This is a genomic window from Pseudofrankia coriaricola, assembly GCF_001854805.1.
Taxonomy (GTDB): domain Bacteria; phylum Actinomycetota; class Actinomycetes; order Frankiales; family Frankiaceae; genus Pseudofrankia.
Map to the genome: position 1 here is coordinate 57,672 of NZ_MBLO01000269.1, position 50,270 is coordinate 107,941.

Genomic DNA, 50,270 nt, shown 5'->3' on the forward strand with positions numbered 1-50,270 from the left:
TGACCACTCGAGCACGATCGCCCGCCTTCGACCCGGCACGTTTGTCGTCGCCGAGGGCCCGTTCGGGCGGTTCACCGCCCAGCAGGCCACCTGCGGCAAATCGTTGCTCGTCGCGGGCGGCAGTGGGATCGGGCCGGTCCGGGCGCTCGCGGAGGATCTCGCAGGTCGCGGCGACGATGTCATCGTCGTCCATCGGGTGCGTAGAACGCACGATCTCGCACTGGGGCGGGAGCTGCGGCGTATCTCGAGCAACCAGCGGCTGCTGGTGCACGGCGTCGTCGGGTCGCGGCGTGAGCTTGGGTATGACCCGATGTCGGCCGACCTGCTTGCCGAGTCGGTGCCGGACGTGATCGAGCGCGACGTCTTCATCTGCGGACCCGCCGGGCTGACCCACGGGCTTGTCCGCTCACTGCGCGCTCTCGGCCTCGCCGACGACCAGATCCACACCGAGGACTTCTCGCTGCGCTGACCGCTCCGCTGACGTGCGGGACCGGAACCGAAGACCGAAGAAGAAAGGAGGTGGCGGTGCCTTCACCCGGTCCCTGGGCCGGAAGCAGGCGCCGCGACTTGACATGAACCTCAACGCCGGGAAGCCCTATCGGGCGCGGCTTGGCTTCGCCGGACTACTGGGAACCGTCGTTCTCGTCGTCGGCGGCAAGGCCATGGCCACCCAGGGAGACCAACCCGCCGCGCTCGCCATGCCGAGCACGTCCGGGACGGGTCAGTTCTCCACGGGGTCCTCCAGCAGTAGCGGAGACGAGGCGTCGTCTGGCGACGAGGCCTCAGGGAACGACGGCACGGTGACGGCCACCCCGACCCCATCCGCCAGCGCCGGCTCAACCGGTTCCAGCAGCGCTGGATCCACCGGCGGTTCCGGCTCGACCGCCTCGGGCACGTCAGGCTCGGGCTCCTCCAGCGGTACATCGGGCACTACATCGGGCACGAGGACTGTCACCGGCGACCCGACGGACACGAGGTATGGGGCAGTACAAGTACAACTCGTCATCAGCGGTAACAAGATCACCGATGTGATCACTCTCCAGGTACCGGACCGGGAGCGACGCGACATCGAGATCAACAGCCAGGCTGTGCCGATCCTGCGGCAGGAGGTCCTCACGGCCCAGAGCGCCAAGATCGATGTCGTTTCCGGCGCCTCTTACACCAGCAGTGGGTATGCGTGGTCCGTGCAGTCCGCGATCGACAAGGCGGGGCTGACGTGATGGCGGACGGGCGGCCGGGCCATGTGCATGTGGAGCCGGTGATGGGGACGGTCGTGAGCATCGCCGTCCGGTCGCCGTCGAGAACGGCCGGTCTCCACGGCCCGCCATCGGATGGGGCGGGTCCCGCGGCGCTGGGTGTGGACGCGGCGATCGCGGTGGCGGTGGCGGCACTGCGGCAAACGGATGAGGATTTCAGTACCTTCAGGGCGGGGTCGTGGGTCTCCCGGCTGCGGCGCGGCGAGATCGGTCTGGAGGACTGCCCTGGGCATGTTCGGGAGGTCTACCGGCTTGCCGAGGCCTGCCGGGACCGCAGCGGCGGCTGGTTCGATCCGGCGTGGCGTGGTGACGGCACTTTGGATCCGACTGGTCTGGTGAAGGGCTGGGCGGCGGACGTCGCTTCGGCGGCGCTGTCCCTGGCTGGAGTTGCCGACTATTGTGTGAACGCGGCCGGGGATCTGCGTCTGCGTGGCGCACCGGCGCCGTGGCGGGTGGGGATCGCGGACCCGTTTCACCGGGATCGGATCGTCGCTGTCGTCGAGGGCACGAATCTGGCTGTGGCCACTTCTGGCATCGCCGAGCAGGGTGGCCATGTCGTCGATCCGTGGACGAGAGAGCCCGCGTCGGGTCTCGCCTCCGTCACGGTTGTTGGGCCGGATCTGGCGTTGGCCGATGCCTACGCGACCGCGGGTCTTGCCGCGGGCCGGAACGCACCGGAACTTTTGAACGACCTCGCCCGTGACGGCTGGGAGTGGCTCACTGTCGACTCGACCGGTGGGGTGGCCTACTCGGCTGGTTTCCGCGGTCAGCCTGGCCAGTCCGGCCTGGCGGTCGCGGCGTGCTTCAGCTACGTGGGACAGGTCGCCGCCGCCACACTTCCATCGGTCATCGGGCCGGACCTGCCAAGGGCGAGACTGGGTTTGTGACGGCATCGGTGAGTCCATCGGCGGGGGACTCGGCCCGCACCTCGACAGGTGGCGCGGGCGGCCCGCGGGTCAGGGTCCTGGTCGTCGACGACGAGGAGGCGATCACCGATCTTGTCGCCATGGCGCTGCGGTATGAGGGCTTCGAGATAGCCGCCGTGCACTCGGGCCAGGCCGCGCTGACCCGGGTCGCGCTGGACCCGCCGGATCTGCTCGTGCTCGACGTCATGCTCCCGGACATCGACGGGTTCGCCGTCTGCGAGCGGTTGCGCCACGCGGGGCATGGCGTTCCGACTCTGTTCCTCACGGCCCGCGACACCACCGAGGACAAGGTGCGCGGGCTGACCCTCGGCGGCGATGACTACGTGACCAAGCCGTTCGCGGTCTCCGAACTGGTGGCCCGAGTCCGCGCGGTCCTGCGGCGCGCCGGTACCGCCGCGCCCGGCGATGACGGGCCCGCGCCGCTGCGCTTCGCCGACCTGGAACTCGACCCACGGACCAGGGATGTCCGCCGCGCCGGGCGTCTTGTCGAGCTGACCGTGACGGAGTACCGCCTTTTGCACTACCTGCTCACCAATGCCCGCGCCGTCCTGACCCGGGCCCAGATCCTCGACCACGTCTGGGGCCATGACTTCAGCGGGGAAGCCAGCGTCCTGGAGACCTACATCAGCTACCTGCGGCGAAAGATCGACGATGTTCAGCCGCCGCTGATTCACACGGTGCGCGGGGTCGGCTACGTGCTGCGCCTACCGCGCTGATCTCGGCGGGAGCTGGTATGTCGTTGCGTGCCAGGTTGTTGCTCGCCCTGGTGGGACTGCTCGCGGTCGGCCTGACGCTCGGCGCGGTCGGAACCCATTTCGCCTTGCAGTCCTACCTGATGAGACGCCTGGACCAGCAGGTGCGTGACGCCCACCCGGTGATGGAGCAGACCCTGCTGCGCGGCACTGGCTATGGCGACAACGACAGCGATAACAGCGGTCAAGGTAGGTGGGGTAGCGCCGACGGTGACGATCGGGACCCGCGATTTGGCAGCGCGTTCCTGGTTGGAACCTACGGAGCGCTGTACGACGGCGGCGGCCATCGGCTGCTGGAGTCCAGCCCGGGCCCGAGTGGTGCCCGGACGCCGACCGAGCGCCCGGTCATCGAGGCCTGGCTGCTCGCCGCGGCCGAGGTTCGCCCGAACCTGGCGACCGCCCCGCTGTGGACCGTGCCCGCCGAGGGGCACGACGACCGGTTCCGGATGCTCGCTGAGCGTTTCGACAACGGGGACGTGCTCGTCGTTGCCGTCCCCTACGCGGAGATGGACGCCACCCTCGAACGCGTGGCCAAGATCGAGATTATCGCGAGTTCGGTGGTGATGGCTGCACTGGTAGCGCTGGCCTACCTCCTCATCCGGGTCGGGCTGCGCCCGCTGACCCGGATCGAGCTTACGGCCGACGAGATCGCCGGGGGCGACCTGGCGAAACGGGTCGCGGACACAAGCCGGCGTACGGAGGTCGGACGGCTCGGTCTGGCGTTCAACGCCATGCTCACCCAGATAGAGGCGGCCTTCCGCGCCAGGGAGGCATCCGAACAGCGATTGCGTCGCTTCGTCGCGGACGCCAGCCACGAACTGCGAACCCCGCTCACCTCGATTCGCGGCTATGCCGAGATGTTCCACCGGGGCGCCGCCGAACGGCCCGAGGACCTGGCCATGGTCATGCGCCGCATCGAGGAGGAGTCCACCAGGATGACCGGTCTGGTGGATGATCTGCTGCTGCTTGCCCGGCTGGACCAGGGGCCGGCGACCGAACGCGAGCCGGTCGATGTCGCCGCCATGGTCCGCGACATCGTGACCGATGCCCGCGTCGTCGCACCGAACAGGCTCATCGAGACCGGCACACCTCCGTTCCTGGAGATCACCGGCGATGAGGGCCGGCTACGGCAGGCGATCGGGAACCTCGTCCGCAATGCGCTCGTCCATACCCCGCCGGACACTCCGATCGCCGTGACCGTCGCCACCACCGTCACAAGTGCCGCGACGACCGCCGTCACCGACGCCGCTCCGAACCTGGCCAAAGCCGTCAAGGCGGCCGAGATCGGCGCGGACCTGAATCCAGAGTCGATCGCCACGCCTGGCTCCTCGACGAGCGTGAATTCCTCGGGCAAGCGAGCCATGGGGCCAGGGAAGCACCTGGCTTCGGAGGCAGCCGACGTAGTGATTTCGGTTATCGATCATGGTGCGGGCATCCCCGAAGACGCCGTCGCCCACATTTTCGAACGCTTCTACCGTGCCGACCCGGGCCGCTCCCGCGACGCCGGCGGCACCGGGCTGGGCCTGTCCATCGTCGCGGCTGTCGCCGCCGCCCATGGCGGCCATATCGACTACCAGCCCACACTCGGCGGCGGTGCGACCTTCCGTCTCATCGTGCCCTGCCGCTGACCGCGGTCATCGGCCGCATGGCCCGGCGACAGTTACCGTGGCGGTGCTCGATTGGTCTCGATCCCCGGAGATCGTGGCCAGATGACTCGCTTGAGGAGGCCGGCGGTCGGTCGGTCCGTTTGCCGGCTCGCCGGGCGTAGGCCAGCATCAGGGCTTGGGGCCGCCGTACCACGAACGCATTGGCCCTACACCGTCCGGTGCTCCGCGCCGCGACCCGGGAGACTGCGTCCAGTCTCCGCTCGGTGGCGCATGGTGCTGACCGAACGCTGATCTACTGGAACGGGCCGTGTGGTCCAGGCACCGGTTCCAGATTCACGAGTCGTCCGCAGGACTCTCCCAGGGAATTCTCCGGCCGAGCGGACACGCTCTATCCTCATGGACTCCACTCGGGTGCCGGGTGACGAGGCTTCGGCGGCCGATCTCGATCCCGTCGACTCGACCGACGTGCCGGCGACCATGCCGGGTTACCGCCTTGAACCCGCGTCGGTGGGTGACGGGGGTCCGGTGGTCGACCTCGGTGCTGTCGACTCGACCGACGTGCCGGCGACCATGCCGGGTTACCGCCTTGAACCCGCGTCGGTGGGTGACGGGGGTCCGGTGGTCGACCTCGGTGCTGTCGACTCGACCGACGTGCCGGCGACCATGCCGGGTTACCGCCTTGAACTCGCGTTGCCGGCAGAAATGATGCCGAGTCCGGGGTCCTGGTCCGACCCGAGCCGCGGCACCGCCGCCGTCGACAACGCCAGGGATGACAACGCCAGGGATACCGACGGCGGTAGGGATGCCGGTGCCGGCGAGGACGCCCCGGACGCCGGCGGCGCTGGAGATGCTGAGCGGGCCGGTGGCGGTGTTCCGCGCCGGGCGGTCGCCGAGGCGGCCCCCTCGGCCGGCGGGCGGTCGGTCGGGCGGGCGTCGGGCCCACGGTCGTCGCGGTCCGCGGGGTGGCGGGGGCGGCTCGCGGTGCGGGCGGGGCTGGTGGCCTGGGGCGTCCTGGTCGTGGGGCTGTGGTGGTTGGGCACCCCGGCGACCAGTCTGCGGGGCGGCGCGGCGGTGATGACCTCGTTCGGCCGGGTCTGCGGGCTGCTCGCGGCCTACCTGATGCTGGTCGAGCTGCTGCTCATGGCGAGGATTCCGGTGCTCGAGCGGGCCGTCGGGCTGGGACGGCTGGCGGCCTGGCACCGGGGGCTGGGCACTAACATCGTGCTGCTGATGGTCCTGCATGTGCTGCTGACGGTCTGGGGCTATGGGCTTGCTGATCACCGGCAGCCGGTGTCCGAGCTGTTTACCGTGATCACGACCTATCCGGAGATGTGGAAGGCGACGATCGGCGTGTTGCTGTTCGTCACCGTCGGGGTGGCCAGCGCCCGTACGCTGCGCCCACGGATCTCCTACGAGGTCTGGTACCTCCTGCACCTGACCTCCTACGCGGCCGTGCTTCTGGTCTACGGGCACCAGGTGTCCACCGGTGCCGAGTTCGTCGGCCACCCGGTCAACCAGCGGCTCTGGCGGGCGATGTACGTGGCTGTGTTCGCCTGCCTGGTCATCGGGCGGCTGGTCCTCCCGCTTGTCGCGACCGCCCGGCATCGACTGCGCGTGGAGCGTGTCGTCGAGGAGGCGCCGGGGATCGTCTCGGTGTGGATCCGCGGCCGGAACGTGGACCGGCTCGGGGCACGGCCCGGACAGTTCCTGCGGTGGCGGTTCCTCGCCCCGGGGCACTGGCTCAGCGCGCATCCCTACTCGTTGTCCGCACCGCCCCGGCCGGACCGGCTGCGCATCACCGTCAAGGCCGCGGGCGATCATTCCCGGGCGATGGCCGGCCTCCGTCCCGGCACGTTCGTGGTCGCCGATGGCCCGTTCGGGCTGTTCACCGCCGAGCGGGCGACCCGAGGCAAGTCGCTGCTCGTCGCCGGTGGCGGTGGGATCGGGCCGATCCGGGCGCTCGCGGAGGAACTCGCCAATCGCGGCGACGACGTCGTCGTCATCCACCGGGTGCGCAAGGCGCACGATCTCGCGCTGTGGAGGGAGCTACGGACCATCGCGAGCAGACATCGGCTGACGGTCCATAGCATGGTCGGGTCGCGGCGTGAGCTCGGCTACGACCCGATGACGGCCGACCTGCTCGCCGGCTCGGTGCCGGACGTGATCGAGCGCGATGTCTTCATCTGCGGCCCCACCGGGCTGACCCACGGACTTGTCCGCTCACTGCGCGCTCTCGGCCTCGCCGACGACCAGATCCACACCGAGGACTTCTCGCTGCGCGACGCCAGGGTTGGCGAGCGCAACGGCGGGCGGGAACTGAACGAAGACGCGACACGAAGGGAGGTGGCGGTGCCGCCCGCGGGCCCCCAGCGGCCGGGAGCGGATGCCGCGACCTGACATGAACCTCAACGCCGGCAAGGCCTATCGGGCGCGGCTTGGCTTCGCCGGACTACTGGGAACCGTCGTTCTCGCCGTGGGCGGCAAGGCCCTGGCCGCCCACGACGACCAGCCCGCCGCGCTCGCCACGCCGTCCGGAATGCCCGGAGCGTCCGAGACCGATCGGCCCCTCACCGGATCCGCCGCCGACGGCGCGGCGCGGGCCACCCCGACCCCATCGACGGGCCCCGATCGAACCGGCTCCGGCGGCGCGGAATCCACCGCCGGCGCCACCGCGGGCGCCGGCCCGGGCTCGCCGAGCGCGTCTGGCCCGAGTAGCCCGAGGACCGTCATCGGCGACGCGATCGACACGAAATACGGACCGGTGCAGGTCCAGCTCGTCGTCACCGACAACAAGATCACAGATGTGATCGCCCTGGTGCTCCCGAACCGGTTGTGGCGCGACATCCAGATCAACAACGAGGCCGTGCCGATCCTGAGGCAGGAGGTCCTTGACATCCAGAGCGCCAGGATCGACCAGGTCTCCGGGGCGTCCTACACCAGCAGCGGGTATGCGTGGTCCGTCCAGTCCGCGATCGACAAGGCGGGGCTGTAGCCGATGACGGACGAGCGGCCGGTCCGCGTGCACGCGGAACAGGTGATGGGGACGGTCGTCAGCATCGCCGTCCGGCCGCCGTCGATCGTGCTCCCGCCGGATCGCCTCGCGATCCGGCGGCCGCCCCGGACCGGTTCCCACGACCCACGACCGGGCCGGGTGGCCTGGGCGGCGCCGGACCTGGACGCGGCGGTCGCGGCCGCGACCGCGCGGCTGCACCGGGCGGACGAGGACTTCAGCACCTTCAGGGCCGGGTCCTGGGTCTCCCGGCTGCGCCGCGGCGAGATCGGCCTGGAGGACTGCCCTGGGCACGTCCGGGAGGTCTACCGGCTGGCCGACGCCTGCCGGGGGCGCAGCGGCGGCTGGTTCGACCCGGCCTGGCGCGGTGACGGCACTCTGGACCCGACCGGCCTGGTCAAGGGCTGGGCGGCGGATGTCGCCTCCGCGGCGCTGACCACGGCCGGCGTCACCGATCACTGTGTGAACGCGGCCGGCGACCTGCGCCTGCGCGGCACGCCGGGCCCGGGGCGGTCCTGGCGGGTCGGGATCGCGGACCCGTTCCACCGGGACCGGGTCGTCGCCGTCGTCGAGGGCACGGACCTGGCCGTCGCCACCTCCGGCGCCGCCGAACAAGGCAGCCACGTCCTCAACCCGCGGACCGGGGCACCCGCGACCGATCTCGCCTCCGTCACCGTCGTCGGGCCAGACCTGGCCATGGCCGACGCCTACGCCACCGCCGGCCTGGCCGCGGGCCGGAGCGCACCGGAACTCCTGAACGACCTCGTCGGCGACGGTTGGGAGTGGCTTACCGTCGACTCCGCCGGCGGGGTGGACAGTTCGGCCGGGTTCCGCGGTCAGCCGGGCCAGGCCGGCGGTCCGTCGCCGCGCGCTTCGGCCACGCGGGAGAAGCCGCCGCCACCGCGCTCCCGTCAGTAGCTGACCGTCTACCGCCACGGCCCGACGCGGCCTCGGAAGCGGCGCTTGATTGATTTCGACCGGCGGTCCGCGAGATCAGGTCCGCGGTGGGCGTACCGGTCGCCGACGAACAGGACTCGTTGGATCGTTATCCGGTTCGCGTCTTCCGAGGGCTAGAATTTAAAGGTCGATGTGGGGATGCGAGGAATGCCGCGGGGCGCATTTTACTGGCCGGGGAGTTGAATTGTCAAACGAGGAAGCGGGGCGAGAGCAGGAGTATGTCTCGATGCTCTACGAGCGTCTTGACGACTTCCGGGAACAGGCGTCCTCCCGGCTCGCCGATGCCCTGCGGGAGCGGCCGGGCGGCCGGCCGCAGGCGCACACCGAGCGGCAGGCGACGGCCGCGATGTACACCCGTCAGCTCGCCCGGTTCGACGCGGCCGAGGACGGGCTGTGCTTCGGCCGGCTCGACTTCCACGACGGCGAGACCCGCTATGTCGGCCGTCTGGGTATTTTCGAGGAGTCCGACGACTACGCCCCGCTGCTGATCGACTGGCGCGCACCGGCGGCCCGTCCCTTCTATCTCGCCACCGCCGCCTCCCCGGAGGGCGTCCGCCGCCGTCGCCACATCCGCACGTCGCGCCGGCGGGTGTCCCAGATCGACGATGAGGTGCTCGACCTTGACGCGAGTGCCGCGGACGGCCGTTCCGGCCACGAGACGCTGACCGGCGAGGCGCGGTTGCTCGCCGCGCTGTCCGCCGGCCGGACGGGCCGGATGGGCGACATCGTCGAGACCATCCAGGCCGAGCAGGACCGGATCATCAGGGGTGAGCATTCCGGGGTGCTCGTCGTCCAGGGCGGACCTGGCACTGGCAAGACGGCCGTCGCGCTGCATCGCGCCGCCTACCTGCTCTTTACCTATCGCGAACAACTGTCGAAGCGTGGCGTGCTGGTCATCGGCCCGAACACGACCTTCCTGCGATACATATCCCATGTTCTGCCCGCTCTCGGCGAGACCAGCGTGGTGCTGTCCACTGTCGGCGACCTGTTCCCGGGCGTTCGCGCCGAACGGACCGAGCCGCGTGAAGCCGCGCAGATCAAGGGCAGTGCCCGGATGGTGGCACTGATCGAAGCCGCGGTGCGCGACCGGCAGCGGGTGCCCGACGAAGCGCTGGAAATCCCGTTCGAGGATGACGTCCTGCTGCTTGACCCGGCCATCTGTGAGGCGGCCCGTGACCAGGCGCGTGCCACCCTGCGCGCGCACAACCAGGCCCGCCCGGTATTCGTCCGCGCGGTCATCGACGCGCTGGCTCAGCAGTACGCCGACCGGCTGGGCGCCGACCCGTACGCCGAGGACCCGCTCGGCGAGGACGACGCGCCGGGCGCCGGCACCAGTCTGCTCGGCGATGAGATCATCGACGACATCCGCCGCGAGCTGCGCCAGGACGACGGGGTGCTGGTCGCGCTTGACGATCTGTGGCCCGTCCTCACGCCCCAGTGGCTGCTGTCCGACCTGTTCGCCGACGAGGACCTGCTCGCATCGGCCGCGGGGGCGGCCGGTTTCACCGACGGCGAGCGGCTGCTCCTCTGCCGGCCCGACCCGCATGGCGGCCGGGCGGCTGACGGGATGTGGACCGCGGCGGACGTCCCGCTGCTCGACGAGGCCGCCGAGTTTCTGGGCGAGGACGAGACCGAGGCGCTGGCCGCCGCCGAACGGCGCCGCCGCCAGCGGATCGCCTACGCACAGGGCGTCGTCGACATCCTCACTCGGGACATGGACGACGACCCGGACATCCTCATGGTCTCCGACCTGCTCGACGCCGAGCGGCTCGCGGAACGGCACGAGGACGACGACGACCGTTCGACGGCGGAACGCGCCGCCGCCGACCGGACCTGGGCCTACGGGCACGTCATCGTGGACGAAGCTCAGGAGCTTTCGGACATGGCCTGGCGCATGGTGATGCGCCGCTGCCCGAGCCGTTCCATGACACTGGTCGGCGACGTCGCCCAGACCGGTGACCTTGCCGGCGCCTCATCGTGGCGCCGCGTCCTCGGGCCGCATCTGGGCGATCGCTGGCGGCTGGAACGACTTACGGTCAACTACCGCACGCCGGCCGAGATCATGTCGGTTGCCGCGGGCGTGCTCGGCGCGATCGACCCGGAGCTGGAACTGCCGCGTTCCGTCCGGGAGACTGGCGCCTCCCCGTGGAGCCTCGCCGTCGAGCCGGACGCGCTCGCGGTCGAGCTGGCCGCTGTCACGGCCCGCGAGGTCGCCGACCTGCGGGCGGCGCTGGGCGACGGCCCCGACGGGGGCCGTATGGCGGTCCTCGTCCCTGCGGACCTTCTCGACGACCTGAGTCGCGACCTTGAGGCTGTTCTCCCGGTCGCCACCACCGTCAGCGAGGACCCGGACCTGGAATCCCCGGTCGCGGTCCTCACGGTCCGCCAGTCCAAGGGCCTCGAGTTCGACACGGTCCTGGTCGTCGACCCGGACCGGATCATCGCCGAGTCTCCCCGCGGCCTGAACGACCTCTACGTCGCCCTGACCCGAGCCACCCGCTCCCTCGGCGTCCTGCACACCAGCGCGCTCCCACCGGCTCTCCGTCACCTGGAGTCAAGACCGGCGATCCCCGAACCCGCCCTGCCCTGAGCCGGAGGGAACCTGCCTGAGCTGGGGGAAGCGGGAAGCACCCCGGATGGCCGCGTTCCACACTCGTGCCGTGCCGCCAGTCGAGGTAGGCGTGCGGCGGTCCCTCCGGGGTGCCACCTCGATATTCACAAACGCGCGAAACGTGGCTCTGGGCGGGGCAGAACCCTGCCCAGAGCCACGCACGAACCATCGAGACGCGCTTCGCGTGCTTCAGACAATGGCCATCATCATGTGGACCTTCTGCCACCTGAGGCCGGTTATAGGGGACGTCACGTGACGACGACCGTCACGCTGTTGGACCGTGTCGACCTCCACGGGTCACCGGTGACGACGTCGACCGTGCTCTGTCCCGGCACACGGGCACGAAATAGCACAGTGTTCGGCGCGCCCAGGGGAGTGAGGACGGTCCCGTCCGTTCCCACGAGCCCTTCCGTGAAGATTCCGAGGAGCTCGACGGAAGAGCCCTCTCTGACCCGGCCACCGGACGCGGCGAGCCTGAGCACGTCGCCAACCTGGAGGGTGACCGGCAACGCCGGGTTCAACGCGGCAGGCTGCGCTTCGATCAACCGGCTCACGCTCCGGCATCTCCTTCTCGCGCGTGTGCGCGGTCAGCCCGGTCAGCCCGGTCTGGCTGGGATCGGACGGCCCGAGATCAGGTGGGGAGCAGGACGTCCTCGGACGGCGGCCATTCGTGCTCAAGAACGGCCTGCGCCTTCGGGTACACCTTCCCGGCGAAGGTGAAGTCCGACTTGTTGATGTCCACCCCGCCCCGGATCGGGAGACCATCCGAGGTGATCTCGCCGGGCAGCTGGTAGCACATGATGGAGTCCTGGTCCGCCGGCGTCCCCATGATGTCGGCGTCGTCGAGCGGCGTCAGCACCTGCTGGTTGACCGTATCCGGGTCCCAGCCCTGCGTCCGGAGGAAGTACGCGTACGCCTTCTCGCGGTCGATGCGGCTGACGAGCTCCTTCCGCATGTGCTCGTGCGCGAATCCGAGCGTGTGCCCCGCCTCGTGCCGGACCACCCGCCGGAACTCCGACTCCGGCATGCCCATGTGGAACCCCTCGAGGTTCATGGTCTGCCTGTTCGGCGGAACCAGCTTGATGTCGGTTCCCAAGTAGGAATAGTAGCCACCCTGCCCCAGCGAGATCCGCACGTCGCCGGCCTTGTCGGTCTCGAAGAAGGAAACCGACGTACTCTTGGCCCAGGCGTTCAGGTGGCTTATGATCCGGGCCCGGAGGTCTTCCGAAGGGGACTCCGTGAAGCTCACCGTGAGCCGGCGCTGGGCCGGCCCCCAGTACTTCGAGGTAACCATGGTCAGCGCCTGCGGCTCGATGCTCAGGCCGGCTGCCATCGGTATGCGCAGCGGTGCGTTGACGGGATTCACCCTGGTCGCGAAGGCGGCGGCATCCTCGTGCAGGCGATCGGGTAGAAGCTTGATTTCACAGCCCTGTGGCCCGCTGGTACCGGGGCCCGCATGACCGTTTCCTGAATGAAGGTTTCTCGACATTTCATCGCGCGGACCGGCCATCGCGCAATCCTCTCGTGGCAGAAGGGTTTTGGGCGGCGGGAAGCTGGTCGACCGTGCCGTCAGAACTGTAACAGCGGGTCTAGGGAACCGCAAAGCAAGCGCCGTTACGGGGATCATGCCCAGGTGGCGCCGGCTGGATAAAAGCATGTCGTGACACGGTTAGCGAAAATGTCACCGACTCTATTAGACCGCGGTTATCCCCGTGAAATGCGACCCGGCTTCCATGGCGACTCGGTCAGCCGCTGGCGCCGACCTTACGAGTCACCTGCCTGGAACCCTGGCCACGGCACGCCGGCGACCGGTCCTGGACTCTCCAGCACCTTCGCCGTTCGCCGGGGCGGACGCGCGACGCGGACGTCGCCGCGTCGCCGCGTCGCCGGCGGTGCCGGTGCCGGTGCCGGTGGTGGCGGTGGCGGTGGTGGTGGTGGCGGTGGGGCCGAGTCGGCTGGCCGGACATCGGGATCGGCCAGCCGGACGTCCCAACCGCCGGCCAACCCGTCATGTGATCTCTCGTCCAGGTAAACAGTCAGAGACGATCCAAGGGTTGGGCAATCCAGAAGGGCCGCCGCGTCGAACTACTGGTGACCGCGCCACGAGAGGGCGCGGCCGGCAGTGACGCCACACTCGTGATCCGGAGGTTCCGGCCCATGCCTCGACGCGCGGACGATGACGACGGCCGAGCGCTCCATGCCGTTGCAGCGCCCGACTACGGCGCCAGTACCACCAGCGGCGGCCTGGCAGCTCCGGAGCAGTTGCTCCAGCGCTCCGGCCGGGGCGACAACGCCGCCTTCGCCGCCTTCTACGACCAGTTGTCCTCCCAGGTCTTCGGCCTGGTCAAGCGGGTCGTACGCGACCCGGCTCAGGCCGAGGAGGTGACCCAGGAGGTCTTCGTCGAAATCTGGCGGCTCGCGAGCCGCTTCGATCCGGCCAAGGGCAGCGCCGCCGGCTGGGCATGCGCGCTTGCGCACCGCCGGGCCGTCGACCGGGTGCGTTCCGCCCAGGCGGCGACCGACCGGGAACGGCGGGTCGGTGCCGTGTGGGCGACGCCGGAGGGCGACGCCGGCTACGACGAGGTCACCGAGCAGGTCGAGCTGCGGCTCGAGTACGAGCGGCTTCGCCGCTGCCTGGGCGGTCTCACCGACCTCCAGCGTGAATCGATCATGTTGGCCTACTACAGCGGCCACACCTACCGGGAAGTTGCGCACCTGCTCTCGACCCCGGTACCAACCGTGAAGACCCGTATGCGCGACGGTCTCATCCGCCTGCGCGACTGCCTGGGGGTGAGCGCATGACCTCGCCGTCGCCGGAGGCACACCTCCTGACCGGCGCCTACGCGCTGGATGCGCTGGACACGCGGGACAGGGCCGAGGTCGAGGCGCATCTCGACGACTGCGTGACCTGCGCCCGGGAGGTCGCGGAGCTGCGCACCGTCGCGACCATGCTCGGCGAGGCGGTGCGGGAGACGCCGCCGCCGTCCCTGCGGACGTCGCTGCTCCGGGAGATCGACCAGACCCGTCAGCTGCCGCCCGTCGTGCCCGGCGACGACCTGCGGCAGCGGCGCGAGCGCCGCCAGCTGAAGGTGGTCGCGGTCGCCGCCGCCGCGGCGGCGGTCGTGGCGCTGGTGGGTCTCGGCGTCGTCGGCGCCGTGTCCGTCGACCAGCGCAACCAGCTTGCCGCGGAGCGGGCGCGCGTATCGGACCTCGACGCGGTCGTGGCCGCCGCCGCGGCCGGCTCGGCGCAGCCGATGACTGGCGGCGGGACCATCGCGGTGATCCCGTTCGGTGACCGGGCGTACGTCGATGTCCGCGACCTGCCGCCGCTTCCAAACAACCGGGTGTACCAGCTGTGGATGTCGACACCTGATGGTGTCAAGTCCGCGGCCGTCGTCGATGGCAACGCCGGCAGGGCGACCCGCCTCCTCCAGCTCCAGCGCAACGTGAGGTCGGTGAAGGTGACCGTCGAGCCGGCCGGCGGCTCCAAGCAACCCACCACTCCCGCCATCGGCACCGCCGCCGTCCACGACTAGAGGGGCCACGGCGGATCTTCAGGGCAGTCGTCGGCGATGGCCCCTCGGCGGCTCCTTGATGGCGCCTTAACGTCCACGCTCGGGTGGGTTGGCCCGGTCCACAGGTCTTTCACAGGGACGGCTCAGGAAGTCCACAGACAGTGGGTCCAATCTCTGGGTATGGCATGGCGCGAACCGGTTCCGACCACCGTCCTGGGCGCTGGCAGTGGCGTCGCACCCGAGGCGGAGCCGGGCCTCCCGCCCGCCGCCGATCCAGCCGCCGCGCTCGCGGCTGGATCGGCGCCGTACGCCTCCGCCGCGGTGGTGTCGATGGAGCCCGCCGGGCCGCGCGGCGCGCGCGGGGCGTCGTTCGAGCCGCGGGCCGCCGACGGCAGAGCGCTGCGTGTGCTGGTCGTCGACGACGAGGCCGTGCTGACCGAACTGCTGACGATGGCGCTGCGCTACGAGGGCTGGGACGTCGCCGGCGCCGGCACGGGGAAGACCGCGCTGCGGATGGTCGACGAGTTCCAGCCCGACGCGGTCGTGCTCGACATCATGCTGCCCGACATGGACGGGCTCGCGGTGCTGCGCTCGATGCGGTCGGTCCGCCCCGATATCCCGGTGCTGTTCCTGACCGCCAAGGACGCGGTCGAGGACCGGGTTCTCGGGCTCACCGCCGGCGGCGACGACTATGTGACCAAGCCCTTCAGCATCGAGGAGCTCGCCGCCCGGTTGCGCGGGCTGATGCGCCGGGTGCACGGAAAGGTCGCGGCCCGTCGCAACGTCCTCGTCGTCGGCGACCTCAGCCTCGACGAGGACAGCAGAGAGGTCTACCGGGAAGGTACGGAGATCCACCTCACCGCGACCGAGTTCGAGCTGCTCCGCTACTTCATGCGCAACCCGCGCCGCGTGCTGAGCAAGGCGCAGATCCTCGACCGGGTGTGGAACTACGACTTCGGCGGCCAGGCAAACGTCGTCGAGCTCTACGTCTCATACCTGCGCAAGAAGATAGACGCCGGCCGCCAGCCGATGATCCACACGATGCGCGGCGCGGGCTACGTGCTCCGACCGGTCGCGTCGGCCGTGTCGGCCGCGTCGGCCACGCCGGCGAACCGGACGCCCGCGGCGACGTCGGAGTGAACGTCGCCGCGGCCGAACGGCAGTCGTCTCGCCCGCGGTGGTTGTCCCGCCCGCGGCGATCATCACGTTCCGCACGTGCGCCGCGTGCGCCGCGACGGATGCTCGCGCCTTGGCGATGGTCCCTGCGGGCGCGCCTGCTCGCGCTGCTGATCCTGCTGCTGACGGCCGTCTCGGCGTCGATCGTCGGAGTAACCGCCCTCGAACTACGGTCCTACCTCGTCAAGCAGGTCGACGGCCGTCTCCTGGCGGTGGACGACAGGTGGCGCAAGCCGCCGCCGGGCTCCACTGGGCCGCTGCCTTCCGGCAACGTGCTGGGGTACCCGAACCAGGCGCCGGCCGGCGGCGACGGGCTGGGTGCCAGCGATCCCGCCTCCGGCGCGACGGACCCCGGCGCCGGCACGCTGTTCGAGCGGGGGACGAACGCGCCGGCCTGGCAGGGCACGGCCGCTGACTTCCTCGGCCAGCGCGGCCAGACGTTCGGCACCGTCGCCGCCCTCGTCGTCAACGGCAAGGTCGAGACCGCCGCCGTCCTGGGGAAGGACGACGTCATCACCAAGCTCGCCGCCGACGTCGCGGACAAGCTCGCCGCCGTTCCCGCGAACAGGCTCGCCGCCGTTCCCGCGAACAGGACGGTCCAGACCGTTACGCTAGGTGACCTAGGCGACTATCGGGTGACGGCCGGGCTGGTGCCCGACGGCAGCGTCGTGGTCGTGAGCGGCCAGTCGCTCGCCGAGGTCGACGCCACCGTGAACCAGCTGCTCATCGTCGCCGGTGGTGTCGCCGTCGGTGGGGTGCTGCTCCTCGGGGTGATCGGCGCGGTGACGGTCCGGCGGACGCTGCGGCCGTTGCGCCGGGTCGCCGCGACCGCGGCCCAGGTCGCGGAGCTTCCGCTGGACCGCGGCGAGGTCACGCTGCGTGTCCGGGTTCCGGACGTCCATACCGATCCCTGGACCGAGGTCGGCCAGGTCGGCGCGGCGCTGAACCACATGCTGGGCCACGTCGGCGCGGCGCTGGCCGCCCGGCACGCCAGCGAGACGAGGGTCCGCCAGTTCGTCGCCGACGCGAGCCACGAGCTGCGTACGCCGCTTGCCGCGATCAGCGGCTACGCCGAGCTCACACGGCGGATCGGCGACCGGAACCCTGGCTCCGCCGATCCGACGAGAGCCTCGGTGCCACCGGAGATCGCGTACGCGATGAGCCGGGTGGAGTCCGAGACGAAACGGATGACCGCCCTGGTGGAGGACCTGCTCCTGCTCGCCCGGCTGGACTCGGGGCGCCCGCTGGAGCATGGCTGCGTCGACCTGTCCCTGCTGGTCGTCGACGTCGTCAGCGACGCGCACATCGCCGCGCCCGGGCATCGCTTCCGCCTGGACCTCCCGCCCGAGCCGGTGACGGTCCGCGGTGATCAGGCCCGCCTGCACCAGGTGCTCGCGAACCTGCTGGCCAACGCCCGTACCCACACCCCGCCGGGCACATCCGTCACCGTCGCCCTCGAACTGTGCCCCGCTGCCGCCGTGTCCGCGTCGTCCTCGCCCGCCTCGGCGCCCACTGGCAGCAGCCGGTCGCCGACGGCGGAGCGGTCCGGGGCATCGGCGGCGCGGTCCAGGGGGTCCGCCGCGGGTTCCGCGGTGCCCGCGGCGCGGTCGGCCACGGACGTCCCGGAGCCCGGCGAGATCCGGCTCTCGGTGACCGACGACGGGCCTGGTATCCCGGCGGAGCTACTGCCCAACGTCTTCGAACGGTTCGCGCGGGGCGACTCGTCGCGATCGCGCACCGCCGGCAGCACCGGGCTGGGACTGGCGATCGTCGCCGCCGTCGTGGAGGCCCACCGTGGACGCATCGCCGTCACCAGCGTCCCCGGCCGCACGGTCTTCACCGTCGTCCTTCCGACCACCCAGGCGCCATTGCCGCCGGCGGTCGCGGGCATAGCCGGCGCGATGTGCACGACGGTCGACGCGGTCGACGCCGCTGGTGCCTCGGCCTCGGCCTCGGACCTGGGCATCGCGCCCACCCTGGTCGCCCCGGCGGGGCGGTCGGGGGCGCCGCCGGGCTCGGCCCCGGCGCCGAGGCGCGCAGGCGGCGCCGCCGCTGACGCCGGGGGCGCGGGGGCCGAGGCCGCCGTCGCCGGGACCGCGGGCGCCGAGTGGGGCCATCCGCCGATCTCCATGCTCGGCTGACGACACGGCCCTGCCGTGAGTCCACCTGATCCGTGGGCCCCCATCACGGGTCATCGGCCCCGGACCGGCGGTCGCGGGCTGCTCGTTCTGTGTGCGGACCGGTGGTTCCTGTCATATTTTCGCCATCGCCGCCCGTATGTCCACCACACCGGGCGCCGGCCTCCTCTCCGCGTTGTTTCGTCACGTTTTCCATGCGTCTTCCGGGGGTTCAGGAAAAGGAGAACGGCCGTGCGGTGGAGCATTCACAGCCGGCGCACAGGTGGCCGCAATGGAGAACACAGGACTGGCACCGAACCTGGGGCCATGGCCACGACAGTGCATCCGCAAGGCGGCACCACCGCGATGGTCGAGCACATTCTGGCTCGACCTCCTCATCCGGAGGCGCGTCCCCTACTGGACGTGGTAATCCCGGTGTACAACGAGGAGTCCGATCTACAGCCGTGTGTCACCCGGCTGCGCCGTCACCTCGTCGAAACATTTCCATACCCCTTTCGAATCACGATCGCCGACAACGCCAGCACCGACAGGACGCTGGCCGTGGCGAACGAGCTCGAGGCGCGGATTCCCGAGGTAGCGGTTCTCCACCTCGACGCGAAGGGCCGCGGCCTGGCGCTGCGCGCGGCCTGGGGCCTGTCCCAGGCGCCGGTGCTCGCCTACATGGACGTCGACCTGTCGACGGACCTGGGCGCGCTGCTGCCGCTGGTCGCGCCGCTGATCTCCGGGCATTCCGACCTGGCGATCGGGACGAGGCTCGCGCCGGGTGCTCGCGTGGTGCGTGGCCCGAAGCGCGAGGTGATCTCCCGTTGCTACAACCTGCTGCTGCGGCGGGCGCTGTCGGCCCGGTTCTCCGACGCGCAGTGCGGTTTCAAGGCGATCCGCGGTGACGTCGCCCATGCGCTGCTGCCGCTGGTGCAGGACACCGGCTGGTTCTTCGACACCGAGCTACTGGTGCTGGCGGAACGGTCCGGGCTGCGGATCCACGAGGTGCCGGTGGACTGGGTCGACGACCCGGACAGCCGCGTCGACATCGTCGCCACCGCGCTCACCGACCTGCGTGGAATCGCGCGCCTTGGCCGGGCACTGGCGTCCGGGCGGCTGCCCATCCGGGAACTGCGTACCCAGCTCGGCCGCGCGCCGCTGACGGCGGAGTCGCCCGAGACGTCCGGCCAGCGGCAGCTGATCCAGCAGCTCGCGCGGTTCGGCACCATCGGGGTCGCGAGCACCGCCGCCTACCTGGTCCTGTTCGTCCTGCTGCGCGCCCCGCTCGGCGCGCAGGGGGCGAACCTTGTCTCGCTGCTGCTCACCGCGGTCGCCAACACGGCGGCCAACCGTCGAGTGACGTTCGGCATACGCGGTGTCGGCGCCCGCAGCCAGGTCGAAGGGCTGGTCGTCTTCGGCCTCGGCCTGGCACTGACCAGCGGCGCCCTCGGCGCCCTGAAGGTGTTCGCTCCCGACGCGGGGCGGGCGCTCGAGCTTGCCGTGCTGATCGGCGCCAACCTCACGGCCACGCTGCTGCGCTTCGTCGCCTTCCGCGCCTGGGTGTTCCACCCGCGGCGTGGCGGCCACTCCGACATCCCCCACCGTCACGTGGATCGGCCGAGCGAGTCGATGCCCGGCAGCCTTTTCCAGCCCGTCCGTCCGCGCGAGCCAGAGCAGGAATCATGACCTCCGACCAGGGCGCCTGGGGCGCTCCTCGATACTCCGCCGGCCAGAACCCGGTGGCCGACCACCCTTATCCCGTGGACCCGAGCCAGGTCGCCGTCGTGGACACCTGGCCGGGACGACACAGGCTCGCCGGCTCGCCCGTCGCCGGCCCGGCCGTCGCGGAGCCGCCCGTCGTGGACCCGCCTCCCGGCGAGACGCCTCCCGGCGCGCCGCCACGTCGTGGCGGGACGCGGCGTGCTCGCTCCGGTGGGGCCGCCGGGCGGCCGGGGCGGTTCACCCGGCTCGTGCGCGGCCGGCCGGAGGACCCGCGGTGGGCGCGGCCCGCGCTGCTCGTCCTGCTCGCCGCGACCGCGGTGCTGTACCTCTGGGACCTCGGCGCGTCCGGCTACGGCAACAGCTTCTACGCGGCCGCCGTGCAGGCCGGCACGCTGAGCTGGAAGGCACTGTTCTTCGGCTCGATCGACTCGTCGAACTACATCACCGTCGACAAGCCGCCCGCCTCGCTGTGGATGATGGCGCTTTCCGGTCGGGTGTTCGGGTTCTCGAGCTGGAGCATGCTCGTGCCGAACGCGCTGTGCGGCGTCGCGAGTGTCGGCCTGCTCTACGCGGCCGTGCGGCGGGTCGCCGGGCCGGCCGTCGGGCTCGCCGCCGGGGCGCTGCTAGCGCTCACGCCGGTGGCGGTGCTGATGTTCCGGTTCAACAACCCGGACGCGCTCCTCGTCCTGCTGCTCGTCGTCGGCGCCTACTGCGTGACGCGAGCGCTGGAGGTCGCCTCGTGGCGGTGGCTCGGGCTGGCGGGCCTAGCGGTCGGGTTCGGGTTCCTGACGAAGATGCTCCAGGCTTTCCTGGTGCTGCCGGTGTTCGCGCTGGTCTACCTGATCGCCGCGCCGACCCGGCTGCGTGCTCGGATCGGGCACGTTCTCGCGGGCGCAGCGGGCGTGATCGTCGGTGCCGGATGGTGGGTGCTCGCGACCGTGCTGTGGCCGGCGAGCTCTCGGCCGTTCATCGGCGGCTCCGGGAACAACAGCGTGCTCGGCCTCGCCTTCGGCTACAACGGGCTCGGCCGGATCTTCGGCGGTGATGGCAACGGCGGCGGTGGCGGTCCGGGCGGGATGGCCTCGGAGGCGCTGTCCGCGCTCGGATCAACCGGCCAGCAGTACACGGGTGGCCTCGGCGTCGCGGGCGGGGCGGCCGGCTACGGTTCGGCCGCGTCCGACGCGGTGGGTGGCGTTTTCGGCGGGGCACCCGGTGCCGGCGCGGGCGGAGGGGGCGGTTTCGGTGGGACGGCCGGCCTCGGCCGCCTGTTCAACGAGAACTTCGGCGCCCAGATCTCCTGGCTCATTCCTGCCGCGCTGATCCTGCTGGTCGGCGGGCTGTGGGCGACCCGGCGAGCCGCCCGCACCGACCGGGCACGTGCCGCGCTGATTCTCTGGGGCGGCTGGCTGGTCGTGACCGGCGTTGTCTTCAGCTATATGGAAGGCACCATCCACGAGTACTACACGGTCGCGCTCGCCCCCGGCCTCGCCGGAACGATCGCCCTAGGCGCCCGTGAACTGTGGCGAACCAGGAACGAGATCGTCAGCCGGGTGCTGCTGGCCCTGAGCGTCGGTGTGACCTCGGTCTGGAGCTACGTCCTGCTCGGCCGCACCGACTGGCAGAGCTGGCTGCGGATCCCCGTCCTCGTCGTCGGCCTGGTCGGCGCCGTCGCGCTGCTGCTCTGGCCGGTTCTGCGGAGGTCACCCGTCCGCCGGTCCGCGGCTGTGCTCGCCCTGGCCGCGGTGATCTTCGGGACGCTGGGCGCGCCAACCGCCTACGCGCTCGAAACGGCCTCGGTGCCGCACACGGGCTCCATTCCGCTTGCCGGGCCCAGCTCGGGCGGTGGTCCCGGTGGCGGCGGCGCGCCGGGGCAGGGCGCCACGAACGGCCAGGAGGGTGCTTCGAGCGGTCAAAGCGGTGCCCCGAACGGTCAGGAGGGTGCGCCGCCGAGTGGCCAGGAAGGCGCCCCGAACAGCCAGGGGAGCGCGACGAGCGGCCAGGAGGGCGACCTGACCGGTCAGGAACGTGGCTTCGGTGGTGGCGCTGGCTTCGGCGGTGGCATGGAGGAGCAGGCTGACGGCGCGGTCACTCAGCTGCTCACCAGCGGGTCCGACGGGTATCGCTGGGTGGCCGCGGTGGGCTCGGCGCAGAGCGCCGCGTCGCTGGAGCTCGCCACGGGCGGCCTTCCGGTGATGGCGATGGGCGGCTTCAGCGGCAGCGACGAGGTCCTCACCCTTGACCAGTTCAAGCAGTACGTCGCCGACGGCAAGATCCACTACTACCTCGGCGGTGGTGGCGGGGGCGGCTTCGGTGGCGGCCCCGGAGGCGGCGGCGGTGCCAACGCCCAGATCGCCAGCTGGGTCCAGGAGACGTTCACTTCCGTCACCGTCGGGAGTCAGACCGTCTACGACCTGACGAAGCCGGCGAGCTAGCCGGCCCGTCCGTCGAGCCCGGCACGGGTAGCCCGGCGCTGGTACCGGCCCCATGGCCGGTACCAGCGCCGTCGGCGGTGGCCGCTGGTGATGATCAACCGGTCGCGTGCCGCCGGGCGGACGTCCGCGGCGGCGGCGGCGTCAGTCCTTGGCCACGTTCAGAGACGCCCAGGTGGTGGCGGCGGTCCTGAGATGGGCGAGGAGCGCGGCGGTGGCCGGCGGGTCGGGCGGCTCGCCGTGAACGGCGGCGCTGACCGCGCGGGTCAGGCCGGGCAGGAGGGTCGCCCGGACGTCGGGGTGGCGGTGGGCCTGGAGGGCCAGGCCGGGCAGGGTGGTCACGCCGAGGCCGGCGGCGACGAGTGCCTGGACGGCCAGGTAGTCGTCGGTCGTGAAGGCGATGTCGGGGCTGAATCCCGCCGCGGCGCAGGAGCGCAGCAGCGCCGTGCGGCACCGTTCGCAGCCCGCGATCCAGCGATGGTCGCGATGGTCGGCCAACCGGTCTCCCGACAGGCCCGCCGGAGTCACCAGGTAGGTCGACTCGGTGAGCAGCATCATCCGGCGTAGGCCGTCGTCCTCGGGCTCGATCCTCGTCGGGTCGGGCGACGGCCGGTCGTTCGGCGCCAGCGACGTCAGCAGTGTTGGTTGCGTCGGCGACGTCGATCTCGCCTGCGCCGTCGGCCGGCCTGGCAGCGTCGGCCGCGCTGGCGGCGTTCCCGGTGCCCGCCCGCCGGGCGACGGTGCGTCCGGCTGTTCGTGCCGCACGGGCGGGTCCCAGTAGCTGAAGAGCAGGGCGACGTCCACCTCACCGGCTCGCAGCATGCGGACGGCGTCCGGCGGCTCGGCCTCGGTAAGACGTAGCTCCGCGTCGGGATGGTCGGCGGCGAACGCCGCGGCGGCCATGGGCACGAACGTGCCGAGCGCCGATGGGAACGCGGCCAGACGGACGCGGCCGGCCCGCAGACCGGTGTAGGAGGCGAGCTCCGCCTCGGCCGCGGCCAGCCGGCCGAGGATCTCCTCCGCCCGTTCCGCCAGCACCAGGCCGGCCTCGGTCAGTCGAATCCCGCGGCCGACGCGCTGGACGAGCTGGCTGCCGGTCTCCGCCTCCAGCCGGGCCAGGTGGTGGCTGACCGATGGCTGGGCGTAGCGGAGGGCTCGGGCCGCGGCGGTGACCGAGCCGTGGCGAGCGACCGCGACCAGCACCCGCAGCCTGGTCACGTCCAACACGAGGTCAACGTATCAACGTCATCGATAGTTTTAGACGAAATCTGGCATTGGACCAATAGGAGACGACGGCTGACCATGGCCACATGAGCGACCGTCCTGCCTCCCGGGCCCTTCCGACTTTCGCCGACATCGCCGCTGCCCGGGACCTGCTGGCCGGCCATCTGCCCGCCACCCCGATGTGGACCTATCCGGCGCTCAACGCCGCCATCGGCGTGACCATCTACATCAAGCACGAGAACGTCCAGCCAACCGGGGCGTTCAAGGTGCGCGGGGGTCTGACGCTGCTCGCCAGCATGTCGCGCGAGCGGCGCGCCCGCGGGACGATCACCTACTCGACCGGCAACCACGCCCAGTCGATGGCCTACGCCAGCGGCGCCTTCGACGCCCCGTGCACCGTCGTCATGCCGGCGAGCACCGCCGCCTCGAAGGTCCGGGCGCTGCGCGCTCTCGGGGCCGGCGTCGAGCTGCACGGCCCGGACATGGCCGCCGCTCAGACCCGCGCCGAGGAGATCGCCGCCGAGAGTGGCCAGCTGCTCGTCAGCCCCGGTGACACCCCCGAACTCATCGCCGGCGTCGGCACCGCCTATCTCGAGGTCATCGAGACGCGGCCCGACCTCGACGCGGTGATCGTCCCGATCGGCAGCGGGACCGGGGCCGCCGGCGCCAGCCTGGTCACCGCCCGGCTCGCGCCACGATGCCGGGTGATCGGCGTCCAGTCGTCGGGCGCGCCGGCCGCGCACGACTCGTGGCGGTCCGGCGGCTGCGTGTGCCGCCCGATCCGCACCAGCGCCTGCGGCCTCGCCACTGGCCGTGGCTACGAGCTGCCGCAGCGGGTCCTGCGTACCGGCCTCGCCGGCTTCCACCTCGTCGACGACGACCAGATCACCGACGCCCAGCGCCTGCTCGCCAGCGACGCGCACACGCTGGCCGAGGGGGCGGGGGCCGCGTCGCTCGCCGCGATCCTCGCCCGTCCGGGCGACTTCGCCGGCCAGCGCGTCGCGGTCATCGTCACAGGCGGCAACGCCTCGGCAGCCGAGATCGCGGCGCTGTCCGCCGCCGATGGCGGCCTCACAGCCGCCGCGTAGAAGCGCGCGGGACTGACCGATCCTGGGACGTGACTACCGGCTCACGAGATGGTGCTTACCGAACCACGAGATGATAATTATCGGATGTGGAGAGGGAGCCCGACCGGACCCGCGGCGGTACGCCTGACTTCTCCGGGGGCGCGACGGTCCGTCGGCGTGCTGTAGTGGGTCCTATGGCCCTCCGACGGCGTGACAGGGCCAGCCTGGGACGAGGCCAGTCCCGGCCGGCCCGTACAACCATGTGTGGTCTCGGGTGCTGGAACGTCCCGGCACCGGACCTGAGGAGGCGAGTGCGCTGAGCCGGAGGATGGGTTCCTGGTTCGAGGAGCTTCCGGTCGGGACGGTCGTCCACCACGCGATCACCCGGACGCTGACCGAGACCGACAACGTGCTGTTCACGACGCTGTCGATGAACCCGCAGCCGCTGCACCTCGACCACGAGTTCGCGTCCAGGACCGAGTTCGGGCGGCCGTTGCTGAACTCGATGATGACGGTCGCGACCGTCGTCGGGCTCGCCGTGCCGGAGCTGACGCTCGGGACCACGGTCGCGAACCTGGGTTTCGGCTCGATCGAGTTCCCCAAGCCGATGTTCGCGGGCGACACCCTGCACGTCATCACCGAGGTGACCAAAGCGCGGCTGTCGAGCTCGCGCCCCGGCGTCGGCATCGTGGAGTTCCGCCACGACGGTTTCAACCAGCACGACGAGCTGGTCTGCCGCGCGTTCCGGTCCGCGATGATGCACTGCCGCCCCGCGGCCGAGACGGAGTGAGGGAGTCTCCATGGAGTTCGAGGAACCGCCCGAGCACACCGCCATCCGCGAGGCCGTGCGGGACATCTGCAAGGGGTTCGACGCCGAGTACTGGCGCCAGCACGAGAAGAACCACGAGTTCCCCTGGAAGTTCCACAACGAGATGGCCGCGGCCGGCTGGATCGGCACCGCCATCCCGGAGGAGTTCGGCGGCGGCGGTGGCGGCATCACCGAGGCCTCCATCGTGATGGAGGAGGTCGCGGCCTCCGGCGGCGCGATGAACGCCGCCAGCGCGCTGCACATCTCCGTCTTCGGCATGAACCCGGTCGTGAAATACGGCTCCCAGGCGCAGAAGGAGAAGTACCTGCCCCGGGTCGCGACCGGCGAGCTGCAGGTCGCCTTCGGCGTCACCGAGCCGGACGCCGGCACCGACACGACGTCGATCACCACCCGGGCAGTCCGCGACGGCGACGGCTACCTCGTGCACGGCCAGAAGGTGTGGACGACCAAGGGCCACGTCGCCGAGAAGGTGCTGCTACTGGTCCGGACCACCCCGCTGGAGGAGGTCCGCAAGCGCACGGACGGCATGACGCTGCTGCTCGCCGACCTGCGTCGGCCCGAGGTCGACATCCACCAGATCGACAAGATCGCCCGTAACGCCGTCGGATCCTGTGAGGTGCGCTACGACGGCCTGCGCGTCGACGGGTCCGACCTGGTCGGCGAGGAGGGGAAGGGCTTCAAGTACCTGTTGGACGGCCTGAACCCGGAGCGCATTCTCATCGCCGCCGAGGCGCTCGGCATCGGCAAGGCCGCGCTGCGAGTCGCCACCCAGTACGCCAACGAGCGGGTCGTCTTCGGCCGCCCGATCGGCAAGAACCAGGGCATCGCCTTCCCGCTGGCGGAGGCACACATGCGCCTCGCCGCCGCCGAGCTTGTCATCCGGCAGGCCTCCTGGCGCTACGACCAGGGCCGCCCCTGCGGGGAACACGCGAACTCCGCGAAGTTCCTCGCCTCCGACGCGGCCTTCTTCGCCGCGGACCGGGCGATGCAGACCCACGGCGGCTTCTCCTTCGCCACGGAATACCCGGTCGGCCGCTTCTGGGCCGAGTCACGACTGATGAAGATCGCACCGGTCTCACAGGAGATGGTCATGAACTACATCTCCGAACACGTCCTCGGCCTGCCCCGGTCCTACTGACGGATCCCGCGGGCTGACGGATCCCGCGGGTCCTCTGGCCCTTCGATCCCCGGGCCGGGTCGGCGATCATCGGCCCGACCCGGGCGAAGGCTGGGAGAGGGCCGGCCGTCCGGCGCTGGCCATCTCCGGAGCTCGGCCCCTGGGCCCCTCCCGCCTGGCGCTTAGCCGCCGATGGCGAGAATGCGGCGGGCCTGCAGGACGAGCGGGACGTCGACCATGCCGCCCTCGAAGTTGATCGTGCCGCGCCCCTCGCGCTGCGCCTCCTCGTAGGCGTCGAGCAGCCGGCGTGCCCGGTCGTACTCCTCGGGCGACGGGGTGAACGCCTCGTGCGCCATCGCGACCTGGCCCGGGTGGATGCACAGCTTTCCGCCGTAGCCGAGGTCCCGGGCGAACGAAGCCTCCTCCAGGAACCGCTCCCGGTCGTTGATCGCGGTGGTCACCTGGTCGAGCGCCACGACGCCGGCGAGCCGGCAGGCGATCGCCACCTGCGAGCGGGCGTACAGCACCTCGGCGTTCGACCGGGTACGCCGCCCGCCGAGGTCGGCGATGAAGTCCTCGGCGCCGAAGTACGCCGCGTCGACGCGGGCGTTCCTGGCGGCATGGGTGAGCACCTCGGCCGCCCGGTGCACGCCGGCGACCGACTCCAGCCCGTACATCACCGCCCGGTCGGTCAACCCGCGCGTGCGCAGCGCCTCGTCGAGGCGATCGACGTCCTCGACCGTCTCGATCTTCGGCACGACGATGCCGTCAAGGTCGAGCGCCGCGTAGCAGTCCAGGTCGGCGTCGAAGTTCTCCGCGTCGGTGACGCCGTTCACCCGCAGCATGACCGCGCCACCGAACTCGGCCCGCAGCTTCGGCACCGCGGTGGCCGCGCCGTCGCGACCCTCGGGCTTGGCGCCCAGCGGTGTCCCGTCCTCGAGGTCGACGATCACGATGTCGGCACCGAACCGGGCCTGCTTGGCGATCAGGTCGGGCCGGTTCGCCGGGGTGAACAGCGGCGACCGCCAACGCGCGACGCGGCCATCCGCCGGCCCGCTCTCTCCCAAGGTCATGACGAGAACGCTAGCGGCCGCGGCACGCCGGCTCACCTCGGATGTGACGCACTCCGATCCACTTCCGGTCGCGCACGTTCCGGTCGCGCACGGCCCATCGCCGAGGAGGATCAGTGGGAGAAGTGGATCAGCGGGATGAGCTGTTCGGCCGGAGTGAGGGAGCCGTGGTGGCCGCGCATGGCGGTCAGGCGGGGTTCGGCGTCGGGGCGGACGAGGACGCTGGTGCCGCGTGCCGCCGCGATGACGTCGCCCAGGCGGGGGATGGCCTGATCGGTGATCTTTGGCCCGAACCAGCCGTCCGCGACCGCCTGCTCCGCCGAAATCACCCACGCGCGCTCGCCGAGCGCCTCGCGCCACGCGGCGAGGACGTCGCCCGCGGCGCCGGGCCGGGCGTAGACGTAGCGGGCGCGCGGTTCGCCGCCGATCGCGCGCACCCCGGCCAGCATGTCGGGCCGCCCATCCAGGCTCACGTGATCGTCCTCGTTGACGGAGACCATCCCATGATCGCCCGTGACGACGAGCATCGAGCCGGCGGGAAGCTGCTCGGCGAGCGTCGCGACCAGCCTGTCGACCAGGGCCAACTGCGCCCGCCAACCCGGTGACGACGGGCCCAGGGAGTGCCCGGTGGTGTCCAGGTCGCTGACGTACGCGTAGACGAAGCCCGGCTCACGAAGCGCCTCGACGACGCGCGCGACCAGGGTGCCCCAGGTCGACGCGCCGGAGAACCGGCTGCCGCGTAGCGCCATCCGGCTCAGTCCCGAGTCGCGGTAGAGCGACGAGGAGACCACCGTGACGGCGGTCCCGGACGCGGTGGCCCGCTCGAAGGCAGTCGGCTCGGGCTGTGTCCGCTCAGGCACGACGATGTCCAGCGCCGAACTGTCTCGGCCCTGGAACTGCCAGCGCAGCGCGTTCAGCAGGCCCTCGGCGCCCGGATAGGGCTCCCAGAGATAGCCGACCACCCCGTGCTCGCCCGGCGCGAGGCCGGTGCCGATCGAGGTGATGCTGGTCGCGGTCGTCGAGGGATAGCAGGTCGTCAGGGCCGCGGCGCGGTGAGCGGCCAGCGTCGGCGCGACATCGGCGTTCGCGACCACGAGCTCGTCCCCAAGCCCGTCCACGAGGAGCAGGCAGGCCGAACGCGCCTCACCCAGACCGAGCCGAGGCGCCTCGGCGAAACCCCCGGCCCCGACCACGCGCATGAGTGCCGGCACCAGCTCCGCCAGCGAACCCTCGCCGTACCGGGGTAGCTCGGGAGATTGCACGCCCCGAGTCTCCCGCGCTTTCCGCCGCCGGTCGAACCGGTTGGACCATCCGTTATGGAGGCTACCTGCGCAGGGCGGCTGATGATCATGGGGTGAAGCTGGAGGGGGCCTCGGTGGCGGTGGTGGGCCGGGTAGCGGCGCCCGTGCGGGGCCTGGCCGGGGACGTCGAAGGCCCCGCCGCCCAGGAGAACCTGGGCCGCGGGGCCTTCGCCCGTTGACCGGGAGGCCCGAGGGCCGTCTAAGCGGCTACCAGCTGGGCCTGAGCGTCACGGAGGGCCTTGTTCGCGTTTTCGGGGAGGGCGCCGAGGGGCGTGGCGACCTCCTCGACCGTCGGGCCGTACTGGGCGGCCAGCGGGGCGAGGGCGTCGAGGTCGAAGTCGTAGAGCCTCGCGGCGTTGCCGGCGAGGATGTCGCGCACCTCGGCCTCGGGCAGGTGGTGCAGCACCTGGCGGATGGCCTCCAGAGTGAACGGCGACGTGCCCTCGTCATGCGGGTAGTCGCTGCCCCACATGAAGCGGTCGTGCCCGATCACGTCGCGGGCGGCGATGTCGGCGGGACGGGGGAAGCTCGCGCCCGACCAGCAGCTCTGCTGCCAGTACTCGGTCGCCGAGCGCGGGATCGCGTCCTCCTTGCGGTACTTCAGCTCACCGATCGCGCCACCGCGGATGCTTTCCAGGACGCCGTCGAGCTGCTTGAGCAGCGGCGGTATGCCGGCCGCCGACGACTCGGTGATGACGAACTTCAGCCGCGGAAACTTCTCGAACATGCCGGAGAGCAGCAGGTGGACGAACGGCCGCATGCCGTAGAAGCCCACCTCGCTGATCATGAGCGCGGGCGTGGCCGAGTAGCGGCCGTAGTTGGGCGAGCCGGTGCCGCCGTGCAGGTTGAGCGGGATCTCCAGGTCCTGGATCGTCGCCCACAGCCGGTCATACTCCGGGTCGTAGAGCGGCTTCACCCACTTCACGTCGGGCGCGACGTTCGGCAGCAGCACGCCGCCGCGCAGGCCGTGCTCCTTGATCCAGGTGATGTCCTCGATGGCGTCGTCGATGTCGTTCAGGAAGAACTGCCCGACGCCGGCGCGCTGCGCCGGCTTGCGGGCGCAGAAATCCGCGAGCCACCGGTTGTGCGCGTGGATGCCGGCGCGGCGGTGGCGGTACTCCTCGGCAGTCGGCGGGCCGGCGAACAGCACGAAACCCGGGTAGAACGGCGGCACCGTGTTCGGGAAGATCACTTCGCCGACGACGCCCTGGGAGAGCTGGTCGCGGTCGCGCCGCTCGTCATCCCAGTTACGGACCCGCAGGTCGGTGTCGCGGAGATCCTTCCATGGGTTCTTGTACTTGCCGCGCCAGGCGTCGAAGTCTTCCTTGAACGCCGAGTCGAGGTACTCGCGGTAGGTCTCATGGTTCGCGCCGGCGTGGGTGTCGGCCGAGATGATCGTGTACCGGGCGGCCACGGGCACTCCCTGGTCTGGTCGATGGGACGTAGCATAATAGAACGTCGTTTCAGTCTGACGTGTCAAGGAGACGCCAGCCGGCGGGCGCGCGACCTCGGCCACCTTGGCTGGCGCCTCTGACTGCCGCCGGATGCCACGGCCCAGCTGGGGCTCTGTCCTGCAACGGAGTTCTCTCCCCCATGGGGGGCGCTGCGTCAACGCGGATGCCCTGGGAAGCGGATGCCCTGGCAACAGGGTGCGGTGGCCGCCTGGGCAGGCTTGGATGCCGATCTTTCCGCCATCCCGACCGAGGTCGGCCGCTCCGGTGATGACCATCTCGGTGCGGCGAGCACTGACGCCGGAAGGTCGGGCGTCGGCGTTGCGGTTCCGCGCGGCAGCCAAGATCTTCCCCACCCGCGATCATTCATGATCGCCGTGGATGTGTCGTCGCGGTCGTGATTTGGCGGGATCCGCGACTGCGACGACACATGGGAGGTGATCTATCGGTCGCATGCTGCCGGGCGAACGCCGGTGGCGCGGCGGTGCACGTGACCATTAACCAAAAACTGCTACCGGGCTGTGGGGCGCGATTCCGGCCAAGGCCGCGCAGTGTCATCGCCGCGCCGTGAGCTTGATCAGCGGAACTGTATCGAGATACGAACCTGGCGAGGGCCCAGGTTCGGATCTCGATACAGTCCTGGCGATCTTCAACGGCGAGGGCCGGTTGCGCAAACGTCGCCGGAAACGTGCGGTAGTCGCGGAGCGGGATGGTGGCGCCGCGCCGCGCCGCCGCGTTCGGCGCCGCCGTTCGGGGGCGCGGACGTCAGCTGGCGCTGCCCGCCCTGTCGGTCACCACGGCGGCCACGGTGGCCTCGGCGGGGTGGGCGGTGGCGGCGGTGGCCGCCGGGACGGTGTTGTCGGCGGGCGTTGGCGCAGCGGGTGCCGCGATGGCGGCGGCCGGGGCGGCCTCGGCCGGGGCGGCGGGCGCGCCGCCCTCGTCGCCCATGGCCTTGACCTCGGACTTGAAGATGCGCATGGAACGGCCGAGCGAGCGCGCGGCCTCAGGCAGCTTCTTCGAGCCAAACAGGACCAGCACCACAACCGCGATGATGATCAATTCCGGGGCGCCCAGATCTGGCATGTGCGCTGCTCCCTTCCCGCTCGCGAGGTCGGCATAAACGCCAGACCGCGACTGATATTACGGCTTCGCCGGGCGACCCGGCGCGTGACCACGAAGACCCTCACCTATTGTGCGGTCCCCACGTCGAATCCCGACGAGGATCATCCAGCCGCGAATAGATGATCGTTGGACGGACGTCGTCGCCTGACGAAAACCGGAAGCAAGAAACTCCCGCACCGCCGGCTTCCTGTCTCATTGGGTCAACGCGCGGTGCCGGATGGGCATCTTTCCGCGGTCGCTGTGTCGATCCTTGGTCGACCCGCGGCGGAGGATTTCGATCAACCGTGGTGGCTGCCCCTCCCGCGTCCGGTCTGGCGGACCGCCACATTCGACGAGGCAAGCCCTGTGACCGCCGTCGCCACTGGTGCCGCCGCCATCTCCCATCTCCACGGCTGCCGTCTCAACCACTGCCGTGGCGGCCGTCAGCCTGCTGACTGCCGGGCCAGAGCAAGCCCTCTGGACCGCCATACCCCCGCACTTCGCCCCCGCAAGCCCGGGTCGTGGTGCTCACCACCGCCCCTGTCCTGCTCGGCCCTGTCCTGCTCGGCCTCGGTTGGAATCTGGGCCTGCTGGTCGGCACCGCCGTCATGACCACCCCTGTCGCCGGCACCACCAGAGCCGCCCCGCAGGGCAAGGTGGACGTCGCCATCGCGGCCACCATCGCGGCCGACGGCCTGATCTCCGGCCTCGTCGTCGTCCGCCGACACCGGTAGCAGCCCTGGCCGATGCCCTGCGGGCCGAGGCCTCAGCCCCGCCGTACCGGTTCGATCGTCACCCGGTCCGTGCTGTAAGCTGCTACCAGTCAGCCGCCAGGGGTGGCAGACATCGCAAGACTCGTAGGACGCGCTCGTAGCTCAACGGATAGAGCATCTGACTACGGATCAGAAGGTTGGGGGTTCGAGTCCCTCCGAGCGCACCGCACGTGCTCTGACCTGTACGTTCACATTTTCACAAGCGTGACGGCCTTCTGGCCAGTTATCAGATGATTCGCCCGCCGGACATGGTCGACACGTCTGATTCCTCGCCTTGACGAACGGCACGGCACTCATCGGCACCGCGTGGCACCAGCAACTCTTTCTGATCTTCATGGGGCTCACGTGTGCGCGAGGTGTGCGCGAGCGCCCCGGGACGACGCCTCAGTCCTCGTCTTTCGATCATCAACGCTAGAGGGCTTGAGCCGGCGAAGCCGGTAAGGATGAGTCAAGTTCGTGGGCTGTGGGTCAGGCTGCGAGTCTGGCCTGGTGGACTTGGTCGTAGGTGTTCGCGGCTTTGCGCAGTGGTGGCGGGTCGTCGGGTCTGTTCAGGTCGGCGAGGCCGGGTGTCAGGACGCGGCTGTGGAGGCTCTACCAGGCGCACGTCGACCTGACACCCCTACCCGCATGAGGCTCGAAGGCGCTCCCGTCGGGAGCCCGCCAGCCGTTGGAGAAGATCAGCCGACGTAGATCACGACGTGGGCGATCCTCCCGTCGGCGTCACCGACAGTCGACACCGACGCCCAACGACCTTACGGAACGCGGAACACCGAAACCGCGGCCGTGGCCCGGGCGCCCGGGGACCTTACAGTCGCGCCATGGCGTTGCCGGGACGAGCCAGACCTGCGGTCGCGCAGCCGGCGTACCGGCATGCGGCGGTGCTCGCGGCCGGGGTGGCTACAGGGCTGACGGTCCTCGCTGCATGCGCCGGATGCGGCGGCACGACGACCGGCACGGCTAACACGGCCGGCCCGGGGCTGCCGCCGGCTGCCGAGCCGGCGGCAGCCCCGCCGCTGACGGTGCGGCCGGCGGGCACGGTCCGGCCGGTCGGAAACGGTCCGGAAGGTGTCCTGGTCGATCCGCGTGACGGCCAGGTGATCGTCGCCTTACGGGCACGGCGACTCGCGCTCGTCGGCGCGGACGGGCCGGGCATGGTTCGCACGGTCGCGGTCCCGGGCACGGCTCGTCATCTTCAGCTTGCCGGTGCGGCGGGGTCGGTGCTTGTCCCGGGCGAAGACACCGATGTGCTCGCCGAGATCGACCTGCCGTCCGGGCGGGTGTCGGGGACGACTCGGGTCGGCCGCCAACCGCATGACGCCGCGGACACCGGGGTGGCCGGCCGGATTGTCGTGGCCGACGAGCTCGGTTCCGCGGTGTCGTTCGTCGCCGACGGCCGGGAGATCGCTCGACTGCCAGGACCGGTGCAGCCAGGTGGCCTCGCGTCCGCCGGCGACGGCCGGGTCGGGGTCGTCGACGTGCGCGGCAACGCCCTCTACGTGTATGACGCGAGGTCCATGCGGCAGGTCGCCCGGCTCCCGGCCGGGGCAGGTCCGACCCATGCGGTCCAGGTCGGCGCCGGACGGGTCGCGGTCGCCGACACCCGTGGGAACGCCATCGAGGTCTTCTCACTGACCGGCACACCACGCCGGCTCGCCCGGCTGCCGCTGCCCGGAGCACCGTACGGGCTCGCCGCCAGCGCCGACGGAACGTCCCTCTGGGTCACCCTGACCGCACGCAACGAGCTGGTGCGTCTCGCCGTGGATGCGGACGGCACGCCGCGGCGGGACGGCCCGCCGTACCCCACGGTCCGCCAGGCCAACTCGGTCGCCGTGGACGAGACACGGAACCGGGCCTACGTGGCGGGCGCAACGTCGGCGGGCACCCTTCAGACCATCGACCTCAGGTAGGGGTCCAGCTGCGCTACACCGTCGGCGACCCGGGGGCGAGTACCCGGCCGCGCCGGACGGAACGGGTGAGCGCGGCGGCGAGCACGATGGCCGCGGCGATGGCGTAGGAGCTGACCCGTAGCGTCCAGGCGTCGCCGGGCAGGTCGGTGAACAGGGAGATGTACAGGGGGTAGGCGGCGGCGGTTACGGCGAGCCATTCCAGCCGGCCGGCGAGGACGGCGAGCGCGGCCAGCAGGATGCCGTACCAGGGCTGGGCGGGCGTGGCGGTCAGGAAGGCGGTGCCGACGAGCCACAGCGCGGCCCGTTCGATGGGCACGCGATGCGGGTCGGCGCGCAGCACCGCGACCGTGACCGCGGCGAGCGCGCCGGCCGCGACGGCCTTGGCGGCGGTGCCGTGCAGGCCGAGCCCGGCGAGCAGCAGGAACCGGCTGCCCTGGTCGTATCCCTCGACGTTCAGGTACTGCGGGAGGAAACCGAGGACGCCCGTGCCCACTGCCAGGACGTGCGGGAGGTAGGCGAGCCCGATGACGGCCCCGGCCGCGCACAGCAGGCTGATGGGCCGGCAATGACGCCCGCGCCCAGCGACCGCCGGGAGTAGAAGGACCGGATAGAGCTTGACCGCCACCGCGGCCCCGAGCAGCGCGCCGGCCAGCCACGCGCGCCGCCGGGACGGTGAGGTGGTCGCGGCCACCTCCGTGACTGCCGCGCGGTCCGACGGGCCGGCGTGGCGCGGCGTCAGTACGGCGATGGCGCCGAGCGCGAGCAGCGCGCCGAGGACGTCCACGTGCGCGTCGGAGCCGACGTCCAGGCCGGCGAGCGGCGTCAGCGCGTAGAAGGCGGCGAGGCGCGGATCTCGGCCACGCGCCGCCAGCATCGACATGAGGAGGCCGACCAGGGCCAGCGAGGTGAGCGACGCGTAGAGCTGCAGCTTGTGCTCGCGTGGTGGTCCGGGCAGGACGTGCACCGCGGTGAAGTAGGCCTGGGCCACCGGCGGGTAGATGGTGTGTGCCCGGGGGTAGTTCAGCCTGGTGCAGTGCGGGCGGGGGTGGTCGGCGGTGCACCCGGCCGAGTCGGGGAACAGCCAGCCGTCCCGGACCCCGGCGAGTTCGGGGTCGAGCGGTCCGTAGCGGTAGGGGTCGATGCCGGCGGCCTGCACCTTGCCGTCCCAGGCGTAGCGGTACAGGTCGTCGGACAGCCGGGGGCCGCTCGTGAGAGCCATCGCGGGGATCGCGACGGTGGCGGCGAGCAGCAGGGTGAGGGCCAGGCGGCGGGGAGCGGCGAGGAAGAGCAGGGTGGCCGTGAGCAGGCCGAGCGCCCACCAGAGCATGGTCAGGTACAGCAGCGCGGGACGGCTGACCAGGAAGCCTGGCTGGCGCTGCACCGTCGCCTGGACTGCGAGCAGGCCCGCGAGTCCGACGACCGCCCCGATCGGCACCGCCAGGCGCCGCCCGCGCAACCGCGCCGTCCGCTCGGCCGCCCGCGTGGGACTGCGCTGGCTGTCGGTGGTGGTGAGGGCGGTCGGCATGCAGCGAGAGTGGCAGCGATGCCGGGCGGCGCGGGCATGCCGAGCCCGGGTTTCTCCGTTCCGTAAGGCTTCGCGGTCCGCTACGCGGCTCATGGGGGACCTACGGTGCGTGGGTGCGCGTGCTGACCAGACGATTCCCACATCCACCCGCTTTCCTGCGACAGGGCCCGCTACGCGAGGGCGCTTTCCCAAGCCGCCTGCACGATCCCCGCGTCGCCGCGCTGTTGGGCATCTGGCTCGGGATCACGTTCGGGGTGTGCTTCTTCACGGGCCTGGTGTCCCATTTCATGCAGCACCCGCCGTCGTGGCTGGCCTGGCCGGCCCGTCCGGTCTGGTTGTACCGGGTGACGCAGGGCCTGCACGTGGCCACCGGGCTGGCGAGCGTTCCGCTGTTGCTGGCGAAACTGTGGACGGTGTACCCGCGGCTGTGGGAATGGCCGCCGGTGCGTTCGGCCGCCCATGCGCTGGAACGGGTGACGATCGTGCCGCTCATCGCCGGTGCCCTGTTCCAGCTGGCCACCGGAATAGCGAACATCGCGCAGTGGTATCGCTTCCGGTTCTTCTTCACCGTCACCCACTACTGGGTCGCCTGGATCACCATCGGCGCGTTGCTCATCCACATCGCCGCGAAGCTCGCGGTGGTGCAGGCGAACGTCGGCCCGGGCCGGGCCGGCCGCGCGCACCTCACCGATCGGCACAGCGAGCCGGAACCGCCGGGGGACGGGCTGTCCCGGCGTGGCCTCGTAGTCGCCGTCGGCACCGCGGCCGGAGTCATCACCCTGACCACCGCCGGCCAGTTCGTGCCCGGGCTGGCCCGGCTCGACCTGCTCGCGCCCCGGCGGCCCGACCTCGGCCCGCAGCGGCTGCCGGTCAACCGGACCGCGGCCGCCGCACGGGTCCTCGCCCTCGCCCGCGACCCGGCCTACCAGCTGGAGGTCGTCGGCCCGCGCCCGTTCACCCTCAGCCTGGGCGAACTGCTGGCATTCGACCACCACACGTCGAAGCTGCCGATCACCTGCGTCGAGGGGTGGGCCGCCGACGCGACCTGGCACGGCCCACGGCTACGCGACCTGCTCGACGCCGCCGGCGTCCCGCCCGACGCGACGGTGCGGGTCGAGTCACTCGAAGCGCGCGGCGGCTACCGCACCAGCGAGGTGAACCCGCCACACGCCCGGGACCCGCTGACGCTGCTCGCCACCGGGCTGAACGGCGCCGAGCTCGACCTCGACCACGGCTACCCGGCCCGGCTCATCGCCCCCAACCGGCCCGGCGTGCTGCAGACCAAGTGGGTGCACCGGGTGGTGATGCTGTGAAGACGACCCCCGCCCTGGTCCTGCGCGGCCTGCTCGCCGCCGCCGGCCTGGCCGTGCTCGGATACGGCATCCACGGGCTGCTCACGATGGAGCGGGCTACCCACCCGTTGCAGGCGGCCCGGTGGCTGATCGGTGGGATCCTGATCCACGACCTGGTCGCCGTCCCGGTCACGGCCGTCGTCGGGCTCCTGCTCACCCGGCTCGTGCGCGCCCCGTACCGGGCGGTGGTGCAAGGCGCGCTCCTGGTCAGCGCGGCCGTCGCGCTTGCCTCCCTGCCGCTCTGGCGCGGCTACGGCGGCTCGCCCGACAACCCGACGGTCAACCCGCTGCCCTACGGGCGGAACCTGGCGATTGTCCTCGGCGCCGTGTGGGCCGGCGCCGCGGCCCTGATCGCTGTCCGCGCGGCGCGGGCGCGGCGGAGGCTCGGGTCCGCGCCAGACACGTCCTGAGGGCGGGCCCTCCGCGGGGCGCGGATCGCCGAGCGTCCAGGATCAGCCCAACGCGGCGAAGGGCCTGCCCCCACCGCACCAGGTCTCCACGACATGCAGTCCCGCGGTTGTGGCGTGGCCGAGGATCTCCCCGGTGCCGACGCACGCCCAGGGGAAGGCTCTCGACAGCCGCCCGTCCGGTCCTTCCAGGCGGACCAGCCGTCGACCGGGTGGCGCCGGGTGCGGTTGCAGTTCGACGAGCACCCGGCCGGCCGGGCCGAGCAGCTCGGCGGCGCGGGTGAGCAGCCGGCCCGGGTCGCCGCCGATGCCGATGTTGCCGTCGGCCAGCAGCAGCGTCGACCAGCGTCCTTCCGCTGGCAGGGGGCCGAAGACATCGCGGCACAGGGCGGTCGCGCCGGCCCTGCGGGCAAGGTGCACCGCGAACGCCGCCACGTCGATGCCGAGCGTGGGCAGGCCGCGGGCGGCGAGGGCGGCGGCCAGCCGGCCGGGGCCGCAGCCGATGTCGAGGGTCGGACCGGCGCAGCGCTGCAACAGGGAGGTGTCGCCCTGGACCAGTCCGCCCCGCCAGGTGGGCACCGGCAACGGGTCGCGCCGCCCGTCGGGGTAGCGCACCCACAACCGGCCGGCGGCGGATCGCAGCGCCGCCTCGTACAACGCGGTCGGTGGGCTGCCGTCCCTGACCGGCAGGCCGCGCCGACCGGGCTGGTCGCGGTGCGCGGCGGTCGTCGGGTCTCCGGCCGCGGCGGTCGTCATCGCCCGACCAGCGGGCGGGCCGCGCCGGTCCCCGCCTCGGCGGTCCGGATGGTCCGCACGGCGGCGGCGAACCGCCCGTGCGGCGCGAGCCGCGCGACCGCGTCGGCGTCGGCGTACGTGTCGACGTCCCGCAGGACCGGCAGCGTCGCGACCCGCAGGCCGGCCCGGGCCAGCCGTTCGAGCTGTCGGGCCCCGGTGTCCGGCTGGGAGGTGGCGACGCCGCGCAGCAGGCGGCCGTCCGGGCGGCGTAGGCCGAGCGCCCACCACCCGCCGTCGGCGGCGGGGCCGAACACCGCGTCGGTGTGGGCCAGCGCGCGGCAGGCGTCGGCGAGCAGCGCCGGGGTCACCTGCGGGGTGTCCATCCCGATCAGAAGCGCCGGGCCGGCGGAGGCGTCGAAGGCGGCGGCAAGCCGGACGTCGAACGGTCCCCGGGCCTGCGGGATCACCTCGATCGGCACGCGTAGCCAGGGGCCGACGGTGCCGTCGAGCACGAGGACGGCCCTGACCGGCCCGATACCGGGAAGCCGGGTCAGACGGCTGACCGCCGCCAACGTGTCCGCGATGGCCGCCTCGGCCACGGCGGCGGCCTGCGCCGGGGTGAACGGCGGCGTCAGCCTGGTCTTGACCCGGCCGGGGACCGGCTCCTTCGCCACCACCAGCAGGGTCACCGCGGGGGTCGGCTCCTCGGGCCGCCGCGCGGTCATCGCAGGCTCGCCAGCGCGGCCGTCATATCCCGTACGGTGCGGGCCGTGCCGAGGGGCGTTCCGGTCACCTTCGACCGCCCGACCCGGGGGTGGTAGTCGACGTCCGTCTCGGCGATGCGCCAGCCGGCCTGCGTGGCGCGCAGCAGGAGCTCCAGCGGGTAGCCGAAACGGCGGTCGGTGACCGGCAGGCGCAGCAGTTCCGCGCGGCGTGCGGCCCGCATCGGGCCCAGGTCGCGGACCGCGACGCCACGGCGGCGCAGCCGCTGGGCGACGACCGCGTTGCCGAGCCGGGCATGCGGCGGCCAGGCCCGGGCGGACGTCGGCCGGCGGCGGCCCAGGACCAGGTCGGCGCGGCCGGCGGTCAGCTCGGCGACGAGCCCGGGAAGCTGCGCGGGGTCCAGCGACGCGTCGGCGTCGCAGACACAGACCACGTCGGCGTCCGCCGCGAGCAGGCCCGCCTGCACCGCCGCCCCGTAGCCGCGCCGCGGCACATCGACGACCACGGCGCCGCGCTCGCGGGCCAGCTTCGGTGAACCGTCACGGGAGCCGTTGTCGGCGACGACGGCGCGATAGCCGGGTGGTATCCGTTCGAGGACCCAGGGGAGTGCTTCGGCCTCGTTCAGGCAGGGGAGCACGACGTCCACCGACACCGGCACCTGGTGACTTTGCGTAAGCATGATCGTGACTCTAGTGACAGCGTGGCGCCATCGACCCTTACCAAACAAGGAAATCCGCTGGTGGGCGACCATCTCGGCGGCGCCGGCGCCGGTCTTCTTACGAATCCGTGACGGCAGCTCCGGTGCCGCTCGCGGGCGGGTATCCGCGCTCTATGGTGGCGACGTGGCTCGTGTCCTGGTGGTCGATGACGACGCCACCGTGGCCGAGGTCGTCGACCGGTACCTGCGCAACGCTGGGTTCGAGGTCGACCGGGCCGCGGACGGGCCGGCGGCGTTGCGGATGGTCGAGGCGGCCGCCCGGACCTGGTCGTCCTGGACCTCATGCTCCCCGGTCTCGACGGCATCGAGGTCTGCCGCCGGCTGCGGGAGAAGGCTCCCATCCCGGTGATCATGCTGACGGCGCGTGGTGAGGAGGCCGACCGCGTGGCCGGGCTCGAGTGCGGCGCGGACGATTATGTGACCAAGCCGTTCTCGCCGCGGGAGCTCACGTTGCGGGTGCGGTCCGTGCTGCGCCGCGCGAGCGAGCCGCCGCCGACCGGCTCCGGCATCCTGCGCGCCGGCACCGTCATCGTCGACGCGGCCGCCCGCACCGCAACCCGCCGCGGCGTCCCGTTCGGGCTCACCGTGCGCGAGTTCGACCTGCTGGTGTTCCTGCTGCGCCACCCCGGCCGCGCCCTCACCCGGGCCGAGCTGTTGGAACAGGTGTGGGGCTGGACCTACGGTGACCCGTCGACCGTCACGGTGCACATCCGCCGGCTGCGGGAGAAGATCGAGGACGACCCGACCGCCCCGCGGCTGCTGGTCACCGTGTGGGGCGTCGGCTACCGGTACGACCCGCCGAGCGCGGCCCAATCGGATCCCGCGGGCCGGTCCCGCGCCGTCGATGAGGGGGCCAGCGGGTCGGCCAGACGGGAGACGCCAGCGTGAGCGCGAACCTGCAGGTCGTCGGGATCGCCTCGGTGTCGTGGTAGCCAAGGAACTCCGGCGCCGCACCGCTCCAGGCGCAGCGCGGCCGGCCATCGGGACCTACGAACGGGGCCACCTCAGGCCACCAGGAAGCCGAGGCGCTCGTCGGCCATACCGGGCGCGATCTCGATGATCTCCGGGTCGACAACCTTCTCGGCGACGAACGGGTCAGCAGCGATCCGCTCCTGTAGCTGTGGCAGGGAGGTGTTGTGGGCGAGCACTGCGCCCCCCAGTCCGGGCTGGATGCTGCCGACGAGGAGGAACACCTTGTCGTCCAGGCCTTGCTCGATCCACTCCTGGTGACCGGCCATGTGCTCGCCAGCAGCCCTCTTGTTGTCGGCGAACCGGAGCAACACCACGAACATCTGATCCCTCTCCGAAGGTCTACTGGTCGGCTGTCTGGCTGAAGGCCGGGCCGGCGGCGCAGGCGTCGAGCCACGCCTCCAGGCGGTTCACCTCGCGGTGCACGAACTCGTCGTCCCGGAAGGCATGCGACAGTGTGGCGACACCCTGGCTGAAGGCGAGCACGTGCATGGCGAGGGCGTCGGCGTCCGTCTGGTGTCCGAGTTCGACGAACTGCTCCCGCAGCCAGGCGCGGAAAAGCGTGAACAGGGCGGTGGCGTCCCGGTGGCATGGGTGACCAAGCTTCGCGAGCTCTGCGGTGAGGGTGCCGACCGGGCATCCGTAGTTCTGGATGTCCTGACCGTTGGTCAGCACGATGCGGATGAACTGGCGGATCCGACCCGCGGGTTCGGGTGCCTCCGCGTCCCACTGCTGCAGCATCCGGCGTGTGGCCGCCAGCCTTTCCTCGATCACCGCGCTGAGGATGTCGTCCTTGGTCTTGAAGTGGTGGTAGAAGTTGCCCCGCGAGATCTGCAGGGCACCCGCGATCGTGGCGAACGAGGTGTGCTCGAACCCGTGCTCGTAGAACAGGCGGTCGGCCGCCGCGACGATCTGCGCGCGAGTCGCCGCGCCCTTCTCCATCGCCCACCCCTCGACATCCGGCAGTACGCTAGGACAGTTGTCCTAGGCCAGACTCTAGGGCACATGTCCTAGACGGTGTCAAGCCCGCCCGGCGCTGTGGCGCCGGCAATGCCGCCGGGATGGTCGGCCGGACTCTGCCACACGTCGTCCTCGCCCGCCCCGAACTGGCCGGGAGGAGCTCACCAGCCCCGCGGCCCCGAATCGGACTCGGCGGCCGACACGACGGTGCCGTGCCATCACCGATCTCCCACCCGGTTGCCGGACATGCGACGCGCTGTGGTTGGACCACTGTTCGGTGTCTGCTTCCACATACGGCAACCGCACCGAATGATCATGTGAGTGATGTGCGATCCGGATGCGTGAAATCTGCGAAGCGAGATGGCCGGCCGGGGCTCTGCCCGCGTTGGCTCGCCTCGTCGACCAGCTTGCGGATCGCAGGGGCACCAAGCTTGACGCCACGGCCAACGAAGCTACGGCGACGACAAGCCGGGGGACTGTTCCGTAGGCGGCCCTGGCCCACTTTCGGTGGTGACGGTGCGCAGTATCTATGACGCGATATGTCATGTACGGTACGGATCGTCTGGTGAATTGGGTGCTTTCGGGGTTGTCGCCGCTGGTCGTTCAGAACGCGGCGGACGCGGAAGTTGTCAAGTCAAATGAGGCAGTTCGTGCCTACTGGCGATGAGGAGGCACGCATGGACACGGCCAGTGGCATGCACATGTCAACGATCTGTGTGCGCCTGGCTTTGCTCGTGGGCGTGTCGAGTCAGGCGTCGGAGCGTGCTGGTCCGACGACGGTGGTGGGTCGGTATCGAGGAACAGCCGGATCCGCTCGGCGATTGCCGGCCAGTCGGGCCCGAGCCAGACGAAATGGGTGTGTGCGGCTTTCGACGAGTTGGGCGTTGCGGATGGTGCTGGCAAGCGACTGAGCGTGGGTGAACGGGACGCCCCCGTCGGTGCGTGTGGCGATCACGAGGGTGGGTTGGTTGATCTGGGCAGTGACGTCCGGGGTGGGACGCAGGTGGTTGAGGAACCCGCGGCCGGAGCGCATCTGGGCGAACAGCGCCAGCAGCAGGTCGCGGTCCTCGGCGCGCAGCGCGGCCATGACCTCGCCCACCGGTCGGGTCGAGAGGCTGCGCATCATGAGCCGCAGACAGATGTCGGGCGCCCTACGGGCGAGCGTATGTATCGCGGCCCAGGTCACGGCTTCCGTTCCGGCAGCGAACACGGCGTGCGCGCCCAGGAGAGTCCACCGGTCTGGATAGGGTAGCCAACCCACGGCGCTGACCAGGATCAAACGTTCGACGAGGTCAGCGTGCCGCGCGGCCATCGTGGCGGCGGTCGGGCCGCCTCCCGAGATGCCGACAACGGCGGCGACCCGGGTGATGCCCAGATCGGCACACAACGCCCGGACCACGTCCGTATGCCCCTCGACCGAGCTGTCGGTCGTCAGCGGAGTACGGCCGTAGCCGGGGCGAGAGGGCACCAGCAGCGTGCAGTCAGCCGCGGCGAACACGTCCTCGCCCAACGCCAGGCCTGCTCGTACATGCCCGCCATGGAAGACCATCACCACGGCCTCGCCACGTCGATCCAACCGATACTCGACCTGGCCGGCCGGCAGGCACGCCGCTGCCGTCGGCCTCACAAGATCGAGCATCGACGCGCCTCCAGGCATTGCGATGGTGCGGCGTTCACGCACCGACCAGCCTTCCCGGCACACCGGCCGAAAGCCTACCCACGCGAGCATGGCACTGCGTGCCGCGACGTCCGCCACCGGAGCTCGCCGAAGCCATCCTCCTGCTCCACCCCGGCCTACGCCGCGGGCGCTCTGACCTACCAGGCCGGCCTGCACCGCGAAGACGCCGACGCGGAAGTGCGCCCCACGACCGCCGTCCTGCTCGAGGCCATCGCCGGGACCGCAAGATCTCGGGTAGTGCGCCACAAGGCGCCTCGGCGTATCCCCCGCCGCCAAAGAGGGCTCGGCCACGAGGAATGCCGATCGCGCAGAAATACACCGGCGAGATCGAAGCGCTCTACGCGGACTCACCCGGAGCGGGCGTACTCCAACCCGACGCTGCCCCCGCGCCGCCCCTGGCTCCCGCCGCACCGTAACAACAAATTGTCGAATCCCGAACGAATGAGGTGCCACTTCCCCTGCGGCACCCTGACTGCCTGTGGGCTGCGGAAAGTCGGCCCGGGCCTGTGAACTGGTCCGCTGCTTCGGACCAGCTGCCGGCGTCATGGTCAACTACCCGGGCAGTCAACTCGCACCTGGCGGGCCTCGGAATATGGATCCTGTTCCTGGCCCCCGTCGCCGGCGGCCTTACCAGACCGTCCTCGCCGCCCTCCACGCACCACGTCCGCAACCCCAGCCGGCGCGCTCCGGGCTGGCCGGCGTCCCTACGCCGGTCCCCGCGTCCGCGGTGGCGGACTGATCCGCCGGGCCGGGGCCCTGCCGCCCCGTCGCCCGGCGGATCAACAACCCGGACCGGTCGCGCTAGATCGCGGTGCGGCCGGCGTCGACGGGGATGGTCGCGCCGGTGATGAAGCTCGCGCGGTCGGTCGCGACGAACAGGATGACCTCGGCGATCTCGCGTGGCGACGCGAGCCGACCCATGAGCGTGGTCTTGGCGACCTGGTTGGCGCCTTCTTCGCCCATGGTGGTGAGCACCATGTCGGTGCGGGTCGGGCCGGGGGCGACGGTGTTGACGCGTACTCCGGCGGGGCTGAACTCGGCGGCCCAGGTGCGGGTCAGCGATTCCAGTGCCGCTTTGGTCGCGCTGTAGACGGACAGGCCTGGCATGCCGACCCGGGCAGCCATGGTGCTGACGTTGATGATGCTGCCGGAGCCCTTCGTGATCATGGCTGGTGCCAGGGCCGCGGTCAGGAAGTAGGGCGCGCGGATGTTGGCCGCGAGCGATGCGTCGAACGACTCGACGTCCTGGGAGACGGTCGGGGCTCCGGGAAGATCGCGGCGTTGTTCACCAAGATGTCCACGGAGCCCGCGGCGGTGGCGAGGGCACGCAGGGACGTCAGGTCGGTCAGGTCGGCCCCGACGAAACGCGCGGACCCGCCATCAGCCTTGATCGAGTCCACGGTCGCGTTGCCGCGCTGAACGTCCCGTCCTGTCACGACGACGTCGGCGCCTTCGGCGGCGAGCAGCCGGGCGGCCTCCTTGCCGATGCCCGCGGTCGAACCGGTGATCAGAGCAACCTTGCCGGTCAGTTCCATGGTCGCGTCCTTCCGAAGGCCGTTCGGGGAGCAGCCAGAATGGGCTGCGTGGCCCACTCTGTAGCTGAGAAAATGGGTTGTCCAATCCAGAATCGGCTACGGTGGGGGGCGTGAACATCAGGACAGCGCGTCCGGACGGGCGGGCGCTGACCCGCAAGGGTGAGCAGACCCGGACGCGGATCGTGGCCGCCGCCGCCCAGCTGATGTACGAACGCGGCGTGACCGAGGCGACCCTGGAGGATGTCAGGGCCGCGGCGGGGGTGAGCGGCTCGCAGATCTACCACTACTTCGCCGACAAGCAGGCGCTGCTGCTGGCCGTGATCGAGTTCCAGACCCGCGCGGTCCTCGATCTCCAGCAGCCACACTTCGGCCAGATGGACACCATCGCGGGCCTGCGCCAGTGGCGGGACGCGCTGGTCGACTACCAACGACGGCTGCAGTGCCGGGGCGGGTGTCCGATCGGTTCGCTGGGCGGCGAGGTCGCCGAGAACAATCCGGAGGCGCGCCTCGCGGTCGCCTCCGGGTTCCTGCGTTGGGAGTCCGCGATCCGCGACGGCCTGCGCGCCATGCACGTCCGTGGTGACCTGGACGGCGACCCCGACGACCTTGCGCTCGCGACACTCGCCGCGCTCCAGGGCGGCCTGCTCCTGACGCAGATCCAACGCCAGGTCAAACCGCTGGAGGTGGCGCTGGACACGATGCTCGACCACATCGCGTCACTCACGAACTCCTGACCGCGTATCGCCCCTGACACCAGGTCGAGCCAGCACTGCGACTGCCTGGCGTCGCGGCGGATCGATGGCTTCGGTCGGCCGACCATGCATACCGTGTCGGTGGGAAAGGTGGTCTGGATGGACATTGACCCGCTGGTCGCGCTCGCGGGGGCGATCGTCGGCTTCGTCGTCGGCCTTACCGGCATGGGCGGTGGCGCGCTGATGACGCCGGTGTTGGTGCTGCTGTTCGGCGTACATCCGCTGGCCGCGGTCTCCAGCGATCTGGTCGCGTCGGCGGTGATGAAACCTGTCGGTGCCGGCGTGCATCTGTCCCGGGGGACCGTGCACCGAGGCCTCGTCGGCTGGCTGATGCTCGGCTCGGTGCCGGCCGCGTTCGGCGGTGTGTTCGTGCTGCGTTCCCTCGGCGACGGCGACGCCGTCCAGCACCGGATCCAGATCGTGATGGGGGCGATCCTCATCGTCGCCGCGGCCGCGATGCTGGCGAAGTCGGCGATCGACCGGCGCCGCGGCACGTCCGGCCCCGATTCTTCGATCACCGAGATCCGGGTACGGCCGTTGCCGACCGTCGTGACCGGCGCCATCGGCGGGCTGGTCGTCGGCATGACCTCCGTCGGCTCCGGCTCTCTGATCATCGTGCTGCTGCTGGCGCTCTACCCACGGATGCGCGGCTCGCAGCTCGTCGGCACCGACCTCGCGCAGGCCGTCCCGCTGGTCGCCGCCGCCTCACTCGGCCACCTGCTCTTCGGCGACTTCCAGCTCGGCCTGACCAGCTCTCTCCTGATAGGCGCCCTGCCCGGTGTCTACCTCGGCGCCCGGGTCTCCGCCGGCAGCGCGACCAGCCGGATCATCCGCCCGGCCCTCGTCGTGGTGGTGACACTGTCCGGCCTGAAGCTGCTCGGCGTACCCACCGAGTGGCTGGGCATCACCCTAGCCACCGCGGCAGCCGGCGGACTCGCCCGCCTAGCCGCGCGCCATCACACCCGGACCGCGGCCTCGGTCACGCCCACCGCGGCCCTCGACGCCCGGGACGCGGACACCGAGGCGGACCTGGATCGCCTTTCCGTGCCGGACGCCGAACTGGGCCGTGCAACGACCCGCGCGTAGCGAGCAAAGACAGTCAAGTCTCCGGACCGGTTCAGCCACCGGTTCCCTCGGCAGCGAAGCGGCGGTGCCGATCGGCCATTCGATTTCTCGATGAGCCTGACCAGCGAATGGTCAACCTATACACGGCGGTGGCAACTGATGGCCGCCGGTGGCCCGCCGGCGGCAGGGCGAGATCGCGGTCCGAAGGTCCTCCGGCACGAGCCCCCGCGGGGGCGCCTGTCAGTCGTCGCTGGTGGCGCCGTCCTCGTGGCGGGCTTCGAGCAGGGCGCACAACAGCTCGATCACGTCGGCGTGGGACTTGGTGAGAACGGTGGTGTCGACCGCTCGGGCGTGGGCCAGGTCCGCTGCCGTGCTCGCGCCCAGCGGGCGGTCGAGCACCTCGGCCACCTCGCTGAGGCGCAGGTCGAACAGGTTGATGGGGTTGGAGCTGTGGTCCAGGAAGGCGGCGTAGCCGCCGGCGGGGGACACGTGGGGGGTCCCGCCGCGGCGCAGCGCGGCGAGGCCGGCGACCGGTGTCAGTGTGCGGGCGTCGAGCAGGTCCGGCTCGTTCTCGAGGAAGACGACGCCGGAGCGCAGCTGGGGGCTCGCGGCGGTGGCGTAACCGTCGACGGCAGCCTCGAGCGTCAGGCCGGCGGCGACGTTCCAGGAGGTTATCCGTGACGGGCCGATGACCACGGCCATCAGCCGGTCCGGGCCGCAGAAGAACAGGCGCACGTACTCGTCGTCGACGGCGGCCTGGGCGATCGGGCGCAGGTCCGGGCCGAGGACCACCAGGTACCGGGCGCCGTCCGCGATCACTGACAGGGCGAGTCGGCCGGCCGCAGGCTCCGTCGCCAGGACCTCGAGCAGCGGGTCGGCATGGCCCAGCTCGGCGAGCAGCTCGCCCAGCCGGAGCAGGCGCGTCTCGGCGCCGGATGCGTCGCGCACCGACAGCGTGCGGTCGAGGCCGAGGACGAAGCCGTCGGCGTAGTAGGCGAGCCGGGGCTCCCAACGATGCGTCTGGGTGGGGCTCGTCTGCAGAACCCGCTCGGTCGTGTCGTGCCGGGTGAGCCGCCACTCGGGGCCGACGACGTCGCGGATGCCGCTCCACTCCTCGATGCGCTCGTGGTGAAACCCGACCCACATGAACGCCCCGCCGAGATCGAGATACTGCTTGAAGCGGCCGATCACGCCGAACTGGTCTCCTTTGACGACCTCCGGCAGGAACGTCGTCGTGTCCGGCCCGAGTTCGACGGAGCCCGCCGGGCGGCCGTCGGCGGTGGCGAAGCTGGCGATGGTCCGGTACCAGGGGAGCAGCGTCGGCCCGAGCCGGTTGGTCAGCCTCGTGCGGCCGGACACGCGCGACTCGTCGCCGCTGAACGCGACCGCCTCGAACCCGGCGTCGGGCCACGCCAGCCGACGGCAGGCCTGGGCGCGGACGCCCTGCACCGCGGCAGGCTGTGTCCGGACGAACCACCGGTGCAGCCGTCTCTCGTCAACGTCCCTGGGCGCCCAGCGGGCGGGCACCGCCCGGACGGCCTCGACGGCCCTGGCCAGCGGGAGGTCGAGCGCCAGGCGCCACAGCCCGTCGGCGTCGTGGCGGCGAGCGAGCTCCGCCGCGAGAAATGCGGTCTCCTCCCGCGTCACGACGACCGTGTCCGCGCCGCGGCCGGCGACGATCCCGACGAGGTCCAGGCCGTCGGCGCTGGCGAGCTCCAGGCGCATCGCGGCGCGCGTCGCCTCGTCCGCGCCGCGGTAGGCCGCCGCGAGCCGGTCGCTGTCCAGGCCGGGCGCGGCGGGCAGCTGGCCGGTCAGGACGTGGAAGCGGGCCTGGTGGTCCGGGTCTCAGGCAGGATGCCGCGGCGGACGCAGAAGGCGCCGATCGCCTGGCGGCTGGCCTGGCTGCGGCCGGGCTCGACGGCCGCCTCGAGCGCGGCGGCGGCGTACGTCCCCTCGTACGGCCAGGGCGGACGCTCCCCGCAGCCCGTGAGGAAATCCCAGGCGGCGTCCTGCGGGGCGACGAGCCAGCTGCGCCACAGCACGTAGGCCGCGAGCGACTTCCCGCGCCCCAGCCGCCAGGCGGCCCAGCGCTGGCCGAGGGGCCGTGCGCCGTCCGGCGACGGGCGCTGCGCGGCGCGGGCGAGCCGGACCAGGCGCCGTTCGTAACGCGCGGCGTGGGCGAGCCGGAGCAGGTGCCGTTCGTAACGTGCGGCGCGGGCGCGTCGTAGCCGGACGAACATGGGCGTGCGGCCCGACCCGGGACGCGGCTCACCTCCCCTTACGTAACAGGTTAGTCGCGGTCCGGCTCCGGCGGGTGCCATCGTCGGATGGGTGAGCTGACCGAGGTGTGCGCGACGTGTGCGCGCACGTGCCGTCCCTGCCTGGCACAGACCGACACACGCCGGCACGGGAAGGTCCTGTGTGCCGGACGGTGCGGGATAGGCCGGCATCACGCGACACCGACAAACACGGCATTTACCGCACTACGGATCAGAAGGTTGGGGGTTCGAGTCCCTCCGAGCGCACAGTACGTGCTCTGACCTGCACGTTCACATTTTCACAAGCGTGACGGCCTTCTGGCCTGTTATCAGATGGTTCGCCCGCCCGGATAAGTGCGACACGCACGGTTCCTCGTCTCGACGGACCGTGCGGCACTCATCGGCAGCGTGTAGCACCGGCCAGCTATTTTGGATCTTCCTGGGGCTCACGTGTGTGCGAGGTGTGCGCGAGCGCACCGAAGGACACCCAGCCTTTCCTCGCCGATGACCCGCGGCAGTTCTGGCGCCTCGGTGCTGATGCAGGGGCGGGGACGCGGCTCGCCCGGCCCCGACAGAAAATCGTGCCGACGGTCGCGCTTGCCGTTGTTGCTGCACTCGCCGGGATGTAGCAGATCGGCCGACCAGCGCAGGTTCGAGCCTCGCAGGGGGCACGTACTTAGGAATTTTCCTGGCACTATTTGCCCTGCTCAATCGAGACCGGCAAGGGCTCTGCCGACTCCGACGATGAGAGATCGACGGCTGGAACCAGGGTCCGTCCGTCGGCCTCAGCGAGGTGACGTGGCGCGTCCGAGGACTCGTGCCGGAAGGGAACCGCCGCCGGCTGTCCAGACATCGCGGTCCTCGTAGGGCCAGGCGTAGACCGGGCTGCCGTCGCGGACGAGGTCCCGCAGGCCGGGGAGGTCGAGCTCCAGCGCCGACCACTCGTACAGGCGCTGCAGGCGGGGTTGGATCACACCGTAGTCGAGCATCCGGCCGAGCCGGTGCTCGTCGAGAACATAGGTCATCAGCTCCTCGTCCAGCGGGTACTGGTTGGGCAGCACACGACCCAGCGACAGGAACGCCCCCACGCCCCCGAGCCGTGGGTCACCGACGAGGCGACCCAGGACGGCGAACCGGCCGAGGGACAACCGCGGCGCCGCGACCAGCGCATGCGTGTACAGAACCCGCAGCAGGGTGACGTTCAAGAAGAATCGCTCGGGCCTGGACTCCACCACCGCGAGATCACGGTGGTCCAGGTAGGCGGCGGCGATGCTCGCGTTGTGGGCCCGGTACCAGTTCTGGGCCGTCGGTGCCGCGACGAACTCCAGCCACACCTTGACCGCCGGTGACGACAGTTCGCCCGTCATCCCGCCGGAGCGCGCCACGGCCTCGCAGCCGTCTCGGAGCAACCGGTCGTTCACGGCTCGCCACCAGCGGCTTCCCGGAGCATCCGCCTCCGGCGGGTTCAGCACCCCGCGCTCGACCTGCCACCGCATGAACGACACGGCGGCCCGCCGGAAGGGGAGATGACGGGGAGCTCGACCGAACGGCCCGAGGTAAGTACGCGCCAAGAGCGCCAACCGGTCCCCGGGGCAGTCGCGTACCGCCGCGACCTGTGCCGCCGCCCAGTGCGGGGCATCCCCGTCCGTCAAGGCGCCTCCCGAACCTGGCC

42 protein-coding genes, 1 tRNA gene and 2 pseudogenes (1 of these 45 only partly in view) are annotated in these 50,270 nt (G+C 71.3%); 27 read left to right on the forward strand and 18 right to left on the reverse strand.

Annotated elements, in window-relative coordinates:
* The 9 genes from BCD48_RS42265 to BCD48_RS42305 form a co-directional block, all read left to right on the forward strand.
* Positions 1-469, forward strand: the final stretch of a protein-coding gene (locus BCD48_RS42265) for a ferredoxin reductase family protein (protein WP_083420056.1). Its footprint begins 1,028 nt before the window's first position; 469 of the gene's 1,497 nt are visible here — the last part of the coding sequence; its start codon lies beyond the left edge, outside the window; its stop codon occupies positions 467-469.
* A 103-nt stretch (positions 470-572) separates the two neighbouring features.
* On the forward strand, positions 573-1,220 hold the full coding sequence (locus BCD48_RS42270; RefSeq protein ID WP_071054036.1) for an FMN-binding protein: 648 nt from the start codon (positions 573-575) through the stop codon (positions 1,218-1,220).
* A complete protein-coding gene (locus BCD48_RS42275; protein ID WP_083420045.1) occupies positions 1,220-2,143 on the forward strand; it encodes an FAD:protein FMN transferase in 924 nt (307 codons plus the stop codon). Before BCD48_RS42270 ends, BCD48_RS42275 begins: the two co-directional genes overlap by 1 nt.
* Positions 2,144-2,220: 77 nt before the next feature.
* Positions 2,221-2,898: a response regulator transcription factor gene (locus tag BCD48_RS42280; protein ID WP_071054106.1), complete on the forward strand. Its 678-nt coding sequence runs from the start codon at positions 2,221-2,223 to the stop codon at positions 2,896-2,898.
* A 17-nt stretch (positions 2,899-2,915) separates the two neighbouring features.
* Positions 2,916-4,562, forward strand: a complete 1,647-nt coding sequence (locus BCD48_RS42285) for a sensor histidine kinase (protein ID WP_071054038.1) — start codon at positions 2,916-2,918, stop codon at positions 4,560-4,562.
* 375 nt (positions 4,563-4,937) lie between these two features.
* A complete protein-coding gene (locus BCD48_RS42290; RefSeq protein WP_241842405.1) occupies positions 4,938-6,938 on the forward strand; it encodes a ferredoxin reductase family protein in 2,001 nt (666 codons plus the stop codon).
* The gene (locus BCD48_RS42295) at positions 6,925-7,533 is read left to right on the forward strand and encodes an FMN-binding protein (protein WP_349308094.1); all 609 of its coding nucleotides are present in this window, start codon (positions 6,925-6,927) and stop codon (positions 7,531-7,533) included. The genes BCD48_RS42290 and BCD48_RS42295 overlap by 14 nt, the downstream gene beginning before the upstream one ends.
* A 3-nt stretch (positions 7,534-7,536) precedes the next feature.
* Complete coding sequence (locus BCD48_RS42300; protein WP_083420046.1) at positions 7,537-8,469, forward strand: FAD:protein FMN transferase; 933 nt, start codon at positions 7,537-7,539, stop codon at positions 8,467-8,469.
* A 223-nt stretch (positions 8,470-8,692) separates the two neighbouring features.
* Positions 8,693-11,098, forward strand: a complete 2,406-nt coding sequence (locus tag BCD48_RS42305) for a HelD family protein (protein ID WP_071054042.1) — start codon at positions 8,693-8,695, stop codon at positions 11,096-11,098.
* A 269-nt stretch (positions 11,099-11,367) separates the two neighbouring features.
* Here BCD48_RS42305 and BCD48_RS42310 read toward each other — a convergent pair whose 3' ends face one another.
* Positions 11,368-11,673: a hypothetical protein gene (locus BCD48_RS42310; protein ID WP_071054044.1), complete on the reverse strand. Its 306-nt coding sequence runs from the start codon at positions 11,671-11,673 to the stop codon at positions 11,368-11,370.
* 77 nt (positions 11,674-11,750) lie between these two features.
* Positions 11,751-12,629: a M12 family metallopeptidase gene (locus tag BCD48_RS42315; RefSeq protein WP_083420048.1), complete on the reverse strand. Its 879-nt coding sequence runs from the start codon at positions 12,627-12,629 to the stop codon at positions 11,751-11,753.
* Positions 12,630-13,276: 647 nt separating this feature from the next.
* Here BCD48_RS42315 and sigK point away from each other — a divergent pair.
* From sigK to BCD48_RS42345, 6 genes are all read left to right on the forward strand, one after another.
* A complete protein-coding gene (gene sigK / locus BCD48_RS42320; protein ID WP_241842406.1) occupies positions 13,277-13,921 on the forward strand; it encodes an ECF RNA polymerase sigma factor SigK in 645 nt (214 codons plus the stop codon).
* Positions 13,918-14,655, forward strand: a complete 738-nt coding sequence (locus BCD48_RS42325; protein ID WP_071054047.1) for an anti-sigma factor — start codon at positions 13,918-13,920, stop codon at positions 14,653-14,655. Before sigK ends, BCD48_RS42325 begins: the two co-directional genes overlap by 4 nt.
* Positions 14,656-14,964: 309 nt before the next feature.
* A complete protein-coding gene (locus BCD48_RS42330) occupies positions 14,965-15,774 on the forward strand; it encodes a response regulator transcription factor (RefSeq protein WP_071054110.1) in 810 nt (269 codons plus the stop codon).
* A gap of 98 nt (positions 15,775-15,872) precedes the next feature.
* Positions 15,873-17,951 carry a sensor histidine kinase gene (locus BCD48_RS48165; RefSeq protein ID WP_241842407.1) on the forward strand — a complete coding sequence of 693 codons (2,079 nt, stop codon included), beginning with the start codon at positions 15,873-15,875 and terminating at the stop codon, positions 17,949-17,951.
* A 303-nt stretch (positions 17,952-18,254) separates the two neighbouring features.
* Complete coding sequence (locus tag BCD48_RS42340) at positions 18,255-19,616, forward strand: bifunctional glycosyltransferase family 2/GtrA family protein (RefSeq protein ID WP_241842408.1); 1,362 nt, start codon at positions 18,255-18,257, stop codon at positions 19,614-19,616.
* Entirely contained in the window at positions 19,613-22,084 is a 2,472-nt protein-coding gene (locus BCD48_RS42345) for a glycosyltransferase family 39 protein (RefSeq protein ID WP_071054049.1), read from the forward strand. Before BCD48_RS42340 ends, BCD48_RS42345 begins: the two co-directional genes overlap by 4 nt.
* 141 nt (positions 22,085-22,225) lie before the next feature.
* Here the strand turns inward: BCD48_RS42345 and BCD48_RS42350 are convergent, their stop codons facing one another.
* Positions 22,226-23,308 carry a LysR family transcriptional regulator gene (locus tag BCD48_RS42350; RefSeq protein ID WP_241842409.1) on the reverse strand — a complete coding sequence of 361 codons (1,083 nt, stop codon included), beginning with the start codon at positions 23,306-23,308 and terminating at the stop codon, positions 22,226-22,228.
* Positions 23,309-23,391: 83 nt separating this feature from the next.
* Here BCD48_RS42350 and BCD48_RS42355 point away from each other — a divergent pair, with 83 nt between their 5' ends.
* The 3 genes from BCD48_RS42355 to BCD48_RS42365 all read left to right on the forward strand — a co-directional run bounded on the left by BCD48_RS42355 (position 23,392) and on the right by BCD48_RS42365 (position 26,339).
* Positions 23,392-24,393 (forward strand): threonine ammonia-lyase, encoded by a 1,002-nt coding sequence (locus tag BCD48_RS42355; protein WP_071054051.1) that lies wholly within the window; start codon positions 23,392-23,394, stop codon positions 24,391-24,393.
* Positions 24,394-24,700: 307 nt separating this feature from the next.
* Entirely contained in the window at positions 24,701-25,162 is a 462-nt protein-coding gene (locus BCD48_RS42360) for a MaoC family dehydratase (RefSeq protein ID WP_071054053.1), read from the forward strand.
* Between the two features lie 10 nt (positions 25,163-25,172).
* Complete coding sequence (locus BCD48_RS42365; protein WP_071054055.1) at positions 25,173-26,339, forward strand: acyl-CoA dehydrogenase family protein; 1,167 nt, start codon at positions 25,173-25,175, stop codon at positions 26,337-26,339.
* A 161-nt stretch (positions 26,340-26,500) separates the two neighbouring features.
* Here the strand turns inward: BCD48_RS42365 and BCD48_RS42370 are convergent, their stop codons facing one another.
* Together BCD48_RS42370 and BCD48_RS42375 are read right to left on the reverse strand one after the other, a co-directional pair.
* Positions 26,501-27,391, reverse strand: coding sequence for an HpcH/HpaI aldolase/citrate lyase family protein (locus BCD48_RS42370; RefSeq protein WP_071054057.1), 891 nt, complete (start codon positions 27,389-27,391; stop codon positions 26,501-26,503).
* A 110-nt stretch (positions 27,392-27,501) separates the two neighbouring features.
* Entirely contained in the window at positions 27,502-28,650 is a 1,149-nt protein-coding gene (locus tag BCD48_RS42375; protein ID WP_071054059.1) for an alkaline phosphatase family protein, read from the reverse strand.
* A gap of 92 nt (positions 28,651-28,742) precedes the next feature.
* On the opposite strand from BCD48_RS42375, the gene BCD48_RS55240 reads away from it, so the two are divergent.
* The gene (locus BCD48_RS55240; protein WP_274536635.1) at positions 28,743-28,868 is read left to right on the forward strand and encodes a hypothetical protein; all 126 of its coding nucleotides are present in this window, start codon (positions 28,743-28,745) and stop codon (positions 28,866-28,868) included.
* 20 nt (positions 28,869-28,888) lie between these two features.
* Here BCD48_RS55240 and BCD48_RS42380 read toward each other — a convergent pair whose 3' ends face one another.
* Together BCD48_RS42380 and tatA are read right to left on the reverse strand one after the other, a co-directional pair.
* Complete coding sequence (locus tag BCD48_RS42380; protein WP_071054115.1) at positions 28,889-30,103, reverse strand: amidohydrolase family protein; 1,215 nt, start codon at positions 30,101-30,103, stop codon at positions 28,889-28,891.
* A gap of 802 nt (positions 30,104-30,905) precedes the next feature.
* Positions 30,906-31,223 carry a Sec-independent protein translocase subunit TatA gene (tatA, locus tag BCD48_RS42385; RefSeq protein WP_071054061.1) on the reverse strand — a complete coding sequence of 106 codons (318 nt, stop codon included), beginning with the start codon at positions 31,221-31,223 and terminating at the stop codon, positions 30,906-30,908.
* A 539-nt stretch (positions 31,224-31,762) separates the two neighbouring features.
* Here tatA and BCD48_RS42390 point away from each other — a divergent pair.
* From BCD48_RS42390 to BCD48_RS42400, 3 genes are all read left to right on the forward strand, one after another.
* Entirely contained in the window at positions 31,763-31,975 is a 213-nt protein-coding gene (locus tag BCD48_RS42390; protein WP_131804230.1) for a hypothetical protein, read from the forward strand.
* Between the two features lie 130 nt (positions 31,976-32,105).
* A tRNA-Arg gene (locus BCD48_RS42395) sits at positions 32,106-32,178 on the forward strand.
* A 729-nt stretch (positions 32,179-32,907) separates the two neighbouring features.
* Complete coding sequence (locus BCD48_RS42400) at positions 32,908-33,921, forward strand: NHL repeat-containing protein (protein WP_198543621.1); 1,014 nt, start codon at positions 32,908-32,910, stop codon at positions 33,919-33,921.
* Positions 33,922-33,934: 13 nt separating this feature from the next.
* Here BCD48_RS42400 and BCD48_RS42405 read toward each other — a convergent pair whose 3' ends face one another.
* Positions 33,935-35,446, reverse strand: a complete 1,512-nt coding sequence (locus BCD48_RS42405) for a glycosyltransferase 87 family protein (RefSeq protein WP_083420053.1) — start codon at positions 35,444-35,446, stop codon at positions 33,935-33,937.
* 113 nt (positions 35,447-35,559) lie between these two features.
* Here BCD48_RS42405 and BCD48_RS42410 point away from each other — a divergent pair, with 113 nt between their 5' ends.
* Together BCD48_RS42410 and BCD48_RS42415 are read left to right on the forward strand one after the other, a co-directional pair.
* A complete protein-coding gene (locus tag BCD48_RS42410; protein ID WP_083420054.1) occupies positions 35,560-36,759 on the forward strand; it encodes a molybdopterin-dependent oxidoreductase in 1,200 nt (399 codons plus the stop codon).
* Complete coding sequence (locus BCD48_RS42415; RefSeq protein ID WP_116271843.1) at positions 36,756-37,208, forward strand: hypothetical protein; 453 nt, start codon at positions 36,756-36,758, stop codon at positions 37,206-37,208. Before BCD48_RS42410 ends, BCD48_RS42415 begins: the two co-directional genes overlap by 4 nt.
* Before the next feature lie 42 nt (positions 37,209-37,250).
* On the opposite strand, the gene BCD48_RS42420 is transcribed toward BCD48_RS42415, so the two are convergent.
* Genes BCD48_RS42420 through BCD48_RS42430 form a run of 3 tightly spaced genes read right to left on the reverse strand, consistent with a single transcriptional unit; the run spans position 37,251 to position 39,342 of the window.
* The gene (locus BCD48_RS42420) at positions 37,251-37,961 is read right to left on the reverse strand and encodes a methyltransferase domain-containing protein (protein ID WP_071054069.1); all 711 of its coding nucleotides are present in this window, start codon (positions 37,959-37,961) and stop codon (positions 37,251-37,253) included.
* A complete protein-coding gene (locus BCD48_RS42425) occupies positions 37,958-38,665 on the reverse strand; it encodes a TIGR04282 family arsenosugar biosynthesis glycosyltransferase (RefSeq protein WP_071054071.1) in 708 nt (235 codons plus the stop codon). Before BCD48_RS42425 ends, BCD48_RS42420 begins: the two co-directional genes overlap by 4 nt.
* The gene (locus tag BCD48_RS42430; RefSeq protein ID WP_071054074.1) at positions 38,662-39,342 is read right to left on the reverse strand and encodes a glycosyltransferase family 2 protein; all 681 of its coding nucleotides are present in this window, start codon (positions 39,340-39,342) and stop codon (positions 38,662-38,664) included. Before BCD48_RS42430 ends, BCD48_RS42425 begins: the two co-directional genes overlap by 4 nt.
* A 163-nt stretch (positions 39,343-39,505) precedes the next feature.
* Between BCD48_RS42430 and BCD48_RS42435 the strand changes: the two are divergent.
* Positions 39,506-40,269: pseudogene (locus BCD48_RS42435) on the forward strand (response regulator).
* Between the two features lie 116 nt (positions 40,270-40,385).
* On the opposite strand, the gene BCD48_RS42440 reads toward BCD48_RS42435, so the two are convergent.
* The 4 genes and pseudogenes from BCD48_RS42440 to BCD48_RS56230 form a co-directional block, all read right to left on the reverse strand.
* Positions 40,386-40,673 carry a YciI family protein gene (locus tag BCD48_RS42440; protein ID WP_071054076.1) on the reverse strand — a complete coding sequence of 96 codons (288 nt, stop codon included), beginning with the start codon at positions 40,671-40,673 and terminating at the stop codon, positions 40,386-40,388.
* Between the two features lie 19 nt (positions 40,674-40,692).
* Complete coding sequence (locus tag BCD48_RS42445; protein WP_071054078.1) at positions 40,693-41,292, reverse strand: TetR/AcrR family transcriptional regulator; 600 nt, start codon at positions 41,290-41,292, stop codon at positions 40,693-40,695.
* A 766-nt stretch (positions 41,293-42,058) separates the two neighbouring features.
* On the reverse strand, positions 42,059-42,949 hold the full coding sequence (locus BCD48_RS42450; protein WP_198543622.1) for an alpha/beta fold hydrolase: 891 nt from the start codon (positions 42,947-42,949) through the stop codon (positions 42,059-42,061).
* An 840-nt stretch (positions 42,950-43,789) separates the two neighbouring features.
* Positions 43,790-44,523, reverse strand: a pseudogene (locus BCD48_RS56230) (SDR family NAD(P)-dependent oxidoreductase).
* A 110-nt stretch (positions 44,524-44,633) separates the two neighbouring features.
* Between BCD48_RS56230 and BCD48_RS42460 the strand changes: the two are divergent.
* Positions 44,634-45,257: a TetR/AcrR family transcriptional regulator gene (locus BCD48_RS42460; protein WP_071054082.1), complete on the forward strand. Its 624-nt coding sequence runs from the start codon at positions 44,634-44,636 to the stop codon at positions 45,255-45,257.
* 117 nt (positions 45,258-45,374) lie between these two features.
* The gene (locus tag BCD48_RS42465) at positions 45,375-46,361 is read left to right on the forward strand and encodes a sulfite exporter TauE/SafE family protein (protein ID WP_083420059.1); all 987 of its coding nucleotides are present in this window, start codon (positions 45,375-45,377) and stop codon (positions 46,359-46,361) included.
* A gap of 219 nt (positions 46,362-46,580) precedes the next feature.
* Here the strand turns inward: BCD48_RS42465 and BCD48_RS42470 are convergent, their stop codons facing one another.
* From BCD48_RS42470 to BCD48_RS42480, 3 genes are all read right to left on the reverse strand, one after another.
* Positions 46,581-48,065, reverse strand: coding sequence for a hypothetical protein (locus tag BCD48_RS42470; protein WP_071054084.1), 1,485 nt, complete (start codon positions 48,063-48,065; stop codon positions 46,581-46,583).
* 86 nt (positions 48,066-48,151) lie between these two features.
* Positions 48,152-48,580 carry a hypothetical protein gene (locus tag BCD48_RS50955; RefSeq protein ID WP_071054086.1) on the reverse strand — a complete coding sequence of 143 codons (429 nt, stop codon included), beginning with the start codon at positions 48,578-48,580 and terminating at the stop codon, positions 48,152-48,154.
* Positions 48,581-49,383: 803 nt separating this feature from the next.
* Complete coding sequence (locus tag BCD48_RS42480) at positions 49,384-50,250, reverse strand: hypothetical protein (protein ID WP_071054088.1); 867 nt, start codon at positions 50,248-50,250, stop codon at positions 49,384-49,386.
* Positions 50,251-50,270: the final 20 nt, after the last annotated feature.

Bases quoted from the DNA above. Each gene is read 5' to 3' on its own strand.
- BCD48_RS42445 (WP_071054078.1), bottom strand. From the start codon at position 41,292: ATGGAGAAGGGCGCGGCGACTCGCGCGCAGATCGTCGCGGCGGCCGAC.
- BCD48_RS42450 (WP_198543622.1), bottom strand. From the start codon at position 42,949: ATGCTCGATCTTGTGAGGCCGACGGCAGCGGCGTGCCTGCCGGCCGGC.
- BCD48_RS42345 (WP_071054049.1), top strand. From the start codon at position 19,613: ATGACCTCCGACCAGGGCGCCTGGGGCGCTCCTCGATACTCCGCCGGC.
- BCD48_RS42370 (WP_071054057.1), bottom strand. From the start codon at position 27,391: ATGACCTTGGGAGAGAGCGGGCCGGCGGATGGCCGCGTCGCGCGTTGG.
- BCD48_RS42315 (WP_083420048.1), bottom strand. From the start codon at position 12,629: ATGGCCGGTCCGCGCGATGAAATGTCGAGAAACCTTCATTCAGGAAAC.
- BCD48_RS42325 (WP_071054047.1), top strand. From the start codon at position 13,918: ATGACCTCGCCGTCGCCGGAGGCACACCTCCTGACCGGCGCCTACGCG.
- BCD48_RS48165 (WP_241842407.1), top strand. From the start codon at position 15,873: ATGCTCGCGCCTTGGCGATGGTCCCTGCGGGCGCGCCTGCTCGCGCTG.
- BCD48_RS42360 (WP_071054053.1), top strand. From the start codon at position 24,701: ATGGGTTCCTGGTTCGAGGAGCTTCCGGTCGGGACGGTCGTCCACCAC.
- BCD48_RS42270 (WP_071054036.1), top strand. From the start codon at position 573: ATGAACCTCAACGCCGGGAAGCCCTATCGGGCGCGGCTTGGCTTCGCC.
- BCD48_RS42405 (WP_083420053.1), bottom strand. From the start codon at position 35,446: ATGCCGACCGCCCTCACCACCACCGACAGCCAGCGCAGTCCCACGCGG.
- BCD48_RS42330 (WP_071054110.1), top strand. From the start codon at position 14,965: ATGGAGCCCGCCGGGCCGCGCGGCGCGCGCGGGGCGTCGTTCGAGCCG.
- BCD48_RS42365 (WP_071054055.1), top strand. From the start codon at position 25,173: ATGGAGTTCGAGGAACCGCCCGAGCACACCGCCATCCGCGAGGCCGTG.
- sigK (WP_241842406.1), top strand. From the start codon at position 13,277: ATGCCTCGACGCGCGGACGATGACGACGGCCGAGCGCTCCATGCCGTT.
- BCD48_RS42440 (WP_071054076.1), bottom strand. From the start codon at position 40,673: ATGTTCGTGGTGTTGCTCCGGTTCGCCGACAACAAGAGGGCTGCTGGC.
- tatA (WP_071054061.1), bottom strand. From the start codon at position 31,223: ATGCCAGATCTGGGCGCCCCGGAATTGATCATCATCGCGGTTGTGGTG.
- BCD48_RS42470 (WP_071054084.1), bottom strand. From the start codon at position 48,065: ATGCGCCTGGAGCTCGCCAGCGCCGACGGCCTGGACCTCGTCGGGATC.
- BCD48_RS42275 (WP_083420045.1), top strand. From the start codon at position 1,220: ATGGCGGACGGGCGGCCGGGCCATGTGCATGTGGAGCCGGTGATGGGG.
- BCD48_RS42300 (WP_083420046.1), top strand. From the start codon at position 7,537: ATGACGGACGAGCGGCCGGTCCGCGTGCACGCGGAACAGGTGATGGGG.
- BCD48_RS42290 (WP_241842405.1), top strand. From the start codon at position 4,938: ATGGACTCCACTCGGGTGCCGGGTGACGAGGCTTCGGCGGCCGATCTC.
- BCD48_RS42425 (WP_071054071.1), bottom strand. From the start codon at position 38,665: ATGACCGCGCGGCGGCCCGAGGAGCCGACCCCCGCGGTGACCCTGCTG.
- BCD48_RS42340 (WP_241842408.1), top strand. From the start codon at position 18,255: ATGGCCACGACAGTGCATCCGCAAGGCGGCACCACCGCGATGGTCGAG.
- BCD48_RS42420 (WP_071054069.1), bottom strand. From the start codon at position 37,961: ATGACGACCGCCGCGGCCGGAGACCCGACGACCGCCGCGCACCGCGAC.
- BCD48_RS42430 (WP_071054074.1), bottom strand. From the start codon at position 39,342: ATGCTTACGCAAAGTCACCAGGTGCCGGTGTCGGTGGACGTCGTGCTC.
- BCD48_RS42465 (WP_083420059.1), top strand. From the start codon at position 45,375: ATGGACATTGACCCGCTGGTCGCGCTCGCGGGGGCGATCGTCGGCTTC.
- BCD48_RS42355 (WP_071054051.1), top strand. From the start codon at position 23,392: ATGAGCGACCGTCCTGCCTCCCGGGCCCTTCCGACTTTCGCCGACATC.
- BCD48_RS42295 (WP_349308094.1), top strand. From the start codon at position 6,925: ATGCCGCGACCTGACATGAACCTCAACGCCGGCAAGGCCTATCGGGCG.
- BCD48_RS42285 (WP_071054038.1), top strand. From the start codon at position 2,916: ATGTCGTTGCGTGCCAGGTTGTTGCTCGCCCTGGTGGGACTGCTCGCG.
- BCD48_RS50955 (WP_071054086.1), bottom strand. From the start codon at position 48,580: ATGTTCGTCCGGCTACGACGCGCCCGCGCCGCACGTTACGAACGGCAC.